The organism is Marinobacter oulmenensis, assembly GCF_014201735.1.
Lineage (GTDB): Bacteria > Pseudomonadota > Gammaproteobacteria > Pseudomonadales > Oleiphilaceae > Marinobacter > Marinobacter oulmenensis.
In genome coordinates this window covers 399,269-456,057 of sequence record NZ_JACHFE010000002.1, presented here as the reverse complement: position 1 = coordinate 456,057, position 56,789 = coordinate 399,269, and the positions used below count along the sequence as shown (strand labels likewise).

At 59.5% G+C, this 56,789-nt stretch carries 53 protein-coding genes and 1 tRNA gene (2 of these 54 running past the window's edge); 20 read left to right on the top strand and 34 right to left on the bottom strand.

The window, feature by feature from the left end; all coding sequences use genetic code 11:
- From xthA to HNR38_RS05325, 9 genes are all read right to left on the bottom strand, one after another.
- Positions 1–176, bottom strand: partial view of an exodeoxyribonuclease III gene (xthA, locus tag HNR38_RS05365; protein ID WP_183700532.1) — the beginning only. The gene continues 637 nt to the left of window position 1, outside the view; only the first 176 of its 813 coding nucleotides appear in the window; its start codon is at positions 174–176; its stop codon lies beyond the left edge, outside the window.
- A 74-nt stretch (positions 177–250) separates the two neighbouring features.
- The gene (locus HNR38_RS05360) at positions 251–988 is read right to left on the bottom strand and encodes a hypothetical protein (RefSeq protein WP_183700530.1); all 738 of its coding nucleotides are present in this window, start codon (positions 986–988) and stop codon (positions 251–253) included.
- Complete coding sequence (locus HNR38_RS05355) at positions 985–1,509, bottom strand: DUF2878 domain-containing protein (RefSeq protein ID WP_183700528.1); 525 nt, start codon at positions 1,507–1,509, stop codon at positions 985–987. The genes HNR38_RS05360 and HNR38_RS05355 overlap by 4 nt, the downstream gene beginning before the upstream one ends.
- Complete coding sequence (locus HNR38_RS05350) at positions 1,506–2,780, bottom strand: SAM-dependent methyltransferase (RefSeq protein WP_183700526.1); 1,275 nt, start codon at positions 2,778–2,780, stop codon at positions 1,506–1,508. The genes HNR38_RS05355 and HNR38_RS05350 overlap by 4 nt, the downstream gene beginning before the upstream one ends.
- Positions 2,768–3,667 carry a DUF1365 domain-containing protein gene (locus HNR38_RS05345; protein ID WP_183700524.1) on the bottom strand — a complete coding sequence of 300 codons (900 nt, stop codon included), beginning with the start codon at positions 3,665–3,667 and terminating at the stop codon, positions 2,768–2,770. The genes HNR38_RS05350 and HNR38_RS05345 overlap by 13 nt, the downstream gene beginning before the upstream one ends.
- Position 3,668: 1 nt before the next feature.
- Positions 3,669–4,934 carry an NAD(P)/FAD-dependent oxidoreductase gene (locus HNR38_RS05340; protein ID WP_183700522.1) on the bottom strand — a complete coding sequence of 422 codons (1,266 nt, stop codon included), beginning with the start codon at positions 4,932–4,934 and terminating at the stop codon, positions 3,669–3,671.
- Between the two features lie 24 nt (positions 4,935–4,958).
- Positions 4,959–5,741, bottom strand: a complete 783-nt coding sequence (locus HNR38_RS05335) for an SDR family NAD(P)-dependent oxidoreductase (protein ID WP_183700520.1) — start codon at positions 5,739–5,741, stop codon at positions 4,959–4,961.
- Entirely contained in the window at positions 5,738–6,205 is a 468-nt protein-coding gene (locus tag HNR38_RS05330) for a nuclear transport factor 2 family protein (RefSeq protein WP_183700518.1), read from the bottom strand. Before HNR38_RS05330 ends, HNR38_RS05335 begins: the two co-directional genes overlap by 4 nt.
- The gene (locus HNR38_RS05325) at positions 6,202–7,158 is read right to left on the bottom strand and encodes an acyl-CoA desaturase (protein ID WP_183700516.1); all 957 of its coding nucleotides are present in this window, start codon (positions 7,156–7,158) and stop codon (positions 6,202–6,204) included. Before HNR38_RS05325 ends, HNR38_RS05330 begins: the two co-directional genes overlap by 4 nt.
- An 8-nt stretch (positions 7,159–7,166) precedes the next feature.
- Between HNR38_RS05325 and HNR38_RS05320 the strand changes: the two genes are divergently transcribed.
- On the top strand, positions 7,167–8,192 hold the full coding sequence (locus HNR38_RS05320; RefSeq protein ID WP_183700514.1) for an NAD(P)/FAD-dependent oxidoreductase: 1,026 nt from the start codon (positions 7,167–7,169) through the stop codon (positions 8,190–8,192).
- Positions 8,193–8,195: 3 nt separating this feature from the next.
- Here HNR38_RS05320 and HNR38_RS05315 read toward each other — a convergent pair whose 3' ends face one another.
- Positions 8,196–9,680, bottom strand: coding sequence for an HD domain-containing protein (locus HNR38_RS05315; protein WP_183700512.1), 1,485 nt, complete (start codon positions 9,678–9,680; stop codon positions 8,196–8,198).
- A gap of 113 nt (positions 9,681–9,793) precedes the next feature.
- On the opposite strand from HNR38_RS05315, the gene HNR38_RS05310 reads away from it, so the two are divergent.
- From HNR38_RS05310 to HNR38_RS05285, 6 genes are all read left to right on the top strand, one after another.
- Positions 9,794–11,002, top strand: a complete 1,209-nt coding sequence (locus HNR38_RS05310) for a PP2C family protein-serine/threonine phosphatase (protein WP_183700510.1) — start codon at positions 9,794–9,796, stop codon at positions 11,000–11,002.
- 13 nt (positions 11,003–11,015) lie between these two features.
- A complete protein-coding gene (locus tag HNR38_RS05305; RefSeq protein ID WP_183700508.1) occupies positions 11,016–11,507 on the top strand; it encodes an STAS domain-containing protein in 492 nt (163 codons plus the stop codon).
- 51 nt (positions 11,508–11,558) lie between these two features.
- Complete coding sequence (locus HNR38_RS05300; RefSeq protein ID WP_183700506.1) at positions 11,559–12,620, top strand: NAD(P)H-dependent glycerol-3-phosphate dehydrogenase; 1,062 nt, start codon at positions 11,559–11,561, stop codon at positions 12,618–12,620.
- A 28-nt stretch (positions 12,621–12,648) separates the two neighbouring features.
- Entirely contained in the window at positions 12,649–13,098 is a 450-nt protein-coding gene (sixA, locus tag HNR38_RS05295) for a phosphohistidine phosphatase SixA (RefSeq protein ID WP_183700504.1), read from the top strand.
- Positions 13,099–13,107: 9 nt separating this feature from the next.
- A complete protein-coding gene (locus tag HNR38_RS05290; RefSeq protein WP_183700502.1) occupies positions 13,108–13,668 on the top strand; it encodes a DUF1285 domain-containing protein in 561 nt (186 codons plus the stop codon).
- Positions 13,669–13,868: 200 nt separating this feature from the next.
- Entirely contained in the window at positions 13,869–14,330 is a 462-nt protein-coding gene (locus HNR38_RS05285; protein ID WP_183700500.1) for an FKBP-type peptidyl-prolyl cis-trans isomerase, read from the top strand.
- A 136-nt stretch (positions 14,331–14,466) separates the two neighbouring features.
- On the opposite strand, the gene HNR38_RS05280 is transcribed toward HNR38_RS05285, so the two are convergent.
- From HNR38_RS05280 to HNR38_RS05265, 4 genes are all read right to left on the bottom strand, one after another.
- A complete protein-coding gene (locus HNR38_RS05280) occupies positions 14,467–15,618 on the bottom strand; it encodes a T6SS immunity protein Tli4 family protein (RefSeq protein WP_183700499.1) in 1,152 nt (383 codons plus the stop codon).
- Positions 15,609–17,171 (bottom strand): esterase/lipase family protein, encoded by a 1,563-nt coding sequence (locus tag HNR38_RS05275; protein ID WP_183700498.1) that lies wholly within the window; start codon positions 17,169–17,171, stop codon positions 15,609–15,611. The genes HNR38_RS05280 and HNR38_RS05275 overlap by 10 nt, the downstream gene beginning before the upstream one ends.
- Before the next feature lie 2 nt (positions 17,172–17,173).
- Positions 17,174–19,921: a type VI secretion system Vgr family protein gene (locus tag HNR38_RS05270; RefSeq protein WP_221275675.1), complete on the bottom strand. Its 2,748-nt coding sequence runs from the start codon at positions 19,919–19,921 to the stop codon at positions 17,174–17,176.
- A 148-nt stretch (positions 19,922–20,069) separates the two neighbouring features.
- Positions 20,070–21,722 carry a 4Fe-4S dicluster domain-containing protein gene (locus HNR38_RS05265; RefSeq protein ID WP_183700495.1) on the bottom strand — a complete coding sequence of 551 codons (1,653 nt, stop codon included), beginning with the start codon at positions 21,720–21,722 and terminating at the stop codon, positions 20,070–20,072.
- Between the two features lie 226 nt (positions 21,723–21,948).
- On the opposite strand from HNR38_RS05265, the gene HNR38_RS05260 reads away from it, so the two are divergent.
- The 3 genes from HNR38_RS05260 (at position 21,949) to HNR38_RS05250 (ending at position 25,010) form a co-directional block, all read left to right on the top strand.
- Positions 21,949–22,698, top strand: coding sequence for an electron transfer flavoprotein subunit beta/FixA family protein (locus tag HNR38_RS05260; protein WP_183700493.1), 750 nt, complete (start codon positions 21,949–21,951; stop codon positions 22,696–22,698).
- On the top strand, positions 22,699–23,640 hold the full coding sequence (locus HNR38_RS05255) for an electron transfer flavoprotein subunit alpha/FixB family protein (protein ID WP_183700491.1): 942 nt from the start codon (positions 22,699–22,701) through the stop codon (positions 23,638–23,640).
- A 128-nt stretch (positions 23,641–23,768) separates the two neighbouring features.
- Positions 23,769–25,010: a saccharopine dehydrogenase family protein gene (locus HNR38_RS05250; protein ID WP_183700489.1), complete on the top strand. Its 1,242-nt coding sequence runs from the start codon at positions 23,769–23,771 to the stop codon at positions 25,008–25,010.
- Here HNR38_RS05250 and cydC read toward each other — a convergent pair.
- The 4 genes from cydC to HNR38_RS05230 are packed head-to-tail and all read right to left on the bottom strand — an operon-like array spanning position 25,007 to position 30,724.
- Positions 25,007–26,614: a thiol reductant ABC exporter subunit CydC gene (gene cydC / locus HNR38_RS05245; protein ID WP_183700487.1), complete on the bottom strand. Its 1,608-nt coding sequence runs from the start codon at positions 26,612–26,614 to the stop codon at positions 25,007–25,009. The two genes, HNR38_RS05250 and cydC, sit on opposite strands and share 4 nt — an antisense overlap.
- Complete coding sequence (gene cydD / locus HNR38_RS05240) at positions 26,607–28,295, bottom strand: thiol reductant ABC exporter subunit CydD (RefSeq protein WP_183700485.1); 1,689 nt, start codon at positions 28,293–28,295, stop codon at positions 26,607–26,609. Before cydD ends, cydC begins: the two co-directional genes overlap by 8 nt.
- Positions 28,296–29,297, bottom strand: coding sequence for a cytochrome d ubiquinol oxidase subunit II (cydB, locus tag HNR38_RS05235; RefSeq protein ID WP_183700483.1), 1,002 nt, complete (start codon positions 29,295–29,297; stop codon positions 28,296–28,298). It lies immediately after the preceding gene.
- 2 nt (positions 29,298–29,299) lie between these two features.
- Positions 29,300–30,724 carry a cytochrome ubiquinol oxidase subunit I gene (locus HNR38_RS05230; protein WP_183700481.1) on the bottom strand — a complete coding sequence of 475 codons (1,425 nt, stop codon included), beginning with the start codon at positions 30,722–30,724 and terminating at the stop codon, positions 29,300–29,302.
- A gap of 197 nt (positions 30,725–30,921) precedes the next feature.
- Between HNR38_RS05230 and HNR38_RS05225 the strand changes: the two genes are divergently transcribed.
- From HNR38_RS05225 to HNR38_RS17270, 6 genes are all read left to right on the top strand, one after another.
- Positions 30,922–31,557 (top strand): class I SAM-dependent methyltransferase, encoded by a 636-nt coding sequence (locus HNR38_RS05225; RefSeq protein ID WP_183700479.1) that lies wholly within the window; start codon positions 30,922–30,924, stop codon positions 31,555–31,557.
- Positions 31,558–31,628: 71 nt separating this feature from the next.
- Positions 31,629–31,716: transfer RNA gene (locus HNR38_RS05220), tRNA-Leu, on the top strand.
- 255 nt (positions 31,717–31,971) lie between these two features.
- Positions 31,972–32,388, top strand: a complete 417-nt coding sequence (locus HNR38_RS05215; RefSeq protein WP_343068251.1) for a GFA family protein — start codon at positions 31,972–31,974, stop codon at positions 32,386–32,388.
- 91 nt (positions 32,389–32,479) lie between these two features.
- Positions 32,480–33,043 (top strand): hypothetical protein, encoded by a 564-nt coding sequence (locus HNR38_RS05210; RefSeq protein ID WP_183700475.1) that lies wholly within the window; start codon positions 32,480–32,482, stop codon positions 33,041–33,043.
- Positions 33,044–33,174: 131 nt separating this feature from the next.
- Positions 33,175–33,447: an addiction module protein gene (locus tag HNR38_RS17485; protein ID WP_343068239.1), complete on the top strand. Its 273-nt coding sequence runs from the start codon at positions 33,175–33,177 to the stop codon at positions 33,445–33,447.
- Between the two features lie 147 nt (positions 33,448–33,594).
- Positions 33,595–33,945, top strand: a complete 351-nt coding sequence (locus tag HNR38_RS17270; RefSeq protein ID WP_221275674.1) for a hypothetical protein — start codon at positions 33,595–33,597, stop codon at positions 33,943–33,945.
- A gap of 329 nt (positions 33,946–34,274) precedes the next feature.
- Here HNR38_RS17270 and HNR38_RS05200 read toward each other — a convergent pair whose 3' ends face one another.
- Both HNR38_RS05200 and HNR38_RS05195 read right to left on the bottom strand, forming a co-directional pair.
- Complete coding sequence (locus HNR38_RS05200) at positions 34,275–35,402, bottom strand: MDR/zinc-dependent alcohol dehydrogenase-like family protein (RefSeq protein ID WP_183700471.1); 1,128 nt, start codon at positions 35,400–35,402, stop codon at positions 34,275–34,277.
- Between the two features lie 122 nt (positions 35,403–35,524).
- Entirely contained in the window at positions 35,525–35,674 is a 150-nt protein-coding gene (locus HNR38_RS05195) for a hypothetical protein (RefSeq protein ID WP_183700470.1), read from the bottom strand.
- Positions 35,675–35,828: 154 nt separating this feature from the next.
- Here HNR38_RS05195 and HNR38_RS05190 point away from each other — a divergent pair, with 154 nt between their 5' ends.
- The gene (locus tag HNR38_RS05190) at positions 35,829–36,620 is read left to right on the top strand and encodes an enoyl-CoA hydratase (RefSeq protein WP_183700468.1); all 792 of its coding nucleotides are present in this window, start codon (positions 35,829–35,831) and stop codon (positions 36,618–36,620) included.
- On the opposite strand, the gene HNR38_RS05185 is transcribed toward HNR38_RS05190, so the two are convergent.
- From HNR38_RS05185 to HNR38_RS05175, 3 genes are read right to left on the bottom strand one after another with little or no spacing between them, the layout of a single operon-like run.
- Positions 36,617–37,117 (bottom strand): DUF192 domain-containing protein, encoded by a 501-nt coding sequence (locus HNR38_RS05185; RefSeq protein ID WP_183700466.1) that lies wholly within the window; start codon positions 37,115–37,117, stop codon positions 36,617–36,619. The genes HNR38_RS05190 and HNR38_RS05185 overlap by 4 nt on opposite strands.
- Positions 37,114–37,875 (bottom strand): ABC transporter permease, encoded by a 762-nt coding sequence (locus HNR38_RS05180; RefSeq protein ID WP_183700464.1) that lies wholly within the window; start codon positions 37,873–37,875, stop codon positions 37,114–37,116. The genes HNR38_RS05185 and HNR38_RS05180 overlap by 4 nt, the downstream gene beginning before the upstream one ends.
- Positions 37,876–37,899: 24 nt before the next feature.
- Entirely contained in the window at positions 37,900–38,820 is a 921-nt protein-coding gene (locus HNR38_RS05175; protein WP_183700463.1) for an ATP-binding cassette domain-containing protein, read from the bottom strand.
- Positions 38,821–38,954: 134 nt separating this feature from the next.
- On the opposite strand from HNR38_RS05175, the gene HNR38_RS05170 reads away from it, so the two are divergent.
- Positions 38,955–39,404 (top strand): hypothetical protein, encoded by a 450-nt coding sequence (locus tag HNR38_RS05170; RefSeq protein ID WP_183700461.1) that lies wholly within the window; start codon positions 38,955–38,957, stop codon positions 39,402–39,404.
- Between the two features lie 7 nt (positions 39,405–39,411).
- Here the strand turns inward: HNR38_RS05170 and HNR38_RS05165 are convergent, their stop codons facing one another.
- From HNR38_RS05165 to HNR38_RS05135, 7 genes are all read right to left on the bottom strand, one after another.
- Positions 39,412–40,878, bottom strand: a complete 1,467-nt coding sequence (locus tag HNR38_RS05165) for a PhnE/PtxC family ABC transporter permease (RefSeq protein WP_183700459.1) — start codon at positions 40,876–40,878, stop codon at positions 39,412–39,414.
- A 14-nt stretch (positions 40,879–40,892) separates the two neighbouring features.
- Positions 40,893–41,543, bottom strand: coding sequence for a phosphonate ABC transporter ATP-binding protein (locus HNR38_RS05160; protein ID WP_183700457.1), 651 nt, complete (start codon positions 41,541–41,543; stop codon positions 40,893–40,895).
- Positions 41,543–42,421 carry a putative selenate ABC transporter substrate-binding protein gene (locus HNR38_RS05155; protein WP_183700455.1) on the bottom strand — a complete coding sequence of 293 codons (879 nt, stop codon included), beginning with the start codon at positions 42,419–42,421 and terminating at the stop codon, positions 41,543–41,545. Before HNR38_RS05155 ends, HNR38_RS05160 begins: the two co-directional genes overlap by 1 nt.
- A gap of 110 nt (positions 42,422–42,531) precedes the next feature.
- Positions 42,532–44,814, bottom strand: coding sequence for a selenide, water dikinase SelD (selD, locus tag HNR38_RS05150; protein ID WP_183700453.1), 2,283 nt, complete (start codon positions 44,812–44,814; stop codon positions 42,532–42,534).
- Complete coding sequence (locus HNR38_RS05145; protein ID WP_183700451.1) at positions 44,814–45,440, bottom strand: helix-hairpin-helix domain-containing protein; 627 nt, start codon at positions 45,438–45,440, stop codon at positions 44,814–44,816. The genes selD and HNR38_RS05145 overlap by 1 nt, the downstream gene beginning before the upstream one ends.
- Positions 45,441–45,452: 12 nt before the next feature.
- On the bottom strand, positions 45,453–45,881 hold the full coding sequence (locus HNR38_RS05140; RefSeq protein ID WP_183700449.1) for a hypothetical protein: 429 nt from the start codon (positions 45,879–45,881) through the stop codon (positions 45,453–45,455).
- A gap of 121 nt (positions 45,882–46,002) precedes the next feature.
- The gene (locus HNR38_RS05135) at positions 46,003–47,541 is read right to left on the bottom strand and encodes a bifunctional GNAT family N-acetyltransferase/carbon-nitrogen hydrolase family protein (protein ID WP_183700447.1); all 1,539 of its coding nucleotides are present in this window, start codon (positions 47,539–47,541) and stop codon (positions 46,003–46,005) included.
- 224 nt (positions 47,542–47,765) lie between these two features.
- Between HNR38_RS05135 and HNR38_RS05130 the strand changes: the two genes are divergently transcribed.
- Positions 47,766–49,652 carry a methyl-accepting chemotaxis protein gene (locus HNR38_RS05130; protein ID WP_183700445.1) on the top strand — a complete coding sequence of 629 codons (1,887 nt, stop codon included), beginning with the start codon at positions 47,766–47,768 and terminating at the stop codon, positions 49,650–49,652.
- A 4-nt stretch (positions 49,653–49,656) separates the two neighbouring features.
- Here the strand turns inward: HNR38_RS05130 and HNR38_RS05125 are convergent, their stop codons facing one another.
- Together HNR38_RS05125 and recQ are read right to left on the bottom strand one after the other, a co-directional pair.
- Positions 49,657–50,586, bottom strand: coding sequence for a hypothetical protein (locus tag HNR38_RS05125; RefSeq protein ID WP_343068238.1), 930 nt, complete (start codon positions 50,584–50,586; stop codon positions 49,657–49,659).
- Between the two features lie 66 nt (positions 50,587–50,652).
- Positions 50,653–52,527 (bottom strand): DNA helicase RecQ, encoded by a 1,875-nt coding sequence (gene recQ / locus HNR38_RS05120; RefSeq protein WP_183700443.1) that lies wholly within the window; start codon positions 52,525–52,527, stop codon positions 50,653–50,655.
- A gap of 168 nt (positions 52,528–52,695) precedes the next feature.
- Between recQ and HNR38_RS05115 the strand changes: the two genes are divergently transcribed.
- Positions 52,696–53,889 (top strand): 1-acyl-sn-glycerol-3-phosphate acyltransferase, encoded by a 1,194-nt coding sequence (locus HNR38_RS05115; RefSeq protein ID WP_183700441.1) that lies wholly within the window; start codon positions 52,696–52,698, stop codon positions 53,887–53,889.
- Positions 53,890–53,892: 3 nt separating this feature from the next.
- Here the strand turns inward: HNR38_RS05115 and glgP are convergent, their stop codons facing one another.
- Positions 53,893–56,445 (bottom strand): alpha-glucan family phosphorylase, encoded by a 2,553-nt coding sequence (glgP, locus tag HNR38_RS05110; RefSeq protein WP_183700439.1) that lies wholly within the window; start codon positions 56,443–56,445, stop codon positions 53,893–53,895.
- A gap of 32 nt (positions 56,446–56,477) precedes the next feature.
- Positions 56,478–56,789, bottom strand: the 3' end of a protein-coding gene (glgA, locus tag HNR38_RS05105) for a glycogen synthase GlgA (protein WP_183700437.1). Its footprint extends 1,155 nt past the window's final position; only the last 312 of its 1,467 coding nucleotides appear in the window; the start codon falls outside the window, past its right edge; its stop codon occupies positions 56,478–56,480.

Below are 56,789 nucleotides of genomic sequence, written 5' to 3'. Positions count from 1 at the left end.
TGCCCGTGAAAGTGCACGTGATAGCCCATCTCGCGGATTTCCTCGACCGGAAACTGGTCGTCGGCCACCTTGGTTTCCTGCAGCCCGATGAAGTCCGGGTGGAACTCATCGACCACGGCTTTGAGCTGGTGCAATCGGGTACGGATGCTGTTGACGTTGAATGAGACGAACATCATGTCTGTCGGGTCCTCCGGATCGGTTTGCGGGCGAGTTTACCACAGGCGTTCCGGCGTTCGATGGCTGGGACCGGTTACTCGGTGAGGGCGCAATCCGGCATGCGCTCAACCTGGTAACGGATATGCGCGGTATGGTTTTCTTCCTGATTGCGGCGGATATTGGTCAGTCCCACGTAGTCGGTCAGCGCGCCCTGGCGGGTATAGCCCAGCAGGATGGGGTCGACCACCAGCCGCAGGATAACGTTGGTGGGGCGCAGACGGACGACCACATCCGAATCAATGGACGTATCGCTGGCGGGCTCCACCACGAACTCGAAGTGTTCACCCCGTGTAGGAGCCAGAAACCGGAAGGTCACTGGTTCGCCGGCCCGGATCTCCTGCCAGTGCTGCCGGACAAACTGATCAAAGCCGGAGTCCACCACCAGATCCTCGCCATGGGGCACCTCGAACCGCTTGACCACACCCTTCGGACTGCGCCATTTGACCGACGCGAGCCCGGATTCCGGGTACCGGATTTCAAGGGATTCGGCAAAATCCGGCTGCTCAAAGTCCACAACCGGGCGCAGGGGCGATGACCGGTAATCCAGTTGCTTGGTCGCGAAGGGCTTTTGGGCATCCGGCTTAACGTACCGGGCGCTGTGGGCGTCGGGGTGGAACCGGCCGGCTTCGCAATGCCCGTCGATACGGTGGGATTCGCTATAAAGCAGTTTGCCGCCGTCGGCGACGGCGCTGCCGGAAAACTCGAATACCGCTCCCTGGCTGGCGCCAGTGGCCAGCAGGAGGGTTAGCGCGAAGGCATGCCGCACACTCATGTTTCAAGCTCCGGGTACAGGCTGCGTCGAATAAACAGCAGCAGGGGGAAAAGCACCAGCCAGCCAACGGCCAGGGCTGCAATCGACAGCAGCCCCTCTGGCAGTGTGACCGCACCCAGTTCGCTGGCTGCCCAGTAGGCAAATGGCCCGGCCACGGGCGCCAGCGTGAAGGGCAGCCAGCGAACCCGGCCCACCCAGTCCAGAGAATGGCAAAGGGTAGACAGGAACACGGCCCATATTGCCACCAGCCAGGGCGGCGCCAGTTGGACAATATCCTGCCCGGGTATCGCCAGAAGGCCGGTACGGAACCAGAGGGTATCCAGAAGGCCTCCGAGTACCACGCCAAAACCGATGAACTGCAGTTCCGGATAGCGCCGCTGGCTGACGAGGACGAAATGCGCTGCCAGCAATAGTGCCACCACGCCGGCCGAGGTCAGGCCGGGTTGCAGTACACAGATAAACCACCCGACCTGAAAAATGATGAAATTCAGGATGTTGCGAGCAGTTCTTGAAGTAGTCATAAGCTGAGAATATTGGCGCGTTTGTTGGCAGGTTTCGCCATAACCAGGTGCGACACACCGATAGCACGTTCGCTGAATCCGGCTTCGCAGTAACAGAAATAGAACTGCCAGAGTCGCTGGAATGCCTCGTCGTAACCCTGCTGGCTCAGTTGCCCGCTGTTTTCCAGAAAACGTTCACACCAGTCCCGGAGCGTGCGGGCGTAATGGAACCCGAAATCTTCCGCGTGGGTCAGAACCAGGTCGCTGCCACGACCCATGGCATCCAGGATGGCGCCATAGGACGGAATGAAGCTGCCCGGGAAAATGTATCGCTGAATGAAGTCCACGTTTTTCAGCGCGCGCCGGTAACGTTGCTCCGGCATGTTGATGGCCTGTACCAGGGCCAGACCATCCGGCTTGAGCAGGGCACCGATCTGGGACAGGTAACTGGGCAGAAATTGCGGCCCGACCGCCTCAATCATCTCAATGGACACCAGCTTGTCGAATTGCCCGGTCAGGTCCCGGTAGTCGTCGAACAGCAGGGTGATGCGATCCTCCAGCCCGGCTTGCCGGACGCGCTCGCGGGCGAGCTCCAGTTGTTCCCGGGAGATGGTTGTGGTGGTCACATGGCAGCCGTAGTGGCGGGCGGCATGAATCGCAAATCCGCCCCAGCCGGTGCCGATTTCCACCACCCGGTCGCCGGGTTGCAGGTCCAGCTTCCTGCAGATGACGTCCAGCTTGTTGATTGCAGCCTCATCAAGCGTTGACTCCTCGCTCGGGTAGATAGCCGACGAATACATCATCGTCGGATCAAGAAAGAGGCTGAACAGGTCGTTGCCCAGGTCATAATGGGCGCTGATGTTTTTCCGGGAGCCTTGCGGAGTGTTCCGGTTGAGCCAGTGCAGCGCTTTCAGTGCCGGTTTGCTCAGCCAGCTGAACTTGTCCTCAAACGCGTTCATGGTGTCCAGGTTGCGGGTAAAGAACCGGAGCAGGGCGGTCAGATCCGGCGCCGACCAGTCGCCGGCCACAAACGCTTCCGCAGCGCCTATGCTGCCGCCGGTGACCATATCCCGCCAGGTGCCATGGTTGTGAACGTCCAGCCGGGCTTCCGGGTAGCGGCGGTCGCCATCCCCAAACACCCGGTCCTCGAATCCGGTTTCCCGGATCACCAGTCTGCCGTGGCCGAGCCGGGTGAATTGCTGGAACACAAGCTGGCGCGCGATGCGGCTGATCAGTGGCAGGGATTGCGTGACACTGCGATGGCTGGAATCGGATGTCTTCAGGTTCTCCATGAACTTACCCTTGCTGTCTGTCGGTCGCTTTGCGACGGGTTCTCCGGTGGCTCGCTGACGTCCTCTCCCCGGTCACCGGTGCCTTTTCTGAAGCCTGGGGACTCTGGCTGGCGTTTATCCGGATGATCGTAGAAAGGCGCTCCCTTGAGCTTGAGTCGCAGGGCGTTCCAGTAGATGCCCGCGGTGCCCTTGAGAGTTTCCAGGGGAAACCGTCTCAGGCTCTCATGAATGCTTTTACGGTCCAGGGGCTGTCTGCGGACCACCAGTGTGGCATCAAAATGTTTCCGGTCCGACTCGTTCACATTCATGTGAATGCGCAGGTCGGGGCCGCGAAAACTGAATAGCCACTGGTAGTGCTGCTCCATGTCATTGAAGGGGGAAACATGAAAACGTTTGCTGAAGTGGAACTGCGCTGTGTGCCACTGGTCTGCACTGCCCGCCTGTGGTTGCTGGCATTCAAGGCAGTAGACATGACGCTGTTTCCAGGGTGTGTTGGTGATCTGGGCCAGGATCGCCCGTGGTGTGTCCCCCCGGGCGGGGGACTGGCCGGGTGAATAACAGAGGTAAAAGCTGACCGGATTGAACACGTAGCCCAGGTAGCGTGGATGGGTAATGAGCTGGATCTGGCCGTCAGGTCGCCAGCCGGTAGCGGCCTGCACCCGGTTTTCAACCGCAGTCCGCAGATCGGGGATGTGCGGGTCCAGGTAATCCTCCCGGTAAAGGCTCAGCCAGTTGAACCGGCCATTGGAGAAAAACGGACTGTGCGGGCTGATCTCTGTCCATTCATCGAGATCCAGGCACAGCATGCCGATCCGATATTTAAACTCATGGGATACCGGCAACTTACGCCGATGTCTTATAGTGCCTTCTAGCCACTCGCTGGCCATGTCACAACTCCACGCCGAAAGCCTGAGTCACCCTCAGGGCGCTGACCACGCCATCCTCATGAAAGCCATTGAACCAGTAAGCACCACAGAAATGGGTCCGGTTCCGGTTGCCAATCTCATGGTAGCGGCCCTGAGCCGATACCGCGTCCAGGGTAAATACTGGGTGGGCATAGCGGAAGCGTTTGATCACCTTTGCCGGATCAATATCGCGGCTGCGGTTGAGGGTGACGCAGAAGGTTTCCGGCGCCTCGTGGAAGTTCTGCAGTATGTTCATGTTGTAGGTGACTGACACCGGCTGGCTGCTGGTCTCGGGAATGGTGTAATTCCAGGCCGCCCAGGCCCGCCGGTTGGAGGGCAAGACACTGTCATCGGTATGCAGCACGACGTCGTTGTCCTGATAGCCGATGGCCCCCAGGATCTCCTGTTCCTCGACTGTGGGCGTGGCCAGCATGGCCAGAGCCTGGTCGCTGTGACAGGCCAGTATCACCTGGTCAAAACGCTGCCTCTGGCCGTTGACCACCACCGTCACCCCGTCGTCATCACGCTCAATGGTGGTGACCGGGCTGTTCAGATGCGTGTGTTGACCCAGACGCTCCATCATGCGCGAGACATAGCTGGCCGAGCCACCGGAAATCACCCGCCAGGTGGGCCGGTCATCCACGGAAAGCATGCCGTGGTTGTTGAAAAACTGCAGAAAGAACCGGACCGGGAAGCGCTCAAGGACCAGTTCCGGCGCTGACCAGATCGCCGCACCCATGGGCACAATGTAGTATTTCCGGAAATAGCGACTGAACCGGTGCTGGTCGAGGTATTCGCCCAGGGTTTGCCCATCCGGTATGCGTTGTTCGGCCAGGTCGGCCCGGGTCTGTTGATTGAAACGCAGGATTTCCCGGATCATTCTGAGAAAGGGTGGGTTGAACAGATTCCGGCGCTGGGCGAACAGCGTGTTCAGGCTCGTGCCGTTGTATTGGAGCCCGTTGTCATGGCTGTCGACACTGAAACTCATGTCGCTGACCTCCGAGGGCACACCCAGGCGGTCCATGAGCCGGATGAAATTGGGGTAGGTCCAGTCATTGAATACGATAAACCCGGTATTCACCGGCCACCGACGGCCCCCGGCCTCGACGATTTCAGTATTGGTGTGGCCGCCGGCGTAATCGCCCGCCTCAAACAGTTCCACATCGTGTTTTTCACTCAGTAGCCAGGCCGTGGTCAGGCCGGACACTCCGGCACCAATCACAGCAATACGCTGACGTTCCTGATTCATGTTCTGTCTTCCATTGGCGAGGTTTCAGTTGTCGGACTTGCGGGCCATGCCAGCGGCGATGCGATCGACCAGGGGGCCGGGCATCGCTGCGAAGGCACGAAGAAGCCAGGTAAATCGACGCGGAAAGGCTATTTCACGCCGACCCTTTTTCAGTCCCTTGACGATGCGACGGGCGGCGTCGTCAGCACTGACCAGAAAGGGCATCGGGAAATCGTTGCGGTCGGTCAGCGGGGTTTTGACAAACCCGGGTGACACCACCACAACCTCAATGCCCTCGGCGGCCAGATCCGCCCGCAGGGCGTGGGCAAAATAGCTCAGGGCAGCCTTGTAGGCACCATAGCCTTCGGCCCGGCCAAAGGGAAACCACCAGGCAGAGGAACTGACAATCACCAGCGTAGCCGGCCGTCCCCGGGCACGGGTTGCTCTGAGCGCCGGCAAGGCAATATCAAGGCTGCGGGCGGTGCCCATGACGTTGGTTTCAATGTTGGCTTCAAGCACCGAGCTGTCGTAGTCGGCGATATCCAGGTATTCGCAGGTGCCGGCATTGAGGATCGCCATATCCAGATTGCCGAAGGTTTCCAGGTCGTCGCGAATACCCTCGAGCGACTGTCGGTCCGTGGTGTCGGCAACAGCCGGCTGAACACGGCCGGGGTGTTGTTGTGCCAGCGTTTCCAGTGCCTCCCGGCGACGACCGGTGACCACCAGGCGGTGCCCCTGGTTTGCCAGCTCGTGCACCAGAGCCTCGCCGATGCCGGAGGAGGCGCCGGTCAGCCAGATGTTGGCGGCAGATGAAAGGGTACCGGTCATCCCGCCTTCTCCTTGATCCGGCGGATGACACCGCCCAGCAGGGGCAGGTTCTCGTAGATCAACTGGCCGGCGTCAAAGTAATCCCGGTGATACCGTACCCGGCCGTCACGGATTTCCAGCACGCTGATGCCGTCCACGTTCACCTGCCGGCCACCGTTCAGCCGCTTGTGCTGGAGTTCCATGACCCAGGGGATGGTGCAGTGGCATCCATCGATCACCGGATCACTGAAGCGGAAGCGGCACCGGATAACATTGCCGTAGGCGCCGGCGAAGTACTCGGTCAACTGATCCAGCCCGGAAACCTGACTGAACGGGTCCTGAAACCGGACATCTTCGCCGTAGACTTCCTGGAGCTTGTGCAGGTTACCGCTGTCGAGTTCATTGAACAGCCGGCAGAACCTGTCCAGCACCACTGACAGTCCCGTCTCGGGGGAACCGATCTGAACAGTCGAAACGGTTGTCATGAGCGTGTTCTCCTCAGTCTGTCGAGTTTCCGGGTTTCTTCCTGAATGTGCTCGGGGATGGGGTTCAGGTCCCATACAATGCCAAGGCGGGACAGCAGCCAGAGGCCGTACCAGGTGATGTCGATTTCATACCAGCGAAAGCCCTGGCGTACGGACCGGGGCCAGCGGTGATGGTTGTTGTGCCAGCCTTCGCCCAGAGTCAGCAGGGCCAGCCAGGGATTGTTCCGGCTGTCGTCGTCGGTATCAAAACGCCGGCGGCCCCAGACATGGGACAGGGAATTGATGGATACGGTGGCATGGAACAGGACAACCGTGGAGATGAAAAAGCCCCAGACCAGAAGTTGCAGGCCATTCGTGTTCAGGCCCGGTGCCCAGACCGCCAATGCCTCGCCCAGCAGGTAGATAATCACGGCCGCCGCTGCGGGGACCAGGGCATCGAACCGGTTGATCCAGCGCAGTTCCGGAAACTTCAGCCAGTCCCGCACCCGTTTCTCGTTCATGGCGAACCCGGCATCGCAGGTAAACCAGCCCATGTGGGACCACCAGAAACCGCCCTGATGGGGCGAGTGCAGGTCTTCTGCCTTGTCCGAATGCTGGTGGTGATGCCGGTGATGGGCCGCCCACCAGAGCGGACCACGCTGGGCGGCGCTGGCCCCCAGGACCGCAAAGGCGAACTGGGCCGGCCGGCTGGTTTTGAACGTCTTGTGGGAGAAATAGCGGTGGTAAAAGCCGGTGATGGCGAACATCCTCAGCACGAAGAAGGTCAAGGCGAACCCGACCGCGAAGGCGCTGGTGCCGGTCACGAAGACCAGCAGACACGCCAGGTGCAGAGCAATAAAAGGCAACACACGCAGGGTGTTAAAGGCTCTGGAGCCGGTATCGAGGTGATCCGAACCCGCTTCGGAATCGAACCACCTCAGAATGTTAATCAGCCAACTGGATTCTCGGATCATTGTCTACCATGCCTAAACTCGGATCGAACACTTCACACCTACGCAGCATCGCGGTAATTGGTTCAGGGCTGGCGGGCCTGGTTTCGGCCATTCTGCTTCAGGACCAGGGCCACCGGGTAACCGTTTTCGAAAAGAGTCGCGGCCCGGGTGGGCGCCTTTCGGCCAAGCGCGTGGGTGAGGGCGAGTCGGCAGACATCGGAGCACAGTACTTCACCATCCGGGACCCCGGGTTCCGGTATTTCCTGAACCGCTGGGCCGGAGAAACGGCGTTTGATGTCTGGAACGGTGAGTTCGGTTTCCAGCAACCGGACAAGCGCTGGGAGGCCTTCCCCGATGAACAGCGGTATGTCGGTGTGCCCCGGATGACGGCGATTTCCCGGGCGTTGTCGGGCCACGTGACTGTGCATGCCAATACCCGTATCGGGCTGCTGGCCAGTGCCGGAGAGCGTTGGCAACTGCGCTGCACCGAAGGCCGGGACCAGGGTGAATATGACCAGGTTATTATCACCGCGCCGCCGGCGCAGGCACATCATTTGCTGGCCGACAGCGGCCTGACGGGGCTCGGGGATCAGGTAGTGGATGCAGCTGGGGACATGCTGCCGTGCTGGGCTGCCGCTGTGCAGCTCACAGACCCGGTGCCTTGCCGGTATCAGGGCATGCGCCCGGACAGCGAAATCCTGTTCTGGGTCGCCAATAACACCTCCAAACCGGGTCGGACAGGCCATCAGGGCGAGTGGTGGGTCTTGCACGCCACGCCGGAGTGGACCAACCGGCACCTGCAGACTCCCGCCGGGGAAATTCCGGCATTACTGTTCGAAGCCTTCCGGGATCTGACCGGCTATCGGGGAAAGTCTTCCGACAGTCAGGCTCACCGCTGGCTATACGCCCGGTCAGTTCAGGGGCATAACCCCGGATACCTGCTGGCGGCGGAACAGGGCGTCGGGCTGGCCGGGGACTGGCTGGCCGGCGGGCGTGTCGAGGGCGCCTGGAGCAGTGCCCGGTCGCTGGTGGAGGCCATGACCGGGGCGGGCTGACGGTTATTCCGTCAGGCCCGGTGCCCGGCCATTGCTGACGTCCGGCCGGCGATAGAAGTGGGTGATGGTGCCGTCACCGAATTTGGAGAAAAACGCACTGATATCGGTAATCCGGTGTAGCGACCGGGCGCGGGTGATCGGTTCTTTCACCAGTACCTTGATGCCGTTGAAGTTGTCCTGGATGTTGGAGAAGCGGGCCCGCATGGAGCAGGTGACCACCTCGGAAGGCTTGATTGCCAGCTGCCCGGCGAGCCACTGGCTGTGGGCGTCGATCTCGCTGGCAGACAGGTTTTCCCGGGTGTCGAGTTGGTCCAGCCGCACCCGGTTGACGATGCAGAAGGAGTAACTGCGTGGCTGGCGCCGGGCAACTTTCCGGAAGGCCTCCCAGAAGAAGTTGTCGGTCAACTCCGCGAAATAGCTCATGTCACTCAGACAGGTGTCGATCCATTCGAAGTTTTCCGGGTCTTCGAGAACTTCATTGATCGCTTCACGCAGCAGCCAGTCAAAGCCAAGCGCCGTCTTGTGGGCGTAGACCTTGCGGTACATCTGGTAGCGGCTGTAAACGAAATCCTCGAGTGCTCCCAGGCCCTTCTGGGTAATCGCCAGCCCCATCCAGGGCTCCTGGACATCCCAGCCAAAACGCAGGTTGCTCAGCAGGTGGTCAATATTGAAACCACCGATGGTCACCGAGCTGTGAAAGCCATCCCGCAGCATGTAATCGGCTCGGTCCGCGTCAATCTCACCGGAGACAATGGAGGCGAGCAGATCCATAACCAGGCCCGGCACCTGGTCCTCGGTGATCGAACCGGCGCTGGCATCGTCACCGGCAATGAAGTTCCAGAAGGTGTGGGCGTGGCGTTTGAAGGCCTCGCTGGGCTCCACATCGGTGGTTTCCATGATGCCGATGACATCCACGGCCTGCAGGCCGGCTTCCTCCAGATCGATGGCATTGAGCACATCATGGGCCACGCGCACGGAGTAGTGCTCGTGTTCCAGTTCGTCCGGTTCCTCCCGGAAATAACGGAAGTAATCCACTCCCTGCCAGAGATCGCGGAACCGTTCCGTCCGGGACATCAGGTCCCGGATGCGCCGGGCCTGAGTGAACTGGTGCGAGAAGCTGGAATGCCCGCTGTCGTGCAACAGGCAGCCCAGGCGAATGGTCTTGGCCAGGTAATCAATGGCGTCGAGCTGGTCCAGCCCCAGGTCGGTCTGTTCGCTTAACTGACGCTCGCGCAGGTAGGCATTGATCATCGAGCGGAACATGCGCGTGCCCACGTGCATCACACCGATGCTGTGCAGAAACCGGGAGTGGGTGGCGCCCGGGAATACCAGGCTCAGGATGTCGTTCTGGCAGATATTGCGCAGCCGCTGGAACAGCGGGTGATCGATAACCTGGATCTCATGGCGGTAAAGTGGGATACCTCCGTGAACCGGATCCATGATCAGCTTGTCATAAGCTCCAAGCAGGTCGTTAACCGCACGACGCATGATTCTGTGACTCCCAAATTGGTTCTGGCACCTTGTTATATCACAGCGGCGTGCCAGAATAGGCCTAAGAAAGGCAATTTTTCGTTTATCGCTGGCAGCTTAAGGCAATTAACATGGCATCGCGCACCGAGCGCATTCTGATTATCGACGCCGACAACCAGGCCCGTGCCGATCTGTCACGCTACCTTGAGGCGCGAGGGTTCTACGTAACCGGTCAGGCGGCCCTGGGCCCGACGGATCAACTGGGCGACGATAACAGTCCGGATGTCATCTTTGCAGACCTTCCCCCGGAAACCATCGAAGAGCTGTCCCGTCAGCTGGCGGAGTCCGAGCGGTTCATTCCCATCGTCGCCTGCACCAGCAGCGAGTCCAGTACCGATGTCATCCGCGCCCTGCGTGCCGGCGCCTCGGATGTGGTACTCAAGCCCTCCAACGACGACAAGGGGGCCCTGGACGATGTCATCGACAAACTGTTCGACCGGGTACGGGTCAATCGCCTGAACCAGCTGTACCGGCAGGAGCTGGAAGACACCAACCGGGAGTTGCGCAGCGGCATCACCGAATTGCGGGCCGATCAGAATGCCGGCCGCAAGGTACAGATGAAAATGCTGCCGGATAACGACTTCCAGATCTCAGGGCTTCAGATCGATCATATGATCAAACCCTCGCTTTATCTCAGCGGGGATTTTCTGGACTATTTCCCGATCGGCGAAGACAAGGTGCTGGTCTATATCGCGGATGTATCCGGCCATGGTGCCAGTTCTGCCTTTGTCACCGTGCTACTGAAGAACCTCACCAACCGGCTGCAGCGCAACCTGCGCCGCCAGTCCAGTGACGATATCCTGCATCCGGATCGCTTTCTAGAGCGTATCAATGCAGAGCTTCTCGATACGGGGCTGGGTAAGCATGTCACGGTGTTTGTGGGAATTATCTCGATTAAAGAACGAACCCTCAGTTACGGGGTGGGAGCGCATTTTCCCATGCCGATCCTGTCGTTCGAGGATGGCGAGACCCAGTTTCTGGAAGGCAGCGGGCTGCCGGTCGGCCTGTTTGAATCGCCGGAATGGGACATTTACACCGTGAGCCTGGATCGGCCTTTCCGTCTTCTGCTGTTTTCAGACGGCATACTGGAAGTGATCCCGGCCAAATCGCTGGATGAAAAAGAGAAGACACTACTTGAACTCGTATCAGGAGGTAGTCACACTATCGCCTCGCTGAGCGATGCTCTGGGTCTGGACCGGACCGCAGAGCTCCCGGACGATATCGCGATCGTATCAGTAACCGATAGCGTGCAAGGTTCAACGAACACGTCCTCGACATAGTGGCAGTGTGAAAATGGCTGGTTACAAGATCCTGCAGGCAGACAAGCAGGGCATATATGTCCTGAAGTTTATTGGTGAGATCCGGCTGAATCTCTGTTCTACGCTGGACAATCTGGTTGAGTCCATTACCCACGATCCCGAATTCAAGACCGTGGTCATCGACCTCACCGAAACCGAGATTATCGACAGCACCACCCTGGGGCTGCTGGCGAAAATTGCCCTGGCTGCCCAGAAAAAGAGCCAGTTCCTGCCGACCCTGATATCCACTAATCCCGACATCACCCGTATTGTCACCTCCATGGGGTTCGACAAGATTTTCATCATTGTGCGCGAGCCGGCCTCACGTATTGAAGAACTGGAGGAAATTCCGGTTCTGAAGGCCAGTGAACAGCAGGTGCGGGACAAGGTGCTGGACGCCCACAAGGTGCTGATGGGCATGAACAGCAAGAACCGGGAAGAATTCAAGAATCTGGTGCGGGCCCTCGAGTGCGAGGAAGCCAGTTGATACAAAGGTTGTCGAACGCCGCCGGGCACGACAACAGCCAACGGAATTGATATGCCTGACAATACCGAGTCCCGTACAGACGGGGCGACTGCCTATGATGTGGCCGTCGTTGGTGGCGGCAGTTTTGGGACCGCCATGGCCAAGGTGCTTGGCGAAAACGGCCATCGCGTTCATTTCTGGATGCGCGACCCGGCCCAGGCCGAAGAAATACGCTCCACCCGGATCAATAAACGCTACATGCCGGACGTGCGGCTTGAGGGTGACATCCGCCCGGGCACCGATCTGGCAGATATTCTCAGCAAGTCAGACATCGTCCTGCTTGCCGTTCCCTCCCGCGCCTTCCGCTCCATCGTCCGGGATCACAAGGATGACTTCCGCGAAGACCAGATTGTGGTCAGCCTGACCAAGGGCATCGAAGCGGACGGCTTCAAACTGATGAGCGAAATCCTCCAGGAAGAAATTCCCCGCTGCTGCTCCGGTGTGCTCAGTGGTCCCAACCTGGCGGCGGAAATTGTTAACCGTGAGCTCACCGCCACCGTGATTGCCGCTAAAGACCCGGATGTACGACACAAGGTCCAGGCGCTGCTGGGCTGCGAATACTTCCGGGTTTACGCCAATGTGGATGTGTACGGGGTGGAACTGGCCGGGGCTCTCAAGAACATCTACGCCATTGTCGCCGGCCTTGGCGCAGCCCTGAACATGGGCGAAAACGCCCGGGCCATGCTGATTACCCGTGGGCTGGCGGAGATGAGCCGCTTTGCCGTCAGCCTGGGCGCCAACCCGATGACCTTCATGGGCCTGGCCGGCGTGGGTGATCTGATCGCCACCTGCACTTCCAGCAAAAGCCGGAACTACCGGATCGGCTTTGCCATCGGCAAGGGCCAGCAACTGGAAGAAGCCGTCAAGGAACTGGGCCAGGTGGCCGAAGGGATCTACACGCTCAAGCTGGTGCGGGAAAAGTCCGAAGCCATTGGCATCTACATGCCCCTGGTTCGCGGCCTTTACGAGATTCTTTACGAAGGCGCGTCCATCAATGCTGTCATCAACAGCCTGATGATGGCCGTGCAGAACTCCGATGTGGAGTTCATTCTGCCGCGAACCATTAGTCAGTAATCTTGAGACCAGGCCGGGAGGATTCCGCGTGCATCTGATCATCATGCGACATGGTGAGGCTGGCTGGCACACCCTCGACCAGCAGCGGGAACTGACCGAGCACGGGCGCCATGAAGTGGCCACCGTGGCTGCTGATATCGCCCGGTCTTCCTGGCGGCCGTCCCGGCTCTGGGTGAGCCCCTATATCCGGGCCCGCCAGACGGCGGCGATTGTGGCCGAGGTGATGAACTGCCCGGTCACGGAAAAACCTTTCCTGACGCCGGACGATGACCCCGGCCAGTGCCTGGACGCGCTGCTGGAAACCGATACCTCACCATTGATGATCGTATCCCATATGCCATTGGTGGGAGCGCTGTCCACGCTGCTGGTGGACGGCCACCGACAGGGCATTCCGTTCATGACCGCCCAGGCGGTGGTGCTCGACATGCCCGTGGTCGGCCCCGGTTGCGCTGACCTGAAAACCCAGTTTCTACCCTGAGCGAACGCCATGAACCCAGATGCCATATTCGATTCCGTCAAAGAGGCTTCCCCGGAGACCAATCTGCCACCCATAGAGGATTGGCACCCGGAGCTGTCCGGTGACATGGACCTGGTCATCAGCCGCAACGGCCAGTGGCTGTTCGAGGGCAGGGCGATTCCACGCCAGGCCACCATCCGTCTGTTTTCCACCATACTCCGGCGGGAGGATGACGGTGAGTATTACCTGGTGACCCCGGTGGAGAAATGGCGGATCCAGGTCGAGGACACGCCATTACTAGCCCATTCCGTGGAAGTGCGCGGGCTGGCGGACGACCAGGTGATCACGGTGACCACCAACATGGGCGAAACCCTGGAGATCGGCGAGCGTTATCCGCTGACAGTGGAGAACTATCCGGACAGCGAGGAGCCGCGGCCGGTGGTGGGCGTGCGCCGGGGTCTGGAAGCCCGCCTGGTTACCAACGCCTTTTACGATCTGGCAGACCTGGTGGACGAGCATGTGGTGGACGGTGAAACCCAGCTCGGAGTCATGAGCAACGGAAAATTCTGGAAAATCGGCGAGAACGGTTGAAAAGCCGGTTTGCAGCGCTATATATAAGGTAGAAAACGCAGTCTTTCACTTGTTAAACTGGGTTTTCACACTTGTTATCGAGCCTGGCTCTCTAACGAGGCCGGTGGTCGTTAGTCCCTCTGTTCAGTCCGGCTGTTCACGATCACTTTCGATTGCCCTCATTTAAAATACACAGTCATTGCGACACGCAAGGAGATCACATGGCCCAACCTCGTGTTGTCACCATCCATTACACGCTCACAAACAATGAGGGAGAGCAACTCGATTCCTCCCGTGTAGAAGGTCGTGAGCCTCTGTCTTATGTGGAAGGTGCACAAAACATTATCGGTGGACTGGAAAGTGCGCTGACCGAGAAAGACGCTGGTGACCAGGTTAAAGTATCCGTTGAGCCTTCTGAAGGCTACGGCGAAGTTAATGAAGAGCTGGTCCAGCCGGTTCCGCGTTCCGCCTTTGAAGGCGTAGACACCATCGAGCCGGGCATGCAGTTCCAGGCCCAGACTCCGGGCGGTCCCCAGATCGTTCGCGTAGTGGAAGTTGGCGACGACACCGTTACTATCGATGCCAACCATCCGCTGGCCGGTGAGACTCTGCACTTCGACGTGGAAGTGGTAGAAACCCGCGAAGCGACTGACGAAGAGCAGGAGCACGGACACGTGCACTGATCACGTCTTAAGACGCTGTTCGGAAAACGGCTCCTTTGGGAGCCGTTTTTTTATGGACGAAAGACACTCAATTTCGCCTCATCCAACCTGGATGAGATGGAGTGGGGCGGGGTAGAGGCGGAAGCTGCTCGACCAATCAGAACGCGTTGTCTCTGGCCCGGAAGCTGCGGGTAATGGCGTCCCAAAGTCCTGCAGCTTCGGCGTCGGTGAGGGAGGCTTGATTCAACGGCGGGTGGTCGTCTTCCACCAGGCTGTATTCTCCATTCATGAAGGTGACTGAAATCCTAGGCTCTCGAGCGGAGCCGCGTTGACTGTTCGCTTCAATAATAAAGTGATTTCCCCGAACATCTTCATCGGTGGTAACAGTGCCCAACCACTCTTCTGCCTGCTCGATCCCCTGTAATTCCAGCTTGCCTTTTCGGAGCACCGCAAAGTGGTCGTCTCCCTTCGCCTGCATAATAGACTCCGCCCGCCCCATACGGTCCAGCAGGGTATCTTCCGTCTTGATGGTGGAGTTGGCGTTAAAGTGAACGTATACATCCCGATAGTGGCGATCAACAAATGTCATGGCGACGGTTTCCTCCCGAAAGGACAAAGCTGCGCCAGGTATAGGCTCTTCGGCGCCGCCGGCCAGGAAACCGCCGTCAAAGCATAAGCCTGGGGTGTCCGGGATTTCATGGGGTTTGCGGGGGCTGAGATTCCTGAGCAAGTGCTCGACTTGTTTCAGTCGGTCTGCCTTGTTGGTTTTCCTGAACTTACGCTGATCCTGATAACGATCATCGTCAATATCGATGGCCTTTAACTTCACCTTGAACATCGTAGTGTTCACGAGGCGGTAGCCTTCCAGAATCCTGGATGAGTCGGGGGTAAAGTCGTCTTCATTATGATCAAATACGACGGTATCCGAATCAACATGATAGAGATTCTTTAGGTACGGCCGATCCTTTTGGCGGTATGTTTCTGTGCTTGCGAGTTCCTCCCGACGCTCACGAATGAATCGCAGAAACATCTGCTGGGTGGTGTGCTTTGCGCTAATTTGAGCATCATTAACGGTGAGGGTGCTGTAACGACGTTTGAACTGTTGTGGCATGGCCACCTGGAAACGGCCGATGCAAACTGGTTCCTGGGTTTTGATGTAGGCTTCCACCGTTTGGCGTTCCTGCTCATTCATCTCGGGTACTCCATGTTCCCATTGTCCACAGCCCTGAATCATCAATGATGTCATAGCGATAAGCCCCCAGCCTTTTTGGGGGTGAATAATGCGGTTCAGTGCTTTCATCAGGACCATGTGCTGGCAATCTCCAGTATCGAGCCTAGCGTGAACCCGCGCGCATAGGCATCGTTGTAGGCGGACTCGTGTGCCGTGGCGACTATCAGACTATCTTTTGCCCCTTCGGTTCCGATAGATCCTGAGCGAGCGGGTACGGTGCCATCACCCGGTTCATCCGGTTCGCTGACAGTGTAGCGTTGGTATACCTGCCGGCTGTTATGGGCATCGAACTCTTGGGTTGTGCGTTTCGTTCCTATTTGGTTGTTTTTCAGCACTGCCCGATGGCGTAAATGCCGATCAGATATGTCCTCCCCTCGCCAGTAAATAGTCCCATAGCTTTTGTGGTCCTCACTATCAGAGTAAAACAAATACGTATCAGCATTGAATTTGTTGGTTAACTCTTGGTGGAAGGGCTTAACCTTATCGACAATGATGCTTTGATAAGACTTCCATTTAGTCTCCAACTTTTGTTGCCTGTCAGGTGACTCAGTCTCTAATTCTGGCATCGCCAACTCCGGCTCCATCATGCCCCACCATTTTTCGCGCTCAAGATAGATTTCGGTGTACGGGTCGTCTCCGGTGGGCAGGGCAAAGTTAGGCTGACCTTCCGGTTCTATCCTTAGCCAGCCGCTGCCATATTGGGGGGTGGGCACCAATTGAAGAGGGCCTGGCGCCTGAGCCAGGACTGCCGTCATCTCCTCACCGTCCTCTCCTAGGACCTGGCTAGCTTTCCAGTCCCCCTCTGTGCCACATTTCATTCGCCGGTAAAAGACGCCTGCCCCGACCGTGGGCATTACGCCATGAACGATACCCAGCAGGCTGTCTTTTCCGCCATCCACTTCCGAATAGTAGCGGGCCACCAGGCCGCCCATGGAGTGAGTGACAAGAATCGCGTTGTGACAATCCATTCGGGCGGCCTGATAGCCGGCAATTATATCCCCCACGCGCTGGGACAAAGTGGCGGCAGAATCCTTGTTGGATTGAAGCCAGTTGTAGCCGCATGCATGAACCGGGAAGTTGAATCGCCCTAGTGTTTGGATATTGGCGTTGGCACGAGACTCTGCCTCAGCCTCCGGCAGTTGGCGCACGATTTTGTAGTAAGCCGCAAGGTCCTTCTGCATTACCTCAAATTCCGCGTCATCGTCGATATTGAGTTGGTTTTCCAGCCACACCAGAAAATCGCCATAGGACATCTTGCCGACCTCCCCCCAACCGCGGGCTTTGGCCAGAGATTCTTCGGGAATGAATCGACGGGTTTGGTAGTCGATGTAGCGACGCTTGATTCCCGTGGGGGCGTTGCCTTCTGGGTCTACTTCGGTCTGATGAGGGTTCAGGATTTCTTTCCGGTCTTGGGCAGATTTTGTCATCCACCCCCTAACGGACCAAATATCATCAACACGCCACTTGCCACCTTGTTCGGTGTTTTTCAGGTTGCTACCCATTACTCCGGGCACGAAAATGACCGGAATGACGGCCTCATGAAGCACCACCTCGGTAACGTGTTGTTCCTCACTGGGTCGCATGTGGCTGGAAGCCATATCAAAGATATTGTAGATGTCGTACTGACTCATCCCTATCGTCCTCTGAAAAGGATTTCCATTCCTTCTACGAATTCGCTTTTTTGAATCTGAGTATCGCCGTTGGCATCGGTAACACCGGTGTGGATCACTTTGCCATCTCGCTGCAATTCAAATGGGCGGTTGGCCAGCGGGCGTCCATCACGGGTCTTCGCTTTATAAGTTTCTTGGAAAGCGGTTTTGGGAAATGCATTGAAGGTGTGAGACAGACTCGTGGGCCCGCCAAAACTCTTCATCGCCCCTTTTACGTTCACCTTGCCCGGGGCATGAAGCTGGATGTCGCCATCCTTGATCCGCACGTAGGCGCCGCCGCTGACCAGCAGGATTTCCTTGGCGGCGGCCAGGTCGATTTTGTCCTCGCTGGAGTTGATGTTCAGGTCTTTGCGGGCGGTGGTTTCCAGGTTGTCGGATTGGGCCTGCACCTGCACTTTGCCCCGGGCGGCAAACAGCTTGATGCCGGCCTTCTGCACGAACAGCGACAGGGCTTCGGAGATGGAGGCCACCAGGCTTTTGCCGGTGGCAACGTTGACGTCCTCGCCCGTGGCCACGCTCAGGGATTTGCCCTGGGCCAGGTGAGTGGATTCCGGGGTGCTCATCGTGATGCCGGCTGGCGAGGCCAGGTGCAGCCAGGGGGCTTTCATTCTGGCCGCTTCGCCTCGTCCGCCACTGTCACTGGCGCCGGCGGCGCTGCTTTGGTCACTGTCGTTGAGCTGTTCGCTGGTGCCGTAGCTGTCGTCGGCGTCGTCTCCGGCCTGTTTGAGGTAGGCGGTGGCGTTTAGGGCCTCGGCGTTGTGGTCTGCAGCACTCTGGCTGAGGCTGTCACTCAGTTGCCAGGCGCTCTGGATCTGCTGTCGGGCTGGAGTAAGATCAAGTTGGTCGCCGCTGGCGCCGATCTGGCCCCAACTGGTGAGGTACAGGCCTTCGTTGGCCCGGATGGCGCCGTAGGCGTCGGTGCGCAGTTCAAAGCCGGTGCCCCGGAAGCCACCCCGGTGGTTGCCGTTCTGGTGGATCAGGTAGCCCAGGTTGAGCTGGCTCTTTTCGTTTTCGGAGTTCAGCCGCACCCGTTCCTGGTCGGTGGCGTCGTCAAAGACCAGTTCGTTGTACTGGCTGCCCTTGTAGGTTTTGCTCTTGAAACCGGAGAGCAGGCCGTGGCTGTGCCAGTCGGGTTGCTGTTCGCCGTTGTAGACCCGGCCGGTGATCAGGGGGCGATCGGCGTCGCCTTCGAGGAAGTCGACGATGACTTCCTGGCCGATGCGGGGGACGAATACGCCGCCCCAGCCGGGGCCGGCGTTGGGCTGGGCCACCCGTAGCCAGACGCCGGCCTGTTCGTTGTGCTGGCCCTGGCGGTCCCAGTGGAACTGGACACGGACCCGGTTGAGGGCGTCGGTGTGGATTTCTTCGCCTTCGGGGCCAACCACGGTGGCAGTCTGGGGGCCGCCGATCACCGGGCGTTTATGGATGAGTCGGGTACGGTAGGGCTGGGTGCGGCGTTGGGCTTGAAGTTCCACCAGGAAGTGGCCGCTGCCGGCGTTGTTGATGTCGTCCGGGCTGTCGTCGGCCAGGCCCTGGGCCTGCTTGGCGGCGTCGATCTGGGGTTTGAGGCTGCCGGGTAAGGCGTTCAGGTGGGCGGAGACCGGCAGGGCGTTCTCGGCGTGGACGGTGACGCCGAGGATCAGGAACTGGCGTTCGGCTTCGCCGCCGGTGTCGTGGCGGGGGTGCTGGCTGAGTTCGAACCAGCGCCCGGCTTCGAGTTGTCGGACACCGCCGGCACCCCGGAAACGTTTGGCCTGGGATTCATGGGCTTCGAGACGGTTGGCACTCAGGCGTTCGCCGCGGTCGTGGCCGTAGTAATAGTATTCGCCGGCGTAGTCGTAGACTTCGGCGTCCGGCAGGTTGCCCTGGTCATGCAGGGTGCTCAGGCCGGTGCGTTTGGTCAGGGACGGTTGTTTGTAGTCGAAGGTGCCGATACTGACGCGGGTGGGCTGCTGCTGGCGCACGCCGCCCCACTGGGTCAGGGCGTCTTCGGCTTCGGTCGCGGCCTGGCGGTGGAAGCGGATGATCCGGGGCTGGACCGGGGCGGTGGTGTCGACGTCGTCGGTGATGACCAGGCGGTGGCCGTCGAAGTGGTTGTCGTCGCTACTCTCACTGCCTTCGCCGTCTTCCCCATTTCCGTTACCCGAATGCTCGAAGTAGTACCACAGGCCTTCTTCTTCCATCAGGCGGCTGACGAACTGGAAGTCGCTCTCCCGGTACTGCACGCAGTAGCTGCGGGCCGGGTACTCCCGGCGCAGGTCGAAGCGGTAGCCGCCCCGGGCCAGGTCGTGGCCGTCAAAGACCTGGCTGAGGATGTCCACCACCGAGCGGTTCTGGAAGATGCGGCTGTTGCGCCCGAGTTTGAGCATCTCGAGCCAGGGCACCAGGGTGAGCTGGTAGTAGGTCACGCCGCCGTCTTCGCCCAGTAGGGCGGCTTCGGAGACCAGGCCGTGCAGGTGGCGGTAGCCGCCATCGGCCTGTAATACCGACAGGCGGGCCGGCTGGGCCATCAGAGTTTTGAGTTCAATATCGCCCTGCTGGGAGAAGCAGTCCAGGGTGTAGCGAAAGGGTTCGCTGACGCGCTGTTCACCTACGAGGCGGTGGGGCAGCAGCGGCGCACCCACCGACAGGCGCAGAAGGCGCTGAGACTGGGAGAGTTCGGTGTTGAAGAGTTCAGAAAGCGAACGAGGAAGTGCAACTGACTCGTCCATGAGCCGTCTCCATCCGTGGGTTGGTTGTCTCGGGCAGCCTGCCTTGGCCGCGTGTCCTGTTCAGAGCAAGCAGATTATCCCACCTGTTTGCTGACATCAACAACACAAAAAAGGCCGGGATGAACCCGGCCTTTCTGCGTAACCCGATTTACATGTTCGGGTAGTTCGGACCACCGCCGCCTTCGGGCGTGACCCAGGTGATGTTCTGGGCCGGATCCTTGATGTCGCAGGTTTTGCAGTGGACGCAGTTCTGCGCGTTGATCTGGAACTTCTTGCCACTGCCATCGTCGGCTTCCACCACCTCGTAGACGCCGGCCGGGCAATAGCGCTGTGCCGGCTCGTCGTACTTCGGCAGGTTGTCCTGGATGGGAATGTCCGGGTCAGTCAGCTTCAGGTGGATCGGCTGGTCTTCCTCGTGGTTGGTGTTGGAAATGAACACCGAGGACAGGCGATCAAACGTCAGCTTGTTGTCCGGTTTGGGGTAGTCGATCTTCTTGCACTCGGACGCCGGCTTCAGGGTGGCGTAGTCCGGTGTCGTGTCGTGGAAGGTGAACGGCAGGCTGCCACCCAGGATGTTCTGCTCGAAGAACGCGATGGCGCCACCAACCATGTTGCCAAACTTGTGCATGGCCGGGCCGAAGTTACGCTCGGAGTAGAGCTCCTTGTACAGCCAGCTGTCTTCAAACTTCTTCTGGAAGCTGGTGATCTCGTCACCTTCCTGGCCGGCCTGAATGGCCTCGAAGACCGCCTCAGCGCCCAGCATGCCGGACTTCATGGCGGTGTGGGAGCCTTTGATCTTGGAGCTGTTCAGGGTGCCGGCGTCACAGCCCAGTAGCAGCCCGCCCGGGAAGCTCATCTTCGGCAGGGCATTGTAACCACCCTTGGCAATGGCACGGGCGCCGTAGGAGACGCGCTTGCCGCCTTCCAGATATTTCTTGATTTCCGGATGGTACTTCAGGCGCTGGAATTCCTCGAACGGGCTGACGTGCGGATTGCTGTAGGACAGGTCGGTAATCAGGCCGACGTATACCTGGCCGTTTTCCAGGTGATACAGGAAGGAGCCGCCGGTGGAGCCGGATTCGGTCAGCGGCCAGCCCGTGGTGTGCACCACCAGGCCCGGCTCGTGTTTGTCCGGATCGATGTCCCACAGTTCTTTGATGCCGATGCCGTAATGCTGCGGGTCCTTGCCTTCGTCGAGCTTGTATTCCTCGATCAGGCGCTTGCCCAGGTGGCCACGACAGCCTTCGGTGAACAGGGTGTACTTGGCACGCAGTTCCATACCCGGCATGTAGCCGTCTTTTTCGGAACCGTCACGGGCCACGCCCATGTCGCCGGTGATGATGCCCTTGACCTGACCGTCTTCGATGATGGTCTCAGCCGCCGGGAAGCCGGGGTAGACTTCCACGCCCAGTTCCTCTGCCTGCTCGGCCAGCCAGCGGCACAGGTTGCCCAGGCTGATGATGTAGTTGCCGTGGTTGTGCATGTTCTTCGGAACCAGGGCGTTGGGCAGCTTGGTTGCGCTTTGTTGGCCCTTGAACAGGAAGATGTCATCACGGGTGACCGGGGTATTCAGCGGAGCGCCTTTTTCTTTCCAGTCCGGGAACAGTTCGTTCAACGCGGTCGGTTCGAACACGGTACCGGCGAGGATGTGAGCGCCGATTTCAGACCCTTTTTCCACGACACATACGGTCAGTTCCTGTTCGGCTTCCTGCGCCATCTGCATGATGCGACAGGCTGCTGACAGCCCGGCGGGGCCGCCGCCGACGATCAGAACATCAAACTCCATCGATTCGCGTTCCACGTTGGTCTCCTCAACAGCTTTTTTTAATGAATAGGGGGCTATGCACGAAGGATAAACACATTTCCCGAATCAAACAAACGTTTGTTTGAATTCTCCGTCTACCTCTGGCAATGTACATGTACACCAAAAACTAGTGTGTTTTGAGTCGATTTTTAGTATCGTCTCATTGCTGAGCCGGGTCAACCTGGCAGATCTATTCAACCCATCGTAGAAGAACGAGGAATCTATGAAGGTTCTGGTCGCTGTAAAACGAGTTATCGACTACAACGTGAAGGTTCGCGTCAAGCCGGACAACACCGGTGTGGACCTCGCCAACGTGAAGATGGCAATGAACCCGTTCTGCGAAATCGCTGTTGAAGAGGCGGTTCGTCTGAAAGAGAAGGGAGATGCCAGCGAGATCGTTGTTGTATCCATTGGCCCGAAGGCCGCACAGGAGCAGATTCGCACCGCACTGGCCCTGGGCGCTGACCGTGGCATCCACATTGAGACGGACGAAGACGTCCAGTCACTCGAAGCGGCCAAGCTGCTGAAGGCCGTTGTCGAGAAAGAAGAGCCGAAAATGGTGATTCTGGGCAAACAGTCCATCGATTCCGACAACAACCAGACCGGCCAGATGCTGGCAGCACTGACCGGCATGGGGCAGGGTACCTTTGCCTCTGAAGTGGTTGTTGAGGGTGACAAAGTCAACGTGACCCGTGAGGTTGACGGCGGCCTGATGACCGTTGCCCTGAACCTGCCGGCGGTTGTCACCACCGACCTGCGTCTGAACGAGCCGCGTTATGCTTCCCTGCCGAACATCATGAAGGCGAAGAAAAAGCCGCTCGATTCCATGAGCCCGGCCGACCTGGGTGTTGAGGTTGCGCCGCGTCTGTCCACCCTGAAAGTTGAAGCCCCGGCTGCCCGTCAGCCTGGCGTCAAGGTGGCCGACGTAGCTGAGCTGGTGGACAAACTGAAGAACGAAGCGAAGGTGATCTAAATGAGCATCCTGGTAATTGCTGAACACGACAACAGCAGCCTGAAGCAGGCTACCCTGAATGTTGTAGCGGCTGCCAAGGCCATCGGTGGCGACATCGACGTGCTGGTTGCCGGCGAAAACGTAGGCGCCGTCGCTGAATCCGCCGCCAAGGCAGACGGCGTGAACAAGGTCCTGGTTGCCGATAACGCCGCTTATGGCCACTTCCTGGCCGAGAACCTGGGCGAGCTGGTTGCCGAGGTTGGTAAAGGCTACAGCCACATCCTGTCTGCTGCCGGCACCACTGGCAAAGACTTCATGCCGCGCGTTGCTGCGCTGCTGGACGTTGCCCAGGTCTCCGATATCGTCCGTGTGGAATCTGACGACACCTTTGTTCGTCCGATCTACGCCGGTAACGCCATCGCGACCGTCAAGGCCAGCGACAGCATCAAGGTTGTGACCGTTCGTCCGACCGCGTTCGATCCGGTAGCTGCTGAAGGTGGCTCCGCATCGGTCGAGCAACTGGACGTGGTTAAAGATGCCGGCCTGTCTGCCTTCGTCAGCGAGCAGAAAGCCGAGTCTGACCGTCCGGACCTGTCCTCCGCTGGTGTGGTTATCTCCGGTGGCCGTGGCATGCAGAACGGTGAAAACTTCAAGATGCTGGAGCAGGTTGCTGACCTGCTGGGCGCCGCTGTTGGTGCTTCCCGTGCTGCTGTTGATGCCGGCTTCGTGCCGAACGACATGCAGGTGGGTCAGACCGGTAAGATCGTGGCTCCGCAGCTGTACGTGGCCGTTGGTATTTCCGGCGCCATCCAGCACCTGGCCGGTATGTCTGACTCCAAGGTGATCGTTGCGATCAACAAGGACGAAGAAGCGCCGATCTTCCAGGTGGCGGATTACGGCCTGGTCGCGGACCTGTTCGAAGCGGTTCCGCAGTTTGAGGAAGAACTGAAGAAGGTTCTGTAATCTTCTGATCTTCCGATAAAAAGGCACCTCCGGGTGCCTTTTTTTATGGGCCATTGCCGGGCATGGCTGATATGCTCGGAACCAGAGATAAACACCTCAGTAACCGATAATGACAACGAGAGGCTCCCATGGAAACGGCAAACGATACCCCTTATCACCTCGTGGTGTTTGGTGCCACCAGCTTCGTCGGCCAGATACTGGCGCGCTACCTGTTTGAAAGCTATGGCGTGGGGCAGTCGCTGAACTGGGCCATTGCCGGGCGCTCACAGCAAAAGCTGGACGGGCTTAAATCCCGTCTGGGTGACGGCGCGGACGCATTGCCTGTACTGACGGCCGACGTGGGCGACGAGGCCTCCATCGATAACCTCTGCGCGGCTACCCGGGTCGTGATTTCCACCGTGGGGCCCTATGCGCTGTTTGGTGAACCCATGGTGCGGGCCTGTGCCAGATCCGGCACCGATTACTGCGACCTGACCGGGGAAGTGCAGTGGATTCGCCGGATGATCGAACGTTATGAGGACGACGCCAAAGCCTCCGGCGCGCGCATCGTGCACTGTTGCGGTTTTGATTCCATTCCCTCCGACATGGGGGTGTGGTTCCTGCAGCAGCAGGCCGAGGAAACCTTCGGCGCGCGCTGTCGGGACGTTCGCATGCGGGTGAAAGTGGCCAAGGGCGGCCTCTCTGGCGGCACCGTGGCCTCGATGATCAACATTGCCAAGGAAGTGGCGGCAGACCCGAAACTGCGCAAGGAAATGGCCAACCCGTTCTCCATCTGCCCGCCGGAGCACCGGTCATCCAAGCGCCAGCCGAGCCTCAAGGGCGCCGAGTTTGACCGCACACTGAACGCCTGGCTGGCTCCGTTCGTGATGGGCGCCATCAACACCCGCGTGGTGCATCGCTCAAACGCCCTGCAATCCGCCCGTTACGGCAAGGAATTCACCTACGACGAGGCGATGATGACTGGCCGCGGCATGAAAGGCCGGGCCCGCGCTTACGCAATGACGGCAGCGCTGGGTGGCTTCTTCACCGCATCTGCCATCAAGCCCACCCGCTGGGTGGTGGAAAAACTGGTGCCGAAGCCCGGTGAAGGGCCCAGTGAAGAACAACAGCGGACCGGATTCTTTGATCTGCGCTTTGTCGGGCGGACCGAGGATGGCAAAACCCTGATCACCAAGGTTACCGGCGACCGGGACCCCGGCTATGGTTCCACGGGCAAGATGCTGGGTGAAGCCGGGCTGTGTCTGGCTTTTGATATCGCCAGCGACCAGCCAGGCGGTTTCTGGACGCCGGCCTCCCTGCTGGATGGCGCCCTGCACAAACGCCTGACGGAAAAGGCCGGCCTGGCGTTTGAGGTGGTGGAAACCCGCTAACCCAGAGGAATCACGCGGTCGGTTGCCGGCAGGGCATCCGGCCCGTGGGCCAGGGCGACCAGTGTCTTTCCGTCCAGCCAGCGTTCCAGCCGTTTGCTGATGCGGGCGCGGGTGTCAGCATCCACGCCGGTGAACGGCTCATCCAGGATCAGAAGCGGCGCCGGGCTCAGCAGAACACGCGCCAGTGCCACCCTGCGGGCTTCGCCGCCAGAAAGCCGGCTGCCGGTATTGCCCAGCCAGCTATCCAGCTGATCCGGTTCGCGGGCAAAGCGTTCCGCCAGTTCCACCATTTCCAGAACCCGCCAGAGGTCGCCGTCCGTGGCGGTTGAGCACCCCATCCTCAGGTTCGCCCGCAGGCTATCGTCAAACAGAACGGTCTGTTGGGTCAGGTAGGCGCAGGGCAGCCGGGCCAGTGTGCCCCGGGCCGGTTGTAGCAGCCCGGCCAGGGTGTCCGCCACCGACGACTTGCCGCTGCCGGAGCGCCCGGTAATGCCCACCCGTTCGCCCGGTGCCAGCGCCATATCCAGATGTGTGACCACCGGCGCATAACCGGGGTACTGAACCGCCAGATCACTGGCCTGCAGGGCCAGCCCCTCCGGCGGTGCCGGAATCTCAATCGGCGGATGGTCAGAGGCCGTGTCCCGGTTAAGCCGCCGGGCAGAGGCGATGGTGCTCCCCAGTTTTCCAAAGGCATCCGGTAGTACCGTCATCACTTCGGTGAGACCCAGAATCGCGATCGGCAGCAGCACCAGAACCGGCCCGGAGATCACATCCGCCCGGAACAGTTCATACCCGGCCCAGAGTGCCAGAATGGCGGCAAGATTCACCAGTAGCTGGCTGACGGCCTGATGCCAGCCAACGCGGGACTCCACCCGGGCCTGCTCGGCGTTCATGCCGTGGGCCTGTCGCAGCAGCCAGGCGCCGTGCCGGCCGGTGCGACCGGCGGCGCGGAGTTCGCCAAAGCCTTCAATATGTTCCACCACCGCCGTGCGCAGCGCCTCCTGCCGGTCACTCTGGCGGGATGAGGCCCGGCGGGTAACCAGATACACCGCCAGGGTGGCGATCACCAGTGCCAGCAGCGTCACCATCAGTACGCCGGCAGCAACCGCGCAGTCGAACAGCAGCCAGGCCATCAGCGCCAGCAGCAGAATCACCACCAGTGCCAGGGCCGTAGGGGCGATCAGGCGCAGGTACAGGGTGTCCAGGGCGTCCACATCGCTGGTCAGCCGGGACAGCCACTGGGGACCGGACAGGTGCTCCCGGCCAGCGCGATTGGCCGCGGCCAGTTCGCGGAACAGGGTGACCCGAATGTCGGTCAGCAGCCGCAGCACGGTGTCGTGGTTGTAAACCCGCTCCATATAGCGGGCCACAGTGCGGGAAACCGCAAAGAAACGGATACCGCCACCGGGCACATACAGGTTAACGCTGGCCTGCACGCCGGCGGCCAGAAGGATGCCCACCAGGGCGGTTTCGGTAATGAACCAGCCGGAGAGGGCCAGAAGCCCGATGCCGGACAGCAGCGTGGCCAGGATCAGCAGACCACCGAGCACCAGCCGGCCCGGCCGGCGGAAAATCAGGGCAAGCCAGGGGCGCAGTTCAAACATCAAGCACCTCCCCTTCGTGGACGGACAGGGTCCGGTCAGCCAGGGCCAGCAGGGCATGGTGATGGGTGGAGAAGATAAGCGTTTTGCCGGCTTCCGAGAGTTTGTGCAGGCTTTCGAGCACGAAAATCTCGCTGTCTGCATCCAGCCCGGCCGTGGGCTCGTCCAGCAGGATCAGGTCGTAATCCGCCAGGAAAATACGGGCCAGGCTCAGCCTCCGCGCCTGGCCACCGGAGAGGCCGCGCCCCTGTTCGGAGACCGGGCTGTAGATGCCGTCTTTCCGGCTGGCAAGCAGGTCGCCCAGGCCAACCCGTTGCAGGGCCGATTCAATGGCGACGTCCGACGCGCCGGGTGAGGTCAAACGCAGATTGTCCGCCCAGGTGCCGTGGACCAGGAAACCCCGCTGGCCGAGCCAGCCAAAACTGTACTGCCCCGGTGCCTTGCCAAAGACCCGGATAGAACCGGTATCCGGCGCCAGAAACCCGGCCAGCAGATGCAGCAGGGTGGATTTGCCGCCACCGGAGGGGCCGGTCAGCGCCACGGCCTGACCGCGTTCAATGCTCAGGGACAGATTCCGGAACCAGGGAGCGTCATCCCCCGGATGGGTGAAATCAATGGCTTCCAGCATGATGTGATGGGGATCGCCGGAGGAGGCGTGTTCATCCGGCCGGTTGCTGTCCTGGTTACCGTTGCCGAAGGCCCGCAGCCGGCCCAGGATTTCGGCGCCTGCGCCCAGGGCGGCGGCCCGGTCATGATAATGCTGGGACAGGGTACGCAGGGGCTGGAAGAATTCCGGCGCCAGCAGGAGAATCAGCAGGCCGGTAAACAGAGTGAGTTCATCGGAAGGACCATAGCTGATGTAGCCCAGGAGGCCGAAACCGATGTAAATGGCGATGACCGCAATGGCCACCGAGGCAAAGAATTCCAGTACCGCCGAAGACAGAAAGGCAACCCGGAGGGTTTTCATGGTAACCAGCCGGTAGCGGTCGGAGCGTTGCTCCAGCAATTGGGCGGCCGGTTCGGTCTGGCCGAACAGTTGCAGCGTGGTCAGCCCCCGGACCTTGTCCAGAAACTGGCCCGACAGCCGGCTGATGGCCTCAAAATGCTGCTGGTTCAGTTTCTCTGCGCCCATGCCCACCAGGGCCATGAACAGGGGAATCAGCGGTGCGGACAGCAGCAGGAAGATACCGGCCAGCCAGTCCAGAGAAAACACAAGCACTAGAATAGCCAGGGGCACAATCACCGACAGGCTCATCTGGGGCAGAAAACGGGCGAAGTAACCGTGCAGGGCTTCGACGTGATCAATCCATTCCCGCGCGAGGGTGCCGGCGGATTCCTGGCCGATGGCGACCGGGCCGGCAGCTTGCCAGTGGCGATGCAGTTCACGGCGGGCGGCGCGGCGGACCATCTGGCTGCATTGCGCCGCGAGGCGGGTTTGCAGGCCCTGGAACAGGGCCCGCACAATAACGGCGGCAACCAGGCCAAGAAACAGCCCGGTCAGCGCTTTGGGGGCAACCTCGTCAATCACCCCGAGATGAACAATCCGGGCCAGCAGCACCATCTGCACGATGGTGGCCAGCCCGGCCAGGGAACCGGCAATCACGGTTCCCTGAATCCACCGCCGGTTGCCGGCGGCCAGCTCCGAGAGCCAGGCTTTTATCTCCCGTTGCTCAGGTGCGTTCACTTAGTGGTAGCCCTCCCCGGCACGGACCTTGCCCCGGAATACCCAATAGGTCCAGGCAGTATAGGTCAGCACGATGGGGATCACGAACAGCAGCCCGAGCAGCAGGAAAAGCTGGGACTCATACGCGGAGGCGGCTTCCCACAGGGTGTATTCCGGCGGTACCACATAAGGCCAGCGACTGACCACCAGGCCCAGATAGGTGGTGATGAACAGCCCCATGGTGGCCACAAACGGCATGCCCTCGGAACGGTTACGCACGGAACGCCAGATCTGCAGGGCGCACAGCAGGGTAAGCACCGGCAGCACCCAGATGATGCTCAGGTTGGAGAACCAGCGCTCGCGCACCATGTCGTCCACAAACGGGGTCCATACACTGATGATGCCGAAGATCACCAGTACCGCGATCAGCAGTGGCGTGGTGATGCGATAGGCCCATTCCTGCAGATCGCCTTCGGTTTTCATGATCAGCCAGGTGGAACCCAGCAGCGCGTAGCCGGCCAGCATGCCCAGGCCTGTGACCACCACGAAGGGGGTCAGCCAGTCGAGCGGGCCGCCGACGTAAACACCACCGGAAGTCTCAAAGCCCTGGATGTAGGCACCGACAACGGCGCCCTGGGCAAATGCCGCAACGGTGGAGCCACCGGCAAACGCCCAGTTCCAGAGGTACCGGGAGCTGCGCGCCTTGAAGCGGAACTCGAAGGCCACGCCCCGGAAGATCAGACCGGCCAGCAGCAGGAATACGCCGATATACAGCGCAGGCAGGAAGATGGAGTAGACCATCGGGAAGGCGGCCAGCAGGCCGGCACCGCCGAGGATCAGCCAGGTTTCATTGCCATCCCATACCGGGGCCACGGAGTTCATCATCACGTCGCGCTCCTCTTCGGACCGCGCGAACGGGAACAGGATGCCGACGCCAAGGTCGAAGCCATCCATCAGAACGTACATGATGATGCCGAAACCGATAATGAATGCCCAGATGAGGGCGAGGTCAAACAGTTCCATAATCAGTGCCCCCCTTCGTTAGCCGGCTTGCCGGACTGGTTGTACTCGAACGAAACATGCGCGGCAGAGAACGGACGGGCAGGGCGCTCGACACCTTCATCCTCGCCTTCATGGCCTTCTTCCATGCCTTCAAACAGCACGCGCATCAGGTAGTAGACCCCGGAGGCGAACACAAAGGCGTAAACCACGATGTAGCCAATCAGGGTGAACAGCGCCATGCCACCGGTCAGTGACGGTGTCAGAGCCTCGGCCTGATCCATGATGCCGTACACCAGCCAGGGCGCACGACCCACTTCGGTGACGAACCAGCCAGTCCAGACCGCGATAAACGGCGCAAAGCTCATGAAGCGCAGGCCCTGCAGGTACCAGCGGTTCTGGTAGTAGCGGCCACCGGCCCGGAGGAACAGCCCCGCGACGGCAAACAGAATCATCAGCACACCCATGGCCACCATGATCCGGAAGCACCAGAACACAATCGCTACCGGTGGCTGTTCTGCCACAGGCGCATCCTTGATGCCCGGTACTTCGCCGTCCCACTCGTGGGTGAGGATCAGGCTGGCAAGGCCCGGAATGCCGATTTCCACCAGGTTGGACTGGCTGTCCTGGTCCGGAATGGCGAACAGCAGCAGAGGAACGTTTTCAGAGGTTTCCCAGTTGCCTTCCATCGCGGCCACCTTGGTGGGCTGGTGCTCCAGGGTGTTCAGTCCGTGGAAATCACCCACCACCAATTGCGCCGGCGCGATGAACAGCAGCAGCCAAAGGCACATGGACAGCGCCTTGCGGTTGGCTTCCACCTCGCGGCCGCGCAGCAGATACCAGGCACTGACGCCTGCCACCACAAAACCGCCGGTCAGGAAGGAGGCCAGCGCCATGTGCATGAAGCGGTAGATGAAGGAAGGATTGAACAGGGCGTCACTCCAGGACACCACATGGAACACGCCGTCCCGCAGTTCCGTCCCGGCGGGGGTCTGCATCCAGCTATTGGCGGCCAGAATCCAGAACGACGAGATGAAGGTTCCAGCAGCCACCATCAACGCGGAGAACAGGTGAAGCCCGGCCGGCACCTTGTCGCGCCCGAACAGCAGCACGCCAAGGAACGCCGCTTCCAGGAAGAACGCGGTTATCACCTCGTAACTCAGCACCGGCCCGAGGAAGTTCGCGGAGGCCTGGGCGAAGTTACTCCAGTTCGTACCGAACTGGAACGACATGACGATCCCGGAGACGACCCCCATGCCGAATACCACCGCGAACACCTTGGTCCAGAATCCGGACAGCTTGGTCCACACGGGGTTACCGGTCTTGAAGCTCAGTGCCTCCAGCACCGCAATGTAGGAGGCGAGACCGATGGTGAACACCGGAAAGATAGCGTGGAAGGACACCACGAACGCGAACTGTATTCGCGATAGAATGAGAGGATCGAGTTCCATTGGGAACCTCCGGTAATCCATACAATCACAATACACACAGGCCAGCAAAGTTCAGCGCTGGCCCGCCCAGCCGCTGCCTTAGGTCATATTGTTATGTAGTTATTACCGGCAGTTGGTTACGATGCTACCGAAAGCTTACATCATTTGCCTAGGGCAGTTTGTCGCACCCCTTGATATAAAACAATGACAGGTTTCAGATGCCGTTTTACGAAGAGAGAATTCTGCCCCATCTAATTGATAAAGCCTGCTCCCTGGGCCAGGTGATGAAACTGCGCAGCCAGCTCATACCGCAGGCTCACGGCCGGGTGCTGGAAGTGGGTATGGGATCCGGCACCAACCTGGAATTTTACAACCCGAGAACCGTGGAGCACCTGTACGGGCTGGAGCCATCCGAAGGCATGCGGCGCAAAGCCACCGCCAACCTGGAGCGCTCACCGGTGACCGTGGAATGGCTGGGTCTGCCGGGCGAGCAGATTCCCCTGCCGGACGAAAGCGTGGACACCGTGGTGCTGACCTTTACCCTGTGCACCATACCGGACTGGTGCAAGGCGCTGCAGCAGATGAAGCGCGTGCTAAAACCCGGCGGGCAACTGCTGTTCCTCGAACACGGCGAAGCACCCCACGACACCACCCGCAAATGGCAGCACCGCATCACACCGGGCTGGAAGAAAATCGCCGGCGGCTGCCACCTGAACCGCCAGATAGCCGACCTGATCCGCAGCGCCGGTTTTGAGATTGTGGAACTGGAAAACCTCTACATGCCCAGAGCCCCACGCATCGCCGGCTACCTGTACAAGGGCAGGGCGATCTGCCCGGAAAGCCCCGAGGAATAACCGGCGCCGGCCCCCAATTGCGTTAGAGCACAGAGCCTTATACAATCTCGCCCTCCAACGATCCCCGCTATGCCCGGATGGTGAAATTGGTAGACACAAGAGACTTAAAATCTCTCGGCCTTATTGGCCGTGCCGGTTCGATTCCGGCTCCGGGCACCATATCCTTCCTGTAAACCTTCTCTAAACCTGGGCCGTCAGGCGCATACTGTATTTTATCCAGTACTATTGGGTGAGCGAATTAACGACGTCAAATAATTCCGTGGCGGGATGCTGAATGCTAGGCTATGCTTTTGTTTTATATGGCGATAGATGGCGTTTCCGGAAGGGCAGATCCTGTAATAATGACGCAGTCAACTTTCTGCAGTTATCAAGAGCGCTATCTAATCACTGTTATGTGTGCGTCACCCGCAGGCCATGGATGGGAGTTCTATGACTAAGCACATTGGTTCTTGCCTGTGTGGCACAGTGAGATTTGAGGTCCATGGTGACTTCGACAGTTTTTACCTGTGCCATTGTGAGTATTGCCAAAAAGATACAGGATCTGCTCATGCAGCAAATTTATTTTCGCAGTCAGCTAAACTGACCTGGCTGGCGGGTGTAGATGCCGTGACTTCCTTTACGCTTCCAGGTACTCGCCACAACAAAAGCTTCTGTAGATCGTGTGGATCAGCATTACCAATCACCCAACTTACAGACCTGCTCGTTGTTCCCGCAGGGTGTTTGGATACTGAAGTCTCTGTGCTGCCAACTGCGCACATCTTCACATCGAGCAGAGCGGTTTGGAACGCGGCGATTGGTGACGTGCCAGAGTTCGAGGGCCTGCCAGAGTAGTCTAAGATCACATAACCAGTGGCTGTTGGGGGACGCACCTTCGCTGGCGCTCCGGCACGCCGCAAAGCCAGGGCGTTAGGCAAGGAAAAATATGGAACTCGCAGTAAAGGTAGTTGGGATACTAGTCAGCCTATTTGCCTTATACAAAATCATCATCGAGGTGGTCGTTTCTCGTTCCAGCAAAAGGCGAGATGAGTACGAATTTTCTAAACAGTTCATCAGTGACTTGGACAACGAGAGCATACACAGGCTCACCCTTGAAAAGGGATTCTTGGCGCTTACGGGAAAGATTTACCCGGTCGAAGAGATAAAGTTACTTCTGAGCAGCAAAGACCCAAGCTCATCAATAAACGAAAGATCTGATGCCGCGGGATTTGTGGAGTTCAGGCCAGATGAAAACCACTACAGATGGAAAGGTCGGTTCAAGAGCAAGTTTGCCCAAAAGCACGGAGTGAAATGGTATTACTTTTGGTATTTTGTCACCGCGTTTTTGGGGCTCATCCCTGTTTACATCAAGGGCATTTCGGCTTTGGGTGAATTGCCTATGGTTGCTTTCTCCGGCTCTCTGCTCTTGATTGCCATCATGTGCCTGATTGCAGTTGAAAATTTTAAAGCGGCAACGAAGCTTATGGGCAAGTTTGGAGCCGATGCCTAACTAAAAGTTGCAGTTCGTTCCGGGCCTTGCGGCCCTCCACCGAATGCCCTTTCTCCGCTTCGCTGCAAAAGGTCACCGCTGAACAAAAGCGTTAAAGCGAAATACCGAGTCGTGGAACCCGGCACCCATCCGTGTCAAAATTGAGTGATATCCGAACGCGCGAGCGAGAGGTTTCTGCCGTGAATCTTCAGAAAATTGAAGACGAGGCGCTCCACCTTCCTAAAGAGGAGCGAGCCCAATTGATCCAGCGACTGGTATTGAGTCTGGAGTCTCCGTCAGAAGAAGAGCTCAGGTCAGATTGGTTGCTCGAGGCTCGGCGTAGAGGCGAAGAGCTGGATAATGGCACTGATCAGGCTGTGTCTGGTGAGGCTGTCATGAGGAAGGCTAGAGCACTGATCAAATGAACTATTCTTTTCACCCGGCAGCCTGGAGATATTGATCTTTTCCTTATTCCATTTAATGATTGCCAATATCATTTTGATCGGTCGATAGCTATTGAAGTAAAAGTTCTGCGTCCAACCATTGCAAAGCCATCGAGAAACGTAAATTCAATGGGCTTTAAGCAGGCATCAGGTTTGCTGAGGGATGGATTTCCGTTCGTAGGGTTGCTCCATATTGCTGTGCCAGAGGTAATCCCGACAGAGTTTTGTTGGGATGTTCCTGTGATAGGCAACGCTTTAGGGCCCAATGGTGCGTTGGTGGAGACGGGTGAGCGTGTGGCGGTAGACCCTTTCCCGATAATTACTGCCCAGAGGCAAGAAGGGCGAATTAATGCATTGGGTTTACCAATGGAGGCCGGATTTAATTCCATTGGCCTCAATTTGTCACCTGACGGCGAAGGTTTTTCTGGTGGTACGGTGGGTTTCGATAAAACTGGAAAGTTGAACCCCCCAGGTTTCTAACGAGCTTCTGGAAGCTATTAAAGCGTATTTGATTAATAACAGAGCAAGTTTTAGCGAAGTTCGGTGGTTTGATAAGAGTCGTCGTTAACAAATGACTGTGGGGTAACTCCCAAACCTCTATCAGTGCCATTGCTCCTTGTGCCGGAAAACCACCGGCGCGGACACGATTCCCGCCAACCCTGCCGTTCCGGATCATGCCAAGAAACTGCGTATGCAACTGACTGCTCTGGGAAGGAATTCATCCCCTGGATTTTGAAGCAGCTAAACCTACCCCGGCGCTGATTACCGGGGTAGGTTGCAAGCGTTGATCCGCCATTGCCGGGCCGCTATTAGCTCTGCGGTTTGATCAGGTACTTCTCTCCGGTCGCCATTTTTCCGTAGGCCGAGATGGTATCCAGTTGTAATGCACCGGCCAGGGATACTTCATGGGTGTAGTGACTGGCGAACGTGGTTTTGATCTCGGCGGCGACGCGTTTGCGCATGGCGACGTTGGTTTCCTTACCCAGTTTCCCCAGCGCATTGAACAATAGAAAGCCGTTCACACCCCAGGCAAAACCAAAGTTGCGGTTCAGCGTGATGGGGCCGCGATCGAGAGCGCCATAGATATAAACCTGTTTGTAGACGTCAGATCCATACACGCGGTATTCCGTGATGTCGCGAGAGACGGCGGCTTCCATGCAGGTGAGAATATCACTGGCCATGCGTCCGCCACCGATGGGGTCGAAAGCGATGGTAGCGCCGGTGTCGACCAGTGCCTGGGTCAGGTCGGCCATAAAGCTGTCTTTGCTGGAGTTGACCACGTATTTGGCGCCCTGGTTCCGCAGCAGGTCTTCCTGTTCCTGCTTGCGGACGATATTGACCAGGTCGATGCCGTCGGCGAGGCAGATGCGGTTGAGCATTTGCCCGAGGTTGGAGGCGGCCGCCGCGTGAACGATTGCCTTGTGCCCCTCAGCACGCATGGTTTCCACCATGGATAATGCCGTTAGCGGATTCACAAAGCTTGAAGCGCCTTCTTCTGCGGTCGTACCCGGTTCCAGTTCCAGACAGCTTTGCACATTGGCACAGAGGTATTTGCGGTAGCTACCGCCGCCAAAAAACGCCACGGTTTTGCCCATCAGGCTCTGTGCAGCGTCGGATGAGCCTGCCGCGACCACGGTGCCGGCGCCTTCATTACCCACGGGTATCGCCTTGCCCACACGGTTTTTAACAGCACCCATGAATTTGGCCGGAACATCGGCGCTGATAACCGGGCGATCGGCGCTACCGGACTGCTCGGCCGTGGTCATATCGGCCGCGCTGAACATCACGCCCTGGTCAGACGGGTTGATGGGCGCGGCCTCGACGCGGATGACCACCTGGTTTTCGCCCGGCTGAGGGATCTCAATCTCCCGCAGAGCCAGTTCCAGCTTGTTGTCTTCGCTAATGGTGGACGTAAGTTCGACGTTGTTGTCTGACACATTTTTCTCCTGCAAGGGTGAGGGGAGACGGTAGCATTCTACCGAATGCTATCCGATAGAAAGCGGGGAAGCTGCTTCAGCAACTCGATGAGGAACGCTGTTAGTCCATCGTCCGGCCAATCTTACCGATCCGGATCATCCTGCTCCGGCAGTGGCTGTATCTCATTGATATCACCGGTGGGTGCGGCCGGTTCGTCGTTCATGATGACGAGGATGCCGCCGCCGATCACGGCGATGGCCAGGATGATGCGCAGCAGGTTGGAAGGGGACATGGTTTCCTCCTATGTTTCCGGTGCTTACTGTGTAAGCCTGAGGGCGTAAACGGGGATTGCAACCGTTGCCCGGTGTCTGCGCCCAAGGTCGGTTCGACACAGCCGCCCGGTTTGGCAATACTTCGGTCTACAACAATAAGCCTGGGAGATTTCCATGACGGTTCAGAGCGACAGCCTTGTGCATGTGTACACGGAAAACGGCATTACCACGGTAACGCTGAATCAGCCGGAGAAGCGCAACAGCCTGTCGATGGCGATGCTGGAGCGGCTATCGGAGGTGTTTACGGCCCTGGAGGCTGATGAAGAGTGTCGGGTGGTGGTTCTGGCGGCCAGCGGCAAGGTGTTCTGTGCCGGCCACGATCTTCGAGAAATGCGCGAGCAGTTCAACCGTCACGAGTTCCAGCAGGCATTGTTCCGCCAGTGTGCGAAGGTGATGCAGCAGGTGGTGAACCTGCCCAGGCCGGTGATTGCCCGTGTCGCGGGTGTGGCCACGGCGGCGGGCTGCCAGCTTGTGGCCAGTTGCGATCTGGCGGTGGCGGAATCCGGCGCGCGCTTTGCCACGCCCGGCGTGAACATCGGGCTGTTCTGCTCCACGCCGATGGTGGCGCTGTCCCGTAATGTCTCCCGCAAACACGCCATGGAAATGTTGCTGACCGGCGAGATGATCGGCGCCGAACGGGCCGAGCAGATCGGGCTGCTCAACCGGGTGGTGGATGCCGAAACCCTGGATGAGACGGTGTACAGCCTGGCGCGGACCATTGCCGACAAGTCCGCCTACACAGTGAAAACCGGCAAAACCGCATTCTACCGGCAGCTGGAAATGCCCCTGGAACAGGCCTACGAATACACCGCCGAGATTATGGCCAGCAATATGGCCGCCTGCGATGCCCAGGAGGGGATTGCCGCCTTCCTCGATAAGCGGGAGCCGGACTGGCAGGACCGCTAGTTGCCGCTATCGCAGCTTTCGCCCGAGGACGGCAGCACCAGCCGGTCGCCCGGGTGGATGTTGCGGTCGGCAAAGTAGCCGGCGTTCATTTCCACCGCATACCAGTAGCTTTTGCCCGCCGCGTAGGACGGGCAGTTGGTGCCGTCGACGGCCGGGCAGGGGTGCATGTTGCGAATGCTGACAATCTGCCCCTGCTGGTCCAGGTAGGCGATGTCCAGCGGGATCAGGGTTTTGTACATCCAGAAGCCGCTGCGGGGGCCGCGCTCGTAGTCGAAAGTGAACAGCATGCCTTCCTGCTGGCCCAGTTCCTTGCGGCCCATCAGACCTTTTTTCCGTTCCTGATGGCTGTTCGCCACTTCCAGTTGCACCTGGTAGGGCACGTCATTGCCGATAAAGCAGGTGGCGGCTTTCGGTTCCGGGGCCGGCTGGCCTGCGCCCACCATGTCGCAGCCAGACAGGAACAGTAAACCGCCAATCAATAACAAGAGTCGTTTCATGAGCGCAGCCGATAGCCGGTTTTGAAAATCCACCAGATGGTGGTCATGCAGAGGGCCAGGAACACCAGGGTCATGCCCACGCTGATGGCCACGTGCACATCAGACACGCCATAGAAAGCCCAGCGGAAACCGCTGATCAGATAGACCACGGGGTTGAACAGGCTGATGGTCTGCCAGGCTTCGGGCAGCATGTCGATGGAATAGAAGGTGCCGCCGAGGAACACCAGCGGGGTGACGATCATCATCGGCACAATCTGCAGTTTCTCGAAGCCGTCCGCCCAGATGCCGATGATGAACCCGAACAGGCTGAAGGTAATGGAGGTGAGTATCAGGAACGACACCATCCAGAACGGGTGCAGCACCGAGTAGTCCACGAACATGCGGGCGGTGGCCAGTATGATCAGCCCCAGTATGGTGGATTTGGTGGCGGCCGCCCCCACGTAGCCCAGTACGATTTCCACGTAGGAGACCGGCGCAGACAGCACCTCATAGATGGTGCCGGAGAACTTGGGCATGTAGATGCCGAAGGAGGCGTTGGAAATGCTCTGCATCAGCAGTGAGAGCATGACCAGGCCGGGAATGATGTAGGCACCGTAGCTGACATTGTCGATGTCGCCCATGCGTGAGCCGATGGCCGAGCCGAACACCACGAAGTACAGGGAGGTGGAGATCACCGGCGCCAGCACGCTCTGCATGACGGTGCGCCGCATGCGCGCCATCTCGAACTTGTAGATTGATTTTACACCGTAAAGGTTCATTGCTTTCTCCGCTCGTGCCCTTGGCTACTCGTGTACCAGTCCGACAAAGATTTCTTCCAGCGAACTCTCGCGGGTTTGCAGGTCCCGGTATTCGATCCCCAGGTCGCCCAGGGTTCTTAGCAGCCCGGCCACGCCGGCCTGTTGCTGTTGCGAATCGAAGGTGTAGACCAGCTCGTAGCCATCGTCTGACAGCTCCACCGGCTCCAGGGTGAGTTCGCCCGGGATTTTGTCCAGTTTGTGCATCAGTTGCAGGCGCAGTTCCTTGCGGCCGAGTTTGGACATCAGGCTGTTCTTGTCTTCCACCAGAATGATTTCACCCTGCCGGATCACCCCGATGCGGTCGGCCATTTCCTCGGCCTCCTCGATGTAGTGGGTGGTCAGGATGATGGTGGTGCCGTTCTCCCGCAGTTTGCGGACCATTTCCCACATGTCGCGGCGCAGTTCCACGTCCACACCGGCGGTGGGTTCGTCCAGGAACAGGATGCGCGGCTCGTGGGACAGGGCCTTGGCAATCATCACCCGGCGTTTCATGCCGCCGGACAGGGACATGATGCGGTTGTCCCGCTTGTCCCAGAGCGACAGGTCCTTGAGCACCTTTTCAATGTGGCTGGGCTTGGGTGCCTTGCCGAACAGACCCCGGCTGAATGACACCGCGTCCCACACGGTTTCGAAGGAATCGGTGTTCAGTTCCTGGGGCACCAGGCCGATGGCTTCGCGGGCCTGGCGGTACTGGCGCACGATGTCGTAACCGGCGGCTTTCACTTCGCCGTTACCGGGATTGACGATGCCGCAAATGATGGAGATCAGGGTGGTTTTGCCCGCGCCGTTGGGGCCGAGCAGGGCGAAAATCTCGCCGTTATGGATCTCAAGGCTGACATCTTTCAGGGCCTGGAAGCCGTCCTCGTAGATCTTGTTCAGATGCTGTACGGAGATGTCCGGTTGCACGGGCGTGTCCTGTGTGGTCGATCGCTAAAACTGATAAGCGTGCTATTTTCTCATGGCCGCAGCTATTTCGAAACCTTTGCCTTGTCGGCAATTATCCCCATAATGCCGGGTTCTTACCGGTAATGAGGCAGACGATGTTACGTGCAATTGTGGTGGTTGGTTTGATGGTCGGTGCGGTGGCGCTGATGGTGTTTGGCCCGCGTTACCTGCGCGACAGTGGCGACGAGGCCGCCCGAGCGGAATGCAATCTGCTGGAACAGCCGTGTACCTGGAGTGCTGAAAGTGGCGACTGGTCCATGAGCCTGGAGCCGGGCGAAGCCGGCAGCCAGGGCGTGGAATACCACCTCACTGTGAACGCACCGGAGGCGCCCAGCCGCTTTCTGGCGGTATTGAGGGGCGAATCCATGTACATGGGCGAGTACCCGGTGCCCCTGAAACAGCGCGGCGACAACCGTTATGAGGCCACTTTCACCGCACCTTTCTGCACTACCGGCACCGACATGATCTGGCGCATTGACCTTCAGGCAGGCCAGGACCCGATCAGCGGCGCCCCGGAAAAGCTGGTGTTCCGCGCCGTGAAATAACCACCCGTCAGCAGGTGGGCATGGTCTGAAGGGCCAGCCGGCGGCGGATGTAACGCCCCAGGGCGTCCACGCCGATGTTCAGCAGGGCGGTGATCAGGATCAGCATCATGGCCCGGTCAAAGCGGATGTTCTGGATGGCGCTGTCCACGTAGAACCCCAGGGTGTAGATACCCAGAATCCCCAGGATGGCGGTCTCCCGCATGATGATTTCCCATCGGTAGAACAGGAAGGCCAGGAATGGCCGGTAGATGCGCGGCAGCAACTCCCAGCTATACCGGGCAAACCCCACCGGCGCATCCGGCCGTAGTTGGACCTTGTTGGTCTGCTGGCCGATCAGGTGCCCGATAATGCCGCCGTTATGCAGCGCCAGCGCCACCACCGCCGGCAGCATGGACGGCCCCCACAACTGCAGCAGTATGTAGGCCAGAATGTATTCCGGCGTGGACCGGGCGATCACCAGCAGCACGTGCCCGGAGGTACGCCGCACCGGCCCGCCAAAATGCCGGGAGATCAGCGGGAATGCCAGCAATGACAGAATCCCCGTCGCCACCAGGGCAATCTGGGTGAGCACCACCGTATTCCATATGCCGGGCAGGGCCTCGTTGACCATCAGGTCCCCGAACCAGGCAGACAGCTCTGTCATGCCTTCGCCGTTTCTCAGGGGCGCCGGAACGATGTCTTCGGTAAAGAACCGAGCCACATTGCCCCAGACAATGGGCAGGCCATCCCCGAGGAAAAACGGCGAAGCGGCCACGTACAGCGGCACCAGCTTCGGGCGTACCCACAGCGGAAGGGTGGCGATCAGCACATAGAACAGGATGAGCATGGCGCCGGCGTCAGAATAGAGGCCCTGGGAGAAAGATGCTTCCAGATAAAAACCCAGGGTTGGCATGCCCACAAAGCCCAGAATGGCAGAGGAGCGCAGGCCGCATTCCAGGCGGTAGGCAGTGTAGGTTCGGATCTGCGCCCAGCTGTCCGGGATGCGGGCAAACAGGAACCGGCTCAGGGTGCCGGTGCCGGGCGGCAGCAGCCGTGCGGGTTCCGGGTCGGCTTCTTCCAGGATTTCCGAGTAGACCTTGGCGAATATGCCGGCGTAGGGAATGGCGATGGCCAGCACACCAGTCAGCGGATGAAAGCCAAAGAACTGAAGGAAAATCAGCGCCCAGAACAGTTCATGAATGGCGCGGATAAAGGCGCAGAAAACCCGCACCGGCAGCGAGTGGTAGACCAGCGACAGCAGGAACCCGAAGAAGCTGCCCAGGGCCACGCCGACAAAGGCAAAGGATACGGTGCGCAGTAACGCGGTGGCCAGGCCTTCAGTGCTGAAGAAATTGGGGGTGGCCACGCCCAGGAAGAATCGGCCCAGGTCCTGCCAGGGGTCGGAGGTGGTAATGGCGATATCCGCCACCAGTAGCCCGGCCAGGGCAATAGCGAGGAACAGGAAACTGGTTCGGACCACCGGGTAGGAAAACATCGCGCCGCGGCCCCTCAGTACAGCGCCATGATGGCTCTGGGGTCCACCTGGCTGGCCGGTTCGTCCAGCGCGACCTGGCCGTCCTGCAGGCCGATGATGCGGTCGCAGTAGGTTCGGGCCATGTCCACATCGTGTAGGGCAATCACGCTGGTGTCGTAGCGATTGACCAGCATCGACATCACCTGGTGGGCCATGGGGCCATCCAGGGCGGAGACGGGCTCGTCTGCCAGCAGAATCGATGCCTGCCGGTAAATCGCCCGGGCAATCGCCACACGCTGGCGCTGGCCGCCGGAGAGACTGGCTGCCGGGGTCCACTGCTTCCGGGGCATGTCAAGTTCGTCCAGAAGGGCGGCGACGGCTTCGCGGTCTTTGGCGAAGGGGCGCACCAGGCTCCAGGCGTTGTACCAGGCTGAATGCCGGTCAAGCCGACCCATGAACACGTTATGGAACACCGGCAGCGCGTTCACCAGCCCCAGCGCCTGGGGCACCAGCGCGGCTTGGCGCTGCATCTGCTCGTACATGAGGGTGATCAGGGTGGATTTACCGGCACCGCTTTTGCCCACCAGGGCGACGTGTTCGCCTTCCTGGATATGGAGAGAGAGCGGGCCAATGACCCGCTCTCCGTTGAAACTGGCCGTCAGGCCATGGAATTCGAATCCGGGCATTAATCCAGGATTCCGATGTTTTCAGCCGTTTCGCGGATGGGCTCATAGTCGTCATTGGATGCCGGTATAAAGCCGGAGCGGGGGAAGCTGTTGAGCAGTTCCGGGTCGTCCAGGTTCAGCAGCGCCTCGCGCACTCGGCCCTTGAAGCCGTCACCAAAGCGGTCATTCACATCAGCGTGGATGGTCCACTGGTAGTCCGGGTAAGGCGGGGTTTTCCAGATAACCTGAACGGCGTCGGTGTCGATGTTGCCGTTGTCCAGTTCTTTCTCCCAGACCTGAAAGTTCAGTGCGCCGACCTGATAGGTGCCGGCTTCCACCAGCCGCAGGGTGCGGGTGTGGTTGCCGCTGAAGCCAACGCGGGAGAAGAATTCATCCGGCGCCTGGTCAAAGGTCTTGCGGATGTAGAATTCCGGCATCAGGCGACCGGAGGTGGAGCCCTTGGAGCCGAAAGTGAAGGTTTTGTCTTCAAGCTGTGCGGTCAGGTCGCTCAGCTCATCCGCCGGCTCAATGCCGGTGGCCGTGTTGGCAATGAAGTAGGTGCGGAAGGCTTCGTCTTCAACGCCCTGGGCGATGGCCTCGGAGCCGGGCACCAGGCGGCGGGCCTGAACGCCGGAAAGGCCGCCAAACCAGGCCAGTTGCACCTGATTGTTACGGAACGCGGAGACCGCCGCGGCGTAGGACTTGACCGGAATGTAGCGGACATCCACGTCCAGTTGTTCCGACAGGTAATCAGCCACACCCTGGAAACGTTCCATCAGTTTGGTTTCGTCCTCATCCGGAATGGCGGTGAAGACGAAGGTTTCGGCATGGGCCAGGGGAATCACGGCAGCCGACAGCAGTGCAGAGGCCAGCCAGTTTCTAAGTGTGCGGAGCTTCATGCGGAATCAGTCCTTTTGGTTGTCAGTATCTGGTATCAGGTTAGTCGAAAGGCAGGGGAAGGATACCTTTAACCGGGGCCTGTATGAACCGATGTCTCAGCCCTGAGGGCTCAGTTTTTAAGGGTGATGGGTTCGATGGCGCCTTCCGGGGCCTGGGCGGCCGTCACCCGGCCGATGATCATGGTGTGCGGGTAACCCAGTTTGCGCAGTTTTGCCACGCAGGCATCGGCCTGATCGGCCGGGAGGCTGGCGAGCAGGCCGCCGGCGGTCTGGGGGTCGAAAATCAGGGGGTAGCGCGGGTGTTTCACCCACTGTTCCTGATCCCGGATGGCCCGGCGAAGCCGCACGTTGGCCGGCTGAAGCGAACTCAGAATGCCCTCGGCGGCCGTGACTTCCACGCCGGGTAGTACCGGAATGGCAGACAGGTTGAGTTCGGCATCCACGCCCGAGGGCCGGGTCATTTCCACCAGATGGCCGAGCAGGCCGAAACCGGTTACGTCCGTGCAGGCCCGGGCGCCGCAGTCCAGCAGGCATTCGGCCGCTTTCCGGTTGGACTGCATCATCGAATCCAGCGCGGCATCAACCCAGCGGCCTTTGGCGGCCAGCCGGGCATGGGCGGCGAAGAGCGTGCCGGTACCAATGGGTTTGGTGAGAATCAGGGCATCGCCATCGCGCAGGCCGCCCTTGCTCATGATGCGTTCAGGGTCGATCAGCCCGTTGACGGCAAAGCCCAGAGCCAGTTCCCGGCCTTCGCCGGTATGGCCGCCTACCAGCGCGCAGCCGGCTTCGTTAAGCACTTCCACGGCGCCAGCCATCATCTGGTACACGGTGTCTTCCACTTTCGATTCGATACCGTAGGGCACCGTCGCCACGGCGGTGGCGCTCTGGGCTTCGGCACCCATGGCGAACAGATCACCCAGACTGTGATTGGCGGCTACCCGGCCAAACACGTAAGGGTCGTCGATAAAGGCCCGGAAGAAATCGACGGTATGCACCACCGCCTTGCCGGGCGGCACGGTCATAACGGCCGCATCGTCCGGGGCGTGCAGGCCCACCAGAATGTCGCCCCGCTCAATGGGCTGGAGGCGGGCCAACGCCCGGGACAAAACGGTGCTGCCCACTTTGGCGCCGCAGCCACCACAGCGCATGGCGACGGCGGAAATCGCCTGGGAGGCTTCCTCCGAACTCTGGGCGGCGGAGGTGTCGGGCAGGACGATATTGTCATCCATGGCCGGCAGGTCGCTGAACTTGCGCATGAATCGACGATCAATCCAGTCCTTCCAGCGCCAGACCCAGCGCCCGGCAAAGCCGCGGTCGCCCCTTGAAGCCACGGCGTATTTGTCACCGGTGCTGATCAGCGACAGCCAGTCTTTTTGCGGATAGAAGGGTTTGGGGGCCTTGCCACGGACCATGCGCTTGAGGTTGTCCGCCAGCGGCGGACCCTGGCGAACCGCAAAGACCCCGGCCTTTTCACGGGGGTGGTTGACCACGTTGGCGATGTCGCCAGCGGCGAAGATGTTGTCATCGGTTTCGGTCTGCAGGGTATCGCGAACCCTGAGAAACTGGCCGTCGTCCAGCGCCAGCCCGGTATCTTTGAGCCACTGCGGGCCGCCCGCGCGGGTCACCCAGAGCACTTCATCAACCTCCAGCCGTTCGCCGGCGGCGGTGGTCAGCAGTCGGCTTTCAACCTGATCGACTGGCGAACCCAGGTGAAGGTGCACTGATCGTTCCTTCAGTTTGCGCTGGAACATCCCCCGCACCCGGTCGTTGTGGGTCGGCAGCAGAATGTCCCGGGAATCGAACAGGTGGAAATGCAGCAGGTCCGGGTCTTTGCCCCTTTGGCGCAGTTCCTTGCGCAGCCGGTATTGCATGGCCAGGGTCAGTTCCACGCCGCCGGCCCCGGCACCCACCACCGCAATGGTCAGCGGGCCGTTGTCGTGGTTCTCCACGCGCGACAGCAACGCCAGCCAGAAACGGTTAAAGCCGGTGATCGGTTTAACTGGCACCGCGTGGTCTGCAGCGCCTTCGACATCGGCAACACGCGGCGAAGAACCGATATTGATGGACGCCAGATCATAGGGGACGTCGGGGCGGCCCCGGCAGATCACTCGCTGGTTGTCGCGATCAATGCCGTCCACTTGGGCCCGGTAAAAACGGGCACCGGCGTATTCCGCCAGCCGGCTCAGGTCGATGTGAACGTCGTCGTAGCTGTAATGTCCGGCCACGTAGCCGGGCAACATGCCGGAATAGGGGGTATGGGTGTCACGACAGATCAGGGTCAGGCGCACGCCGGGTACCGGGTTCATGGCGAACCGTTTCAATACACCGACGTGGCTGTGCCCGCCACCTACCAGGACAATGTCCCGTAAAACAGGTTGGTCGGGTGATTGCATCAGAGCAGTTTCTTGGCTTCTGCCTGGAACTGGTTATAACCCTTCACGTTTTTGAAAGCTTTGAGCTTCTCTTTGTCACCCTGGGAAGGTTTGGCGATCTGCTCGATGGAGGTGATGCCGGCATCCTGCATCTTTTTCGCGGTGACCGGCCCGATGCCCTTGATGCGGGTCAGGTCGGATTTGTCTGCAGGTTTGGCCTTGGCTTTTGGTGTGGCTTTGGCCTTCGCCTTGGCCGGTTTGCTGGCCTTTTTCTTGCCGCCGGAGGCCTTTTTCGGGGCGGCTGGTTTGGCCTGGACATCCTCAGCGGGAGCAGGTGGAGCCTGTTTGTCCGCCTCATCGGTCTGCTCGGGCTCAATACCCAGGCGATTCAGCAGGGACGACTGCAACTCCTGGAATTCCCCCATCCGGCGGTCAAACTCGTCATGGAAGCGGCGCATTTCGCGCTCACGGAGTGAATCCATGTCCTTCAGCAGTTTGCGAACCGGTTCCTGAAGCTGGTCGTGCAGATGGTCAAACTGCTTGAGGGCATCATCGATCAGCCCTTCTATCTGGGTGGACGTTCGTTCGAACTCTTTGTTGACCTTTTTGACGACTTTATCAACGCTGGGTTTGGACTTCTTGGCCATGGAAACCACTCCTTAGGAAAGGGATGCCGGATAGCTGCTATCGATGCGGGCCACCTGTTTCAGGTCGGGGGCAGGGCTGGCGTTTCTCCGGGACCGGAGACTCTGTTTCTTCAGCGTGACTTCCACGATGCGCCGCAGCTTTTCCGCGAGTTCGGAATCGCGGGCTCCAGACAACGTGAAATCAATGGAATAGAAGAAGTTGCTGCAGTGTTTTATCTTGTCTGTCACCAGACCGGGCAGTCCTTCGGCACGGATTTCCTCGAACGGCATATCCATGACCAGGTCCAGCGTGAGGTGGTCGCCGGGTTCAAAGATCTTGTCGGTTTTCAGAACACAGGAATACGGGTCAAGGCCGAACAGGCGGGCCTCGACGGTTTCCCTGCGGAACAGCCCGCTACGAATCCGGAAACGGGCGACAAGATCGGGTAACGCTTCGTTCATGGGTTGCCTTTCCCTGCCTTGGAATCAGCTAATGTATGTTGAACCGTTAGTCCAACAATAGCTCTGTGGCACCTTTTTGGCAACGCACACAGGCACCTATATGGGACTGTGTGCATCGGTATTACTGGCCAAGGTCGTTATTGCCGGTTTTTACCTCGTACAGATCAACACGCCGGTCTTTCAGGTTGGTGACAGAGCCTTCGTTGCGTACCAGCGTGAGTTTCTCCAGATCCATGTCCGAGAACATGATCATCTCGGTGTTCGGCGTGGTTTCTGCCATCACCGCATCGTGGGGGAAGGCGAAATCCGACGGCGAGAACACGGACGACTGGGCGTACTGGACGTCCAGGTTTTCCACCTTCGGCAGGTTGCCGACACTGCCGGTAATCACCACGTAGCATTCGTTTTCGATGGCCCGGGCCTGGGCGCAGTGGCGCACCCGCAGGTAGCCGTTCTTGGTGTCGGTCCAGAAGGGCACGCAGATGATGTCGACGTCTTCGGCAGCCGCTATCCGGCCCAGTTCCGGGAATTCGATGTCATAGCAGATCATGATGGCAACCCGGCCGGCGTCGGACTCGAACACCTGGAAACGGTCGCCGCCTTCGATGACCCAGTCTCGCCGTTCGTGGGGGGTGATGTGGATCTTGCGCTGTTCGTCCACCCGGCCGTCCCGGTGGCACAGGTAGGAGACGTTGTAGACCCGGTCATCCTCAATCAGCGGCATGGAGCCGGTGATGATGTTGATGTTGTAACTCACCGCCATTTCCGACATCTGGTCCCGGAACTGTTCGGTGAACCCGGCCAGGAAGCGGATCGCCCGGGTCTGGTCGAGCTGATCGGTCAGCCCCATCAGGGGGGCGTTGAAGAATTCCGGAAACAGGGCGAAGTCGCTCTTGTAGTCGGAAAGCGCGTCCACGAAGTACTCCACCTGCTCCAGCACTTCCTCAACCGAGGTGAATTCCCGCATCTGCCACTGCACAGCGCCCATGCGTACCTGGGTCTTGCGCACGCTCAGCACGGGTGAGGGCGGGGTGTAGAGAATGTTCCGCCATTCCAGCAGCGTGGCGTAGCCCTGGGATTTCTCATCCTCGGGCAGATACTTATGCATCAGGCGGGTGACCTGGAATTCGTTGGACAGCTGGAAACTGAGGATCGGGTCGTAGATTTCCTTGCGGTCGACCCGGGTAATGTATTCTTCCGGTGTGTACTGATCGGAGTACTTGAAGTAGTTGGGAATGCGCCCACCGGCGAGGATCGCCCGCAGGTTCATGGAACGGCAGAGTTCCTTGCGGGCCTCGTACAGGCGCCGCCCCAGGCGGTAACCCCGGTAGTCCGGATGGATGAATACATCCAGTCCGTACAGCGAGTCGCCATTGGCGTTATGCCAGATCTTCTCGTTGCGCAGGATCAGGTCGTCGTAGGTGTGCGGGTTGCTGAAACGTTCATACTTGACGCAGACAGTCAGCGCCACCGCGACCAGGTGACCGTTATCCTCGATACAGATCTGCCCGTCGGGAAACTGCTCCACCAGGGCTTTGATGGTGTCCTTTGGCCATGCACCGCCGATGTCGTCATAAACGTCGTCCATCAGTTCCTGAAGCTGGTCGTAGTCCTCCAGGGTGAGGTTTCGCAGGTTCAGGTGCAGCTCATCATGGGCCATTCAGGGAGTCTCCTTCGGATTGTCATGAGAATGCGGTATGGTAGCGCGCTTCAAGTCTAGCAGATAGAGCCCGGCTCCCTGGATCACTCGCCGGTCGGCGAATCAGGGGGAGATCTCCGGGTAATTCCTTGACCTCTAAAGTCTACGCCGGAGTGGCCGACTAACACCGGTATCGGCCCCGATTCGGCGGCTCACGTACCTGTCAACCACAGAGGAACAGCACTGTGCAATTGTCTTTCGGACAGAAACTGCTGATCGCCGTGGGTGTGCTCATCCTGGTGATCACCGCAGCCCTTACATTTACGTCGAATTACCGACTGCAGACCACCACCGATACTTACGTGGAATCGATGCTCGACGACGCCGTTGAGCAGAGCACTGCGACCATCGCCGACTGGCTCAATACCCGCCTGAGAATTACCGAGGCCGCAGCCCAGGCTCTGGCTCCCATCGACGATGATGCGACTGCCCGCAACCTGCTGGGTGCCATGACCGACGGCAGTGGCGCGTTGAATGTCTATGTCGGCACCACCGACGGTGACATGTTCATGCGGGACCGTCAGGTAGAGAACACGCTACCTGCGGATTTCGACCCCCGGGAACGCCCCTGGTATCAGCAATCGGTATCCGATCAGGAAGCGTCATTCACCGGCACTTACCAGGATGCCTCCACCGGCGGCATGATCATTTCCGCGACGGCACCGGTGAAGAGCGGCACCTATGAAGGGGCGGTGGGCATGGATATTGGCCTGGGTGATATCCAGGAACTGCTTTCGAGCATTACCCTGGGGAACGCGGGCTATGCGGTGCTGCTGGACAACGACGGCACGGTGTTGTTTCACCCGGACAAGAGTCTGGTGGGCACCAGCGCCAGCGACGCCCTGGGATTTGAGCCCGAGATGAACGGTGAGGCCCGGGAATTCGAGAAGAACGGCAACACCTGGAGCGTGGCGTTTTTCCCGATCTCAGACGCCCGCAGTGTGAAATGGCATCTGGGGACCGTGGTCAATTCCGACCAGATTCACCAGCCGGTGGTGAGCGCCCGGACCACAGGGCTGACCATTGCAGCCCTTGGCCTGATCATCGCGCTGATTGTCCTGCATTTCGGTATCCGTACCCTGATGGCGCCGGTTCGCCGCCTGAATACGGCCATGTCTGACATCGCCACCGGTGATGCCGACCTTACCCAACGCCTGGATGACACCTCGGGTGATGAGTTCGGTGAACTGGCCGGCAGTTTCAACCGGTTTGTGGAGAACATCCAGCAGGTGATCAAGGAAGTGGAAGCCGGCAGCAAAGAACTCTCCGAGAATGTGTCCTCCCTGCGGGAAACCTCCCGTAATAGCCGGGCCAGCGTCGAAGGCCAGCAGAACGAGATTGATATGATCGCCACGGCGATTAACGAGATGTCGGCGGCCGCGGGTGAGATCGCCCAGAATGCCCAGCAGACCGCCGAAGCGGCCGGAACTGCCGACACCGAGAGCCAGGAGTCGCTGACCACCGTCACTGCCTCCCGGGATGCCGTCCGTCAGCTCTCCCATGAGGTCAACTCTGCCGCAGAAGTGATTGATACCCTTGGTAAAGACGTTGCGTCGATCACTACGGTGCTGGAGGTGATTCAGGGTGTGGCCGAGCAGACCAACCTGTTGGCCCTGAACGCAGCCATCGAGGCCGCCCGTGCCGGTGAGGCGGGTCGTGGCTTTGCCGTGGTGGCGGACGAAGTCCGTAACCTGGCCCAGCGCACCCAGGCCTCCACGGAAGAAATCAACGACATGATTGAGCGCCTGCAGAAGGGGGCGGACAATGCCGTTGACGTGATGAAGGAATCCACGGCTGTGTCCAACGTCAGTATGGAAAAGGCCCAGGATGCCATGGATTCGCTCAACCGGATTGTGGAAGGCATCAATCAGATCAGCCAGATGACGTCGCAGATCGCCACGGCTTCCGAGGAGCAGACATCGGTGACCGATGAACTCAATTCGTCCATCACCCGGATTGCCGATCAGGGGCAGGATGCGGCGAAAGCGGCCAGCGAGAACGATGTCTACAGCGGCCACATTGAAACCATCGGTCATAACCTGCATGAGAAAGTACGCAGGTTTAAGGTTTAATTATTCACTCGGCCTGATTGAGAAGCTCGATGCGGCGCGCGAGGCCATACAGGGCCTCGCGTGCTATGTGTCGGGAATCCTCGGAAAGATAGGGATTTTCCAGGGCAATGACGGTTCGCTCCTCCAGGTTCAGCTCTTCAATGGCCCGCCCAAACCATTTATCGAGATACTCACCAAAACTCCCGTCCTCAATCGCTCTTTCCAGTCCCAGCTGCAGGCGTTGTGCCGTTTCGTGGTCATTTTTGCCGACAAACAGATAGGAGGGCATGGGGTAGGCCAGGAGCAGATCCGGCTCAATAATCAGATCGTCGGCCCGCTCGCGGCGAAGGTCGTACAACACTTCACTGATGCCTCGTGCGAAACAGTCGAAACGATCATTCCTGAGCATGCCGAACAGGATTTCGTAGCGGGCGTGGGTGACGACATCGATGCCATTGGCATGTAGCACAGGCGTATCCGGCCAGTGAGAGCCCTGGCCAATCCGGATGTCACCGCGTCGGAGATCTTCCAGAGATTGGATATTGGCAAACAGGTCCAGTTTTTCCGGCAGAATCAGACACACCCGGAAACCCAGCAGGCCACCATCGACCGGCACCGGGATAGGGGTCAGAGTCTCTTCACGGTACACGCTGGTGGCCACGTTGGCGATTTCCACGAGCCCGTTCGAGCTCCCGCTGGCAAGTTCGTGAAGGGCCCGACCCTGACTGATTTCCTGGCTTCTTACCAGAGTAAAGGGGCCGTACTCTGGCGTTTTTGTCAGTGCCAGGCGAACCAGGTTGTAGATGGCCGGGCTGTCATAGTTACGGTACCAGAGCCGGTAGTCGTGGCGATCGCTGGCTGTCTGCGACCAACCTGCGACAGGCACTGACAGCGTCATGATCAGGCTGATCAGGGTGCGGCGGGTAAAAGCCGGTAAGCGGATGGCTGCTGGCACAGAGACAATCCTTCCATGAATATGATGCACCCTGGAACTCGACCGGGTGTCTCTTACCCGTTAACTCTAGCAGCTGGAATCAAGCTCATTGATAGTTTGCAGAAAAAATTCGCCGTACTTGTCCAGCTTGGCCGCACCAACGCCGCTGACTTCACCGAGTTCCTCCAGGGTTCGCGGCCTTTTCTCCAGCATATCGAAGAGCGTTGTGTCGTGGAAAATGACGTAGGGAGGTACTCCCTGCCTGTCTGCCAGTTCCTTACGGCAGGCACGCAAGGCTTCCCAGCCGGCCTGGTCGGTAATCTGGTCCCGGATGCTCTGGCCACTGCGCCGGCTGGATGCCTTGCCGCCGGCGGATTTAGGAGGAGCCGGATCCTTGCGCAGCTCAATGACTTTTTCGCCTTTGAGCAGCGGGCGGCAGTGCTCGGTGAGCTGCAGCGAGCCGTAGCCCTCCGGATCGGCGCGCAGGTAGCCCTTGGCGACTAACTGTCGGAAAACCGATTTCCAGGCATTGGCAGACAGGTCGGTGCCGATGCCGTAGGTGGAAAGCTGGTTGTGCCCCGACTGGATGACGCGCTCATTTTCGGACCCGCGCAGCACATCGATGATGTAATTCACCCCGAACCGTTGCCCGGTGCGGTAGACACAGGAGAGGGCCTTTTGCACAGCCACGGTGCCGTCCCAGGTCTCGGGTGGATTGAGGCAGGTATCGCAGTTGCCACACGGTTGCTCCAGATGGTCCCCGAAGTAACTCAACAGCACCTGGCGCCGGCAGCCGGTCACTTCGCACAATCCCAGCATGGCATCCAGCTTCTGGCGCTCAAGGCGTTTGAAATGGTCGCTGCCGGCGGAGCCTTCCAGCATCTGGCGCAGTTTGATTACATCCTGCAGGCCGTAGACCAGCCAAGCGGTGGAGGCTTTGCCGTCACGGCCGGCACGACCGGTTTCCTGGTAGTAGGCCTCCAGGCTTTTGGGCAGGTCCAGGTGGGCAACAAAGCGCACGTCGGGTTTGTCGATGCCCATGCCAAAGGCGATGGTGGCCACAATAATGACCCCGTCTTCGCGCAGAAACCGCTCCTGGTTTTCGGCCCGCTGTTCGGCGCTTAGCCCGGCGTGATAGGGCAGTGCGGTGTAGCCCCGGTCGGCCAGGAGCCGGGCGGTACTCTCCACCTTGTTGCGGGACATGCAGTAGACAATCCCGCAATCGTCCTGATGCTCGGCTTTAATAAAGTCCAGTAACTGTTTGTTTGCGTTTATCTTTGGTGTGATCCGGTATTGAATGTTGGGGCGATCAAAACCGCTAATGAAATGCCGGGCATCGGTCAGCGAAAGCCGTTCTGCGATTTCCTTGCGGGTGCGTTCGTCGGCGGTTGCGGTCAGGGCGATGCGCGGTACACCGGGAAAAGCCTCGGCCAGCATGCCCAGAGACAGGTAGTCGGAGCGGAAGTCGTGGCCCCACTGGGACACACAGTGCGCCTCATCAATGGCGAACAGTGCCAGCGGAGCCTGATGCATCAAATCCAGAGTGCGCGGCTGGATCAGGCGTTCCGGTGCACAGTAGAGCAGATCAATGTCGCCGTTGAGCAACGCGTATTCGGTGTCACGGGCCTGCTCGTAATCCATGGTGGAATTAAGGAAAGCCGCCCGCACGCCGAGTTCGCGCAGCGCAGCCACCTGGTCCTGCATCAGGGCAATCAGCGGCGAGATGACGATGGCGGTGCCCGGCCGGGCGAGGGCTGGAACCTGGTAACACAAGGACTTGCCGCCACCGGTCGGCATCAGGACCAGGGCATCGCCCCCATTGACCACCTCATGAACAATGTCACCCTGTAGCGGGCGAAACTGCTCGTAACCAAACACTTCGTGCAGGATCTGCTCCGGAGTTCGAGGCGCACTGGCGGTGGTTTCAGGCGGGAAAGGCTGGGAATCCAGGTCCGGATACATGAAGGCTCTTCAGTCTTTAAAAGGAATGCGGGCAGACGCGGAATAGTAACAGATACCGGCGTAGGATTTCAGGGTGCCATGTAGTGAGGAAAAACCGGGAAAGAACGGCTACAATATCGCCCCTTTCAACGACCGTGATTAACCGTTTTATACAATAACAGGGAATGCATGCAGGATTTTGACGCAATCCGTCCCTATTCGGATGAAGAGACGGCCCCAACCATTCAGCGCTTGGCGAACGACCGGGAATTTCTGGACATGGTCGGTCGCTTTCGCTCGCCAACGGTGGCCCGTTGGGCGCCAGGCCTGTTGCGGATGTTTGTCCGCCGCTGGCTGATTCGCAATTTTTCCCACTATCACCGCATTGATGACCTTCAGGGTGGTCTGTCGAAATACATTGGCGATCTGGTTGAAAGCACAACGTCAAATGTGACCCAGAGTGGGCTGGAGAACCTGAGCAAAACCGGCGCCCACCTGTTTATCTGCAATCACCGGGACATCGTCTTTGACCCGATGGTGGTCAACTACCTGATGTTCCAGCACGGGTTCAGTACCACCCGTATTGCTATCGGCGACAACCTGCTGGCCAACCGCGTGTTTGCCGAGATCATGCGCCTGAACAAGAGTTTTGTGGTGCGCCGGAACATGACCAGCCCCCGGGAAATGCGCGATGCCTACCTGACCCTGTCCGGGTTCATCAATCACAGTATCGACAGCAACCACAGCATCTGGATTGCCCAGCGCGAGGGGCGCGCAAAAGACGGCATTGATGTGACCGACCCGGCCATCATCAAGATGTTCTACATGAGCCGGAAGAAATCCGGGCTGGCGTTTGATGAGGCCATGAACCGACTGCATATCGTGCCGGTGTCCATCGCCTATGAATACGACCCCTGTGACTGCGACAAGGCGCGGGAGCTGGAAATCCGCGCCCGTACCGGCGAGTACATAAAAACCGAGGGCGAGGACAGCGACCAGATTATCAAGGGCATGACCGGTTACAAGGGCCATGTGCATGTGCACTTCGGCCAGCCGATCAGCGATTCTCCGGATAACCCCAAGGCCATGGCCGCCCGGGTGGATCACGAGATCCAGGCCAATTACCACCTGCATGCCTCGAATCTGGCGGCTTACCAGCTGCGCAATGAGGCCAATGCCGGCGATGTCCCGAAAGCCGTGACAGACCACGTAGCCATCGCCGAGAAGCTGGAAACCGCAGACCTTGAAGCGGCCCGGTCGGAAATCCAGCGGCGCCTGGATGCCTGTGATGTACAGGGCCGCTCCTATCTGCTCGATATGTATGCCAATCCGGTCAGCACGGCGCTGAAAGCCAATCAGGAACCGGTGCCCGGAAAGGATTGACCGTCAGGCCCATAGCATCGAGCCCATCTCCAGCGGGTGGGTGAGAGCCTGATGGTAGGGATACATGCGCAGGCGTAGGGTCTGCAGGCCGGGATAGGGCGGTTTGATACTGGCCCTGAACAGCGTCCGGCCGTTTTCCTCCCCGGCCGGCTCCAACAGGAAGGTGTCGGGACCCGGCTGCTCGAAGGTCCCGCTGCATTCCCGGTTAACCACACACTCCACGCGAACGTCGTTCGGGCTCAGGCCATTGAGCACGGCCTCCACCGCAACGTCCACCGGCGTGTTCCACTGGCAGCAGGCCTGGACGCAGTCATGGACATTCAGTGACACGCCATCCCAACTGGCCCGAACCCGCTGTTTCCAGTCTGCCAGCTCCCCGGCCAGGTGGCCGCCGTTGTCTTTCAGGCGTTGGCCCTGTTTGCTGGCCGGCTGGTAATAGCTTTCGACATAATCCATCACCATGCGCTGGGCGTTGAACCGGGGAGTGATGCTCTTCATTGAGGCCTTGGAGCGGTTTACCCAGCCCTCGGAATAGCCCTGGGAAGCCCGCTGGTAATACAGGGGGATGACTTCCAGTTCCAGCAGGTCGAGGAGGTCCCGGGCTTCTTCCTGGTTGCGGAACTCCTGGTCCATCCGGGTATCGCGCGGAGTAATGGCCCAGCCGTTGCTGCGATCGTAACCTTCGCCCCACCAGCCATCCAGTACGCTCAGGTTCAGTGCGCCATTAAGTGCGGCTTTTTCCCCGGAGGTTCCACTGGCTTCCTTGGGGTATTCCGGCGTATTGAGCCAGACATCGACTCCGCTGAGCAGGCGCCGGGCCATGGCCTGATCGTAATCCTCCAGCAGCAGGATGTGGCCGATCAGGTTGGGCTGCATGGACAGATCGTGGATTACCTTGATCAACTGTTGGCCGGGGTTGTCCTGAGGGTGGGCCTTACCGGCGAAGACCAGAATCACCGGCCGTTCCGGATCGGTGAGCATGGCTTCCAGGCGTGGCAGGTCGGAAAAGATCAGCGTGGCCCGCTTGTAGGTGGCGAACCGGCGGGCGAAGCCGATCACCAGGGCATCTTTTCCCGAGGAGACCAGGGGGCGGACCATGCGCTCGGTAACGGAATGTCCGGTGCCGTTGCGCTGGTGCTGGCTCTGGAGCCGCCGGACAATGAATTCTGCCATCTGCTGTTTCAGTGCCTTGTGGACGCTCCAGTAGTGGTAATCGGGTATCTGGTCGATGAAATGCCAGAAGGGCGGGTTGCGTAGCTCGCTTTTCCAGCTCGGGGCCTGGATATCAAACAGGCTGCCCCATTCCGGCGCCAGGAAGGTGGGCACATGGACACCATTGGTGATGTAGCCAATAGGATTCTCGGCCGCCGGGACCTGGGGCCAGATGTTGCCTTCCATTTCCGATGCCACCTGGCCGTGGATCCGGCTGACGCCATTATGGAACCGGGAACCCCGAAGGCCCAGGCAGGTCATGTTGAAGCTTTGATCGCCATTCTTGGAACCCAGGGCCAGTACCTTGTCGAGTGCCAGTCCGGACTGTTCCAGGTAGGGGCCGAGCCGCTCCGACAGCAGATCCCGGGGAAAGATGTCGTGCCCCGCCGGGACCGGTGTGTGGGTGGTGAACAGGGTGGAGGCTGCCACGGCTTCAAGGGCGGTTTCGAAGGCCATCTTATCGGCCATGGCCATACGGCAGCGCTCCAGTACCAGGAAGGCCGCATGGCCTTCGTTGATGTGCCAGACAGTGGGCTGGATACCCAGAGCCAACAGCGCGCGGGTGCCACCGATGCCCAGCAGCATCTCCTGGCTGATCCGTGTACCGGAATCGCCACCGTAGAGTTGCAGGGTCAGTTCCCGGTCTTCCGGGCTGTTTTCCGGTGTATTGGAGTCGAGCAGATAAAGCGTGATGTGCCCGACCCGGGCCTGCCATAGCCGGGCAACCACGTCACGGCCGGGAAACGGAACCGAGATGGTCATTTGCCGGCCCTTGTCCAGGACCGGGGTAATGGGCAGTTCGTCGCTTGAATGATGGCGATAACGGGCGACCTGATGGCCACGGGCATCAATCGTCTGTATGAAATAACCCTGGCGGTAGAGCAGGCCAACGGCGACGAACGGCAGCCCCAGATCACTGGCGGCTTTGCAGTGGTCTCCGGCGAGAATCCCCAGGCCTCCGGAATAGATGGGGAAACTTTCGTGAAACCCGAATTCCGCGCAGAAATAGGCCACCAGATCCTGACCGGGTTCCAGCGCCTCCAGAACCTCTGGCACCGGTTCGGCCTCCAGGTAGGCGTCGTAACTGGACAGGATTCGCCGGTACTCGCCCATGAAGGCACGGTCTTCCGAGGCGTCGTCCAGCCGGGACTGGGCCACCCGGCGCAGGAACAGTTTCGGATTGTGCTCCACCTTCTGCCAGAGCACCGGGTCAATCCGGAAAAACAGGCTCCGGACCCCGTGGTCCCAGCTGTAGAAGAGGTCGTTGGCCAGGTGTTCCAGGCGTTCAATGGCTTCCGGCAGGGTCGGCCGGGCTTCCAGGCGGAACTTCGTGGGTTCATGCATGACGGTGACCTCCGTGCGGTCTTTGTCAGTCGTCAATCATCATTGGCCGGGCAGTCACTGGCCATCAGGTGGTGATACAAACGGGCGTATTCGCCCGCCCGGAGCTTCCAGGAATAATCGCCGGTCATCCCGTTATGCTGGAGTTGCCGCCAGGTCCGGATGCTGGAGCGGGTTGCCAGGGCTCGTTCGATAGCGGTCATCAATCCCTGGGTCGAGTCATTCCGGAAGACAAACCCATTGGCTCGGTCCGGCGCCGTCTCGGTCGGATCAAACACGGTATCGGCCAGCCCGCCTACGCCATGGACCACCGGCAGGGTGCCGTAACGCAGGCTGTACATCTGATT

Bases quoted from the DNA above. Each gene is read 5' to 3' on its own strand.
- HNR38_RS05360 (WP_183700530.1), bottom strand. From the start codon at position 988: ATGAGTGTGCGGCATGCCTTCGCGCTAACCCTCCTGCTGGCCACTGGC.
- HNR38_RS05355 (WP_183700528.1), bottom strand. From the start codon at position 1,509: ATGACTACTTCAAGAACTGCTCGCAACATCCTGAATTTCATCATTTTT.
- HNR38_RS05350 (WP_183700526.1), bottom strand. From the start codon at position 2,780: ATGGAGAACCTGAAGACATCCGATTCCAGCCATCGCAGTGTCACGCAA.
- HNR38_RS05345 (WP_183700524.1), bottom strand. From the start codon at position 3,667: ATGGCCAGCGAGTGGCTAGAAGGCACTATAAGACATCGGCGTAAGTTG.
- HNR38_RS05340 (WP_183700522.1), bottom strand. From the start codon at position 4,934: ATGAATCAGGAACGTCAGCGTATTGCTGTGATTGGTGCCGGAGTGTCC.
- HNR38_RS05335 (WP_183700520.1), bottom strand. From the start codon at position 5,741: ATGACCGGTACCCTTTCATCTGCCGCCAACATCTGGCTGACCGGCGCC.
- HNR38_RS05330 (WP_183700518.1), bottom strand. From the start codon at position 6,205: ATGACAACCGTTTCGACTGTTCAGATCGGTTCCCCCGAGACGGGACTG.
- HNR38_RS05325 (WP_183700516.1), bottom strand. From the start codon at position 7,158: ATGATCCGAGAATCCAGTTGGCTGATTAACATTCTGAGGTGGTTCGAT.
- HNR38_RS05320 (WP_183700514.1), top strand. From the start codon at position 7,167: ATGCCTAAACTCGGATCGAACACTTCACACCTACGCAGCATCGCGGTA.
- HNR38_RS05315 (WP_183700512.1), bottom strand. From the start codon at position 9,680: ATGCGTCGTGCGGTTAACGACCTGCTTGGAGCTTATGACAAGCTGATC.
- HNR38_RS05310 (WP_183700510.1), top strand. From the start codon at position 9,794: ATGGCATCGCGCACCGAGCGCATTCTGATTATCGACGCCGACAACCAG.
- HNR38_RS05305 (WP_183700508.1), top strand. From the start codon at position 11,016: ATGGCTGGTTACAAGATCCTGCAGGCAGACAAGCAGGGCATATATGTC.
- HNR38_RS05300 (WP_183700506.1), top strand. From the start codon at position 11,559: ATGCCTGACAATACCGAGTCCCGTACAGACGGGGCGACTGCCTATGAT.
- HNR38_RS05290 (WP_183700502.1), top strand. From the start codon at position 13,108: ATGAACCCAGATGCCATATTCGATTCCGTCAAAGAGGCTTCCCCGGAG.
- HNR38_RS05285 (WP_183700500.1), top strand. From the start codon at position 13,869: ATGGCCCAACCTCGTGTTGTCACCATCCATTACACGCTCACAAACAAT.
- HNR38_RS05280 (WP_183700499.1), bottom strand. From the start codon at position 15,618: ATGGTCCTGATGAAAGCACTGAACCGCATTATTCACCCCCAAAAAGGC.
- HNR38_RS05275 (WP_183700498.1), bottom strand. From the start codon at position 17,171: ATGAGTCAGTACGACATCTACAATATCTTTGATATGGCTTCCAGCCAC.
- HNR38_RS05270 (WP_221275675.1), bottom strand. From the start codon at position 19,921: ATGGACGAGTCAGTTGCACTTCCTCGTTCGCTTTCTGAACTCTTCAAC.
- HNR38_RS05260 (WP_183700493.1), top strand. From the start codon at position 21,949: ATGAAGGTTCTGGTCGCTGTAAAACGAGTTATCGACTACAACGTGAAG.
- HNR38_RS05255 (WP_183700491.1), top strand. From the start codon at position 22,699: ATGAGCATCCTGGTAATTGCTGAACACGACAACAGCAGCCTGAAGCAG.
- HNR38_RS05250 (WP_183700489.1), top strand. From the start codon at position 23,769: ATGGAAACGGCAAACGATACCCCTTATCACCTCGTGGTGTTTGGTGCC.
- cydC (WP_183700487.1), bottom strand. From the start codon at position 26,614: ATGTTTGAACTGCGCCCCTGGCTTGCCCTGATTTTCCGCCGGCCGGGC.
- cydB (WP_183700483.1), bottom strand. From the start codon at position 29,297: ATGGAACTGTTTGACCTCGCCCTCATCTGGGCATTCATTATCGGTTTC.
- HNR38_RS05230 (WP_183700481.1), bottom strand. From the start codon at position 30,724: ATGGAACTCGATCCTCTCATTCTATCGCGAATACAGTTCGCGTTCGTG.
- HNR38_RS05225 (WP_183700479.1), top strand. From the start codon at position 30,922: ATGCCGTTTTACGAAGAGAGAATTCTGCCCCATCTAATTGATAAAGCC.
- HNR38_RS05215 (WP_343068251.1), top strand. From the start codon at position 31,972: ATGGATGGGAGTTCTATGACTAAGCACATTGGTTCTTGCCTGTGTGGC.
- HNR38_RS05210 (WP_183700475.1), top strand. From the start codon at position 32,480: ATGGAACTCGCAGTAAAGGTAGTTGGGATACTAGTCAGCCTATTTGCC.
- HNR38_RS17270 (WP_221275674.1), top strand. From the start codon at position 33,595: ATGGGCTTTAAGCAGGCATCAGGTTTGCTGAGGGATGGATTTCCGTTC.
- HNR38_RS05195 (WP_183700470.1), bottom strand. From the start codon at position 35,674: ATGTCCCCTTCCAACCTGCTGCGCATCATCCTGGCCATCGCCGTGATC.
- HNR38_RS05190 (WP_183700468.1), top strand. From the start codon at position 35,829: ATGACGGTTCAGAGCGACAGCCTTGTGCATGTGTACACGGAAAACGGC.
- HNR38_RS05185 (WP_183700466.1), bottom strand. From the start codon at position 37,117: ATGAAACGACTCTTGTTATTGATTGGCGGTTTACTGTTCCTGTCTGGC.
- HNR38_RS05180 (WP_183700464.1), bottom strand. From the start codon at position 37,875: ATGAACCTTTACGGTGTAAAATCAATCTACAAGTTCGAGATGGCGCGC.
- HNR38_RS05170 (WP_183700461.1), top strand. From the start codon at position 38,955: ATGTTACGTGCAATTGTGGTGGTTGGTTTGATGGTCGGTGCGGTGGCG.
- HNR38_RS05165 (WP_183700459.1), bottom strand. From the start codon at position 40,878: ATGTTTTCCTACCCGGTGGTCCGAACCAGTTTCCTGTTCCTCGCTATT.
- HNR38_RS05160 (WP_183700457.1), bottom strand. From the start codon at position 41,543: ATGCCCGGATTCGAATTCCATGGCCTGACGGCCAGTTTCAACGGAGAG.
- HNR38_RS05155 (WP_183700455.1), bottom strand. From the start codon at position 42,421: ATGAAGCTCCGCACACTTAGAAACTGGCTGGCCTCTGCACTGCTGTCG.
- selD (WP_183700453.1), bottom strand. From the start codon at position 44,814: ATGCAATCACCCGACCAACCTGTTTTACGGGACATTGTCCTGGTAGGT.
- HNR38_RS05145 (WP_183700451.1), bottom strand. From the start codon at position 45,440: ATGGCCAAGAAGTCCAAACCCAGCGTTGATAAAGTCGTCAAAAAGGTC.
- HNR38_RS05140 (WP_183700449.1), bottom strand. From the start codon at position 45,881: ATGAACGAAGCGTTACCCGATCTTGTCGCCCGTTTCCGGATTCGTAGC.
- HNR38_RS05135 (WP_183700447.1), bottom strand. From the start codon at position 47,541: ATGGCCCATGATGAGCTGCACCTGAACCTGCGAAACCTCACCCTGGAG.
- recQ (WP_183700443.1), bottom strand. From the start codon at position 52,527: ATGTATCCGGACCTGGATTCCCAGCCTTTCCCGCCTGAAACCACCGCC.
- HNR38_RS05115 (WP_183700441.1), top strand. From the start codon at position 52,696: ATGCAGGATTTTGACGCAATCCGTCCCTATTCGGATGAAGAGACGGCC.
- glgP (WP_183700439.1), bottom strand. From the start codon at position 56,445: ATGCATGAACCCACGAAGTTCCGCCTGGAAGCCCGGCCGACCCTGCCG.